Below are 57,348 nucleotides of genomic sequence, written 5' to 3'. Positions count from 1 at the left end.
CGCGGTGCCGTCGTGCAGCGCACCGACCAGCGCCGAGGCGCCGGCCGCTACGGTGAACTGCAGGCTGCCCATCAGCGCCGAGGCGCTGCCCGCGTGGCGGCCCTGGCTGGCCATCGCGCAGGCCGAGGAGTTGGGCATCAGGAAGCCCAGGCTGGCAATGGCGCCGAAGAGCGGAATCAGCAGCGGCCACAGGTGCTCGGGCCGGAACAGGGTGATGACCAGCAGCGCGGCCCCGCAACCGAAGTACACCCACACCGCCCGGCGCAGCCAGAATCCCGGCCCGCGATAGCGCAGCAGCCGTGCGTTGACCTGTGCCATCAGGATGAAGCCGGCAGCATTGCTGCCGAAGATCCAGCCATAGTGCTCGGCTGGCACGCCATAGAGTTGGATGAAGATGAAGGGCGACCCGGCGATGTAGGAGAACATCCCGGCGATGGCCACCCCGCCGGTGAGTGCGTAGGTAATGAAGGAACGGTCGCGGAACAGCGCCCGGTACTGGCCCAGTGCGCCCCGCAACGGAGCGCGCGGCCCGGCCGGAATCGTCTCCGGCAGCCACAGCGCGATAGCGCCGCCAGCGAGGGCGCTGAACAGCGTGAGCGTCAGGAAGATCGATTGCCAGCCGGACAGGCTGAGCAGCAATCCGCCTCCCAATGGCGCCAGGATCGGCGCCAGCCCCATTACCAGCATCAGTTGCGAGAAGGCCTTGGCGGCGGCGACCGGGTCGCACAGGTCACGCACCACCGCCCGCGAGATCACCATCCCCGCGCAGCCGCCCAGTGCCTGGACGAAGCGCGCGCCGATCAGCCATTCCAGACTCGGCGCGACGGCGCAGGCAACGGACGCCAGGGTAAAGATGCTCACCCCCAGCAACAGCGGGATGCGCCGACCAACACGGTCGGCCAGCGGGCCGTAGAGCAATTGGCCGATGGCGAGGCCGGCGAAGTAGGCGGACAGGCTCAACTGCACATGCTCGACGTCGGTACCGAAAGCCTGCGCCAGCGTGGGGAAACTGGGCAGGTAGAAGTCGATGGCCATGGGCCCGAAGGCGCTCAGGGCGCCGAGGATTAGCAGGATGCGGAGGTTCATGGATCACCTGATCACACCGGGTCGCCGGATGGCGCTGAACAGCGCGGGCAGTTCGGTGTGGATAACGGGTTGGCGCGCACGGATGGCGCAGCGAAGCCATGCATTGTGGCGAGCGCCGGAAAATTAGCAAGCTCCCTAAGCAACTCCCGGAACAAAGGGAGGGACAGGCCCGGCTGGCGCAGCCGGACCTGTCGGCACCTCAGGCCTCGTGCGCCCCCTCTGCGGCGGGCTTGGCCTTGTTCTTGCGGCCGCTGAGTTTGTCGGCGGCTGACTCCACCAGCATGTAGAACATCGGGATGAGGAAGGTGGCCAGCAGGGTCGCGGCCAGCATTCCGCCGATCACCCCGGTACCGATGGAGTGGCGGCTGGCCGAACCGGCCCCGGTGCTGATGGCCAGCGGCACGCAACCGAGGATGAACGCCAGCGAGGTCATGACGATCGGGCGGAAGCGCAGCTTGGCCGCCTCCAGTGCCGCTTCCATCGGGCCCATGCCCTGCTCTTCGCGGCACAGCACGGCGAACTCGATGATCAGGATGGCGTTCTTCGCCGCCAGGCCGATCAGAGTTACCAGGCCGACCTGGAAGTACACGTCGTTGTCCAGACCACGGATCCAGATCGCCAGGATCGCCCCGAATACCGCGAAGGGCACCGCGGTGACCACTGCCAGCGGCAGGGTCCAGCGCTCGTACTGCGCAGCCAGGATGAGGAACACCAGGATCAGGCCGAAGATGAACGCGGTACTGCCCGAGCCCTGGGTCGCCAGTTCCTGGTAGGCCGAGCCGATCCACGCCAGCGAGTAGTCCTCGCCCAGCACCTGGTCCGCCACCTCCTGCATCGCCGCCAGTGCCTGGCCCGAGCTGTAGCCCGGCGCCGGGCCGCCAAGCAGCTTGGCCGCCGGGAACACGTTGAAGCGCGCATAGGAGTCGGGGCCCAGGATGCGCTGCACGTTGACCAGGGTGGAGAGCGGAATCAGGTCTCCGGTGTTGGAACGCACAAAGACCTGGCTGAGATCGTCCGGCTTGCGGCGGAACTCCGGCTCCGATTCCAGCGTGACCTGCCAGGTGCGGCCGTACAGGCTGAAGTCGTTGACGTAGTAGCTGCCGAAGGTGGACTGCATGGCGGTGAACACGTCGTTGATCGCCACGCCCAGAGAGCGTGCCTTGGTGCGGTCCAGGTCGATGTAGTACTGCGGCACGTTGGCGTTGAAGGTCGTGTTGACCCCCGCCAGTTCCGGCCGCTTGGCCGCCGCGGCGAGGAACTTCATGGTGACCGCCTCCAACTGCTCGGAGGTGCCACCGCTGCGGTCCTGGATATAGGCCTCGAAACCGCCGGTGGTACTCATGCCGGTGATCGGCGGCGGATTGAAGGACATCACTACGCCGTCTTCCTGGCTGGCACCCATCTTCATGAATTCGCGGGTCAGGTTACGCGCATCCAGTTCCGGCGTGGTCCGCTCCTTCCAGTCCTTGAGCGGGACGAAGGACACCCCGGCGTTGCTGCGGGTGCCGAACGTGAGGATGTCGAAGCCGGCGAAGGTCACCACGTCCTGTACCGCCGGGTGCTTCATCAACTGATGGGTCACATCGCTGGTGAGTTTCTCGGTCCGCGTCAGCGAGGCCGCCGGTGGCAGGAAGTAGGCATTAAGCACATAGCCCTGATCTTCGTCGGGTACCAGCGAGCCGGGTACGCGGCCGAACAGGATGATCAGCAGGCCGATCATGCCGGCGAACAGCACCAGCCCCAGAATGGCTCGTTTGAGGAAGAACTGCACCCCGGCACCATAGCCGTTGGTAGCGTTCTCGAACATGCGGTTGAACCAGCGGAACGGCGCAGCCGGCTCTTTGTGTTCGGGCTTGAGGATCAGTGCGCAAAGTGCGGGCGAGAGGGTCAGTGCGACAATGCCGGAGATCACCACCGACACGGCGATGGTGATGGCGAACTGTTTGTACATCTGGCCGGCCAGCCCGCCGAGGAAGCCGACGGGAATGAAGACCGCGCAGAGCACCAGTACGATGGCGACGATCGGTCCCGTCACCTCTTCCATGGCCTTGATCGCCGCTTCCTTTGGGCCGAGCTTTTCGGTGCGCATCACCCGCTCGACGTTCTCCAGTACCACGATGGCATCGTCCACCACGATGCCGATTGCCAGCACCATGCCGAACAACGACAGCAGGTTGATCGAGAAGCCCATCAGGTACATGCCGGCGAAGGTGCCCACCAGCGACACCGGGATCGCCAGAACCGGGATCAGGGTTGCGCGGATGCTCTGCAGGAACACGAAGACCACGATCATCACCAGGATCAGCGCCTCGATGAAGGTGTGGATCACCTCCTCGATGGAGACCTGCACGAAAATGGTAGTGTCATAGGGGATCTTGTAGGTAATGCCCTGGGGGAAACGCTTGGCCATAGCGTCCATGTGGTCACGCACGGCCTGGGCGGTGTCCAGCGCGTTGGCGCCTGGCTGCAGGTAGATGCCGAAAGCGGCGTTCTGCTGGCCGTTGAGCGAGGTCACCAGGGAGTAGTCCTGCGCCCCCAACTCAACCCGCGCCACATCCTTGAGCAGCAGGCTGGCGCCGGTGGAGTCGCTGCGCAGGATGATGCTCTCGAACTCCTTGGGATCGGTGAACCGCCCCTGGGCGGTCGCCATGTAGGTGAAGTCCTGCGGTTCCTTCATCGGCTGCTGACCGAAGCTGCCGGCAGCGAACTGCGAGTTCTGCTCGCGAATCGCACTGGCGACGTCCGAAGGCGTCATGTTGTATTGCGCCAGCTTGTCCGGCCGCAGCCAGATGCGCATGGAATAGTCCTTGGAGCCGAACTGGCTGACGTCACCCACCCCGGGAATCCGCTTGAGGTCGTCGATGACGTTGATCAGCGCATAGTTGCTGATGAAGATCGGATCACGGGAGTTGTCCGGCGAGAACAGGGTGACCACCTGCAGGATGTCAGAGGACTTCTTCTCCACCTGCACGCCCTGCCGGCGCACTTCCTCGGGCAGCTTGGCCAGCGCGGCCTGGACCTTGTTGTTGACGTCGATGGTGGCCTGGTCCGGATCGGTGCCGACCTCGAAGTACACGGTCAGGCTCATGGCGCCGCTGCTGTCGGAGTTCGACAGCTGGTAGATCATGCCTTCGACGCCGTTGATTTCCTGTTCCAGCGGCGCGGCCACGGTTTCCGCGATCACCTGGGAGCTGGCGCCGGGATAGGCCGCGGTCACCGAGACCTGCGGTGGCACGATTTCCGGGTACTGGGCGATGGGCAATGCGCGCATGGCGACAAGGCCGGCGAGCAGGATCACGATGGAAATCACCATCGCGAACACGGGGCGTTCGATGAAGAAGCGCGAGATCACAATGAGCGCTCCTTAAGACTGGGTCTGGGCGGGTTGCGCCGCAGGCTGCTGCGGCGGCGCTTCGCTGGCCTTGACCGGCTGGTCCGGGCGCACCTTCGGAATGCCCTCGACGATCACATGGTCGCCGTCATCCACGCCGGCATCGATGATCCAGCGACCGTTCACGGTCTTGCTGGTGGTCACCTGGCGCACACGGGCGAAGCCATCCTTGTCCACCACATAGACGAAGGTGCCGCGTGGTCCCTGGGCGAGGGCACGCTCCGGCAAAGTGACGGCGTTGCTCTGGGTAATGCCGGTAATACTGATCCGCACGAACTGCCCCGGAATGAGCTGGTTCTGCGGATTGGGGACGACGGCCCGGGCGTTTACCGTACCGGTGCCGGTATTGACGAAGCTGTCCGTGAAATCGACGACCCCGTCCAACGGATACTTCGTGCCATCGCCGAATTGCAGCTCGGCGGTGAGCTTTCCGCCCTTGGGCAGGATGTACTTCCCGCTCTTGACCCCATCCTTCATGAGCGTCGCCTGGGTATCGGGGTAGGCGAAATTGACGTAGACCGGGTCGAGTTGCGTGAGCTTGGTCAGCAGGCTGGAGTTCGGATCGTTGGCCGCCACCAGGCTGCCCTCGGAACGCACCTCCTTGCTCGCCATACCGGAGATCGGCGCGGTCACGGTGGTGTAGTTGAGGTCGATCTGCTTGGCCTGGACGTTGGCCCGGGCGGCCTCCACGTCGGCCTTGGCCTGTTCGAAATCGGAGGTGTAGCGATCCAGTTCACTTTCGCTGGCGAAGCCTTTGGCCTGGAGTTCACGAATCCGCTTGAGGTCACGCTCGGTCTGGCGATAGCGCGCCTGGGTCTGCGCCAGCGAACCCTTGGCCTGGCCAAGCGCGGCCTGGTAGGGGCGCGGGTCGATGCGGAACAGCACCTGGCCCTGCTTCACCGGACGGCCCTCCTCATAGGTGCGCTGCTGGAGGATGCCGCTCACCTGGGCACGGACTTCCACTTCACGGAAGCCGGCAGTTCGCGCCGCATACTCGAACGTCAGCGGTACCGGCGCGCTCTTCGCCACTTCGATGGTCACTGCGGGAGGGGGTGGTGCCGCTGCTGCGGGCTTGTCGTCCGCCCGTACTCCGCTGGCGAACAGGACTGACAACCCAACGACAACAAGCGCGACGGGCAAACGGCGGGCAAACGGCATGTAACCTCTCCATGGAATTGACTGACGGCGGAACTCAGAAGATCGACGATTGCACGACGTTTACCTACGCCAGTGTCTGTAAAGCACTGTTCGCGCTATAAAATCAGTAAACTGCCCGTCACTCAGTGATCCTAGCCTGTATACCAACAAGCGCCATGAGAAGAACTAAAGAAGATTCGGAACGTACACGCCAGACGATTCTTGACTCGGCTGAGGGCCTTTTTTTCGAGAAAGGCGTCTCCAATACCAGCCTGGAAGAGATCGCTCGCGCCGCCGGAGTTACCCGCGGGGCGGTGTACTGGCATTTCCAGAACAAGGCGCACCTGTTCAACGACATGCTCAACCAGGTTCGCCTGCCACCGGAGCAACTCGCCCAGCGGTTGTCCGGTTGCGATGGCCACGATCCGATCGAGTCGTTGTTCCAGCTCAGCGTGGAGGTCGTCGAGAACCTCGCCCGCGACGAGCAGCGTCGGCGTATCCTCACCATCCTCCTGCAACGCTGCGAGTTCACCGACGAGCTGCGCGACGCGGAAGAGCGCCACAATCATTTCGTTCGCCAGTTCATCGAACTCTGCGAGCAACTGTTCAGCCGCGAGGATTGCCGCACGCGGCTGATGTCCGGCGTGACGCCCAAGATAGCCTCGCGCGCGGTGCACGCCATGATCTTCGGCCTGCTCAGCGATTGGCTGCGCGACCCAGCCCTGTTCGACCCACTGCAGGAAACCCGCGAACTGTTCGACGCCGTGTTCCGTGGCCTGGTGCGCGACTGGCACCCGGCGCTGGCATAAGGGCCGGCAGGACGCCGGCCCGGAAAGGATAAAGACTCAGGCCGCCTCGGCCTCGTAGCCCTCCTCGCGGATCGCCGCGAGGATCGCGCTATCGTCCAGCCGGCTGGCCACCCGAACCTCGCCGGCGCCCAGGTCGACCTGCACGTCCGCCGCAGCGTCCAGCGCCTGTACCGCCTGGGTGATAGCCCTGACGCAGTGACCGCAGCTCATGCCTTTGACAGTGAAGGTATGCATGGAATGTCTCCTCTGATGGGTTGAAGCACTGGATGCAGTCTCGACCTTGCCACGGTGGCAAGGTCAAGCCTCTCTCGTCGACGCCGTCTTGTACTTGTCCTACGTCAGGCTCTAAGCCAAGCTGCGGAAAAAGCTGACACATCGGAGAACGCCCATGCGCCGTTCCCTTCTGCTCGCAACCGCTTTCGTCGCCACCCTGCCCTGGTTCGCCTGCGCCGATGGCATGCCCGACGAACCCGCCGCGCCCGCAACACCCTCGGCTCCGCCAGCGAGCACGCCCGGCTCCTGGCCGGTACCCGACACCCAGCCAGTGGCCTACGCCGTGCTGATCGTCAGCCGTGAACGGCTGGATACCGGTACCGCCTGCGACATCGACCTCTACGTGCAGGACGAAAAGGTCTCGCGCCTGCAGCCTGAAGGCGAAGTCGCCCTCAACCTGCCACCGGGCGAAGTCTCCCTGCGCCTGCAGACAGCCAACTCCGGCCTCTGCCGCAGCGGCATCCAGCCGCTGCGCGCACAATCCGTCCAACTGCATGCCGGCGAAGTGCGCAAGTTCCGCATCGCCAACAGCGAAAGTGGCCTTTACCTGATGCCGGTCTCCAGCGGCAGTTGATAAAGGGGCAGCTGAAATGCGGCCGCGGATTTGACCTGCGGCAAGATGACAGCGAACGAGGGTTGACCTTACCCTCGTGTCAAGGTTGATGCTATCGGGGAACTTCAGGGAGAAAGCCCCATGAGCAGCGCCACCCCCATCGAACTCGACCTGCCCGTCTCCGGGATGACCTGCGCCAGCTGCGCCGGTCGGGTCGAGCGCGCCCTGCGCAAAGTACCCGGCGTGCAGGAAGCCAGCGTCAATCTCGCCAGCGAACAGGCCCGCGTCCAACTGGCCTCGCCGTCCAGCGATGCAACACTGCCGGCGCTGGTCGCCGCGGTCGAGCAGGCCGGTTATCAGGTGCCGTCCCACGGCCTGGAGTTGGCTATCGAGGGCATGACCTGCGCCAGTTGCGTCGGTCGTGTCGAACGTGCGTTGAACAAGGTTCCTGGCGTGCGCTCGGCCAGCGTCAACCTGGCCAGCGAACGCGCCCACGTCGAGTTGCTCGGCGCCGTGGATACCGCCACCCTGATCAGCGCCGTCGACAAGGCCGGCTACAAGGCCCGTCCGATCGAACCCGACCAGCCTGCTGTGGACCCCGCCGTGGCCCGCCTGGCGCGCGAGCGCTGGTGGCTGGCCGCGGCCATCCTGCTGTCGCTGCCGCTGGTGCTGCCGATGGTGGGCGACTGGTTCGGCCAGCACTGGATGCTCCCCGCCTGGGCGCAATTCCTCCTCGCCACACCCGTGCAGTTCCTCATCGGCGCGCGCTTTTATGTCTCGGCCTACAAGGCCGTGCGCGCCCGCAGCGGCAACATGGACCTGCTGGTCGCCCTCGGCACCAGCGCCGGCTACGGCCTGAGCCTGTACCTCTGGTACGCCGCCGCTCCCGGGCAGATGCCGCACCTGTACTTCGAAGCCAGCGCCGTGGTGATCACCCTGATCCTGCTCGGCAAGTACCTGGAAAGCCGCGCCAAGCGCCAGACCGCCGCCGCTATCCGAGCACTGGAAGCCCTGCGCCCCGAGCGTGCGACCCGTGTGCGAGACGGCATGGAAGAAGACGTCGCCATCGCCGAGCTGCGCCTGGGCGACGAAGTGCTGGTACGCCCCGGTGAGCGCTTCCCGGTGGACGGCGAAGTCCTCGCCGGCCAGAGCCATGCGGATGAAGCCTTGATCACCGGCGAGAGCCTGCCGGTGCCCAAGGACATCGGCGACCCGGTCACCGGCGGCGCCATCAACGGCGAAGGCGTGCTGCGCGTGAAGACCACCGCACTGGGCGGCGAAACCGTGCTCGCGCGGATCATCCGCCTGGTGGAGGACGCCCAGGCCGCCAAGGCGCCGATCCAGAAGCTGGTGGACAAGGTCAGCAACGTGTTCGTCCCGGTGGTGATCGGCATTGCGCTGGTCACCCTGGTCGGCTGGCTGATCGCCGGCGCCGGCTGGGAACACGCACTGATCAACGCCGTGGCCGTGCTGGTCATCGCCTGCCCCTGCGCCCTCGGCCTTGCCACACCGACCGCGATCATGGCCGGCACCGGCGTGGCGGCCAAGCACGGCATCCTGATCAAGGATGCCGAGGCCCTGGAGGTCGCCCACGCGGTGACTGCCGTGGCCTTCGACAAGACCGGCACTCTCACCTCCGGTCAGCCGCGCATCACCAATCTCGCGGCGCCAGGCGACGAAGCCGAAGCCCTGGCCCTCGCGGGCGCCCTGCAACGCGGCAGCGAGCATCCGCTGGCCAGGGCCGTGCTGGATGAGTGTGCCGAGCGCGGGCTCAACCCCGCTGCTGCCGAGGCTACCCAGGCGCTCACCGGGCGCGGCATCCAGGGACGAGTGGGAGACCGCCTGCTCGCCCTGGGCAACCGGCGGATGCTCGACGAAGCGCAGTTGCCACCCGGCGCGCAGGCCGACTCCGCCGCGCAATGGGAAGCAGAGGGCCGCACCTTGTCCTGGCTGATCGAGCGCGAGCCGAAGGCCCGCGTGCTTGCCCTGTTCGCCTTCGGCGACAGCCTCAAGGAAGGCGACAAAACCGCCATCGACGCCCTGCGTGAACGCGGTATCGACAGCCACCTGATCACCGGCGACAACCGTGGCAGCGCCAAGGTCGTGGCCGATGCCCTGGGCCTGGACGATGTGCACGCCGAAGTACTGCCCGGCGACAAGGCTGCCGTGGTCGGCGCGCTGCGCAAGGAAGGGAAAGTCGTGGCGATGGTCGGCGACGGCATCAACGACGCCCCGGCACTGGCCGCGGCGGACGTCGGCATCGCCATGGGCGGCGGCACCGACGTGGCCATGCATGCCGCCGGCATCACCCTGATGCGCGGCGACCCGCGCCTGGTCCCGGCGGCGCTGGACATCTCCCGGCGTACCTACGCGAAGATCCGCCAGAACCTGTTCTGGGCCTTCATCTACAACCTGGTGGGCATCCCGCTGGCCGCCTTCGGCCTGCTCAACCCCATGGTCGCCGGCGCGGCGATGGCCGCCTCCAGCGTCAGCGTGGTGAGCAACGCCCTGCTGCTCAAGCGCTGGAAACCACAGGATCAGAAATGACCTTGCCGCCCCCGAACCATCGGGGGCGGCCGTTCAAGAGGAATCGGCATGAACATCGGCGAAGCGGCGAAGAAGAGCGGCCTGACCGCGAAGATGATCCGCTACTACGAATCCACCGGCCTGCTCGCCCCCGCCGGCCGCAGCGCCAGCGGCTACCGGCACTATAGCGAGCAGGACCTGCACACCCTGGCCTTCATCCGCCGCTCGCGGGACTTTGGCTTCTCCCTGGAGGAGGTCGGCCAACTGCTCGCCCTCTGGCAGGACCGCCAGCGCGCCAGCGCTGACGTCAAGGCCCTGGCCGCCCGGCACATCGATGAGCTGAACCGCAAGATCGCCGAGCTGAGCAGCCTGCGCGATACGTTGCAGGAGCTGAGCGACCACTGCCAGGGCGACCATCGCCCGGACTGCCCGATCCTCAAGGACCTGGAGTCGGGAGCGTGCTGTCACTGACTATGATTTCAAACGAGCCTCGAGTGCCGCAACGGCACTTTTTGCACCTTCGCAATCTCGCTCCATAGCCAATCGCAGGTAACGCAACCGCTCCTCCTGCCCTCTGCGACTTACGGCCTTTGTGCGACGCGCTAGCTCAAAGTAGGCCTCCGCTTCGAATTCCGCTTGGGTCAGTTCGGGGAGTGGGAAGGCAGCACGCTGATTGTGCACACAAAGGCGGTAGGCAGGAGATTGCATCGGATAATACGCAGCGTGGCGCGGTGCCTGCTCAATGGCTTGCTTCAGGCCCCCCTGCATATCCTGCGGCGCCATCTGTTCCTGGCAGATACTCGGGCCAACCAAGGCCGCTGGCAGGAAATTCTGCTTCGCGCTGCGCATCAGTAGATCGCAGACAGCTTCCTGCTTCTCCGACGGCCCCACCGAGGGAATCCTGAGCGTCATCGCCAGCAAGTACTGGCCAGCGGCATTTCCCTCCTCAGCGGAGCGTCGCAACGCAGGCAACGCCTCCCTGGCGAAGGTCACATAGTTGACGAACTGGGTCTGCAAGGCCGGATCCGTCCCCCCCTGCGTCGTCAGGAGGTCGTAATCCTTGATCGAGCTTTGCGAAAGGGACAGCAACTCGCGCGCCTGCGCCAGGTCGCTGTCACCTGGTGCGGCATGCGCGGCCAACGGTAGCAATGAGAGGAGCCAAGCCGCCGCGGCGAATTTCGAACGCATATCCAGATATCCCTTCCAGAAGATCAAGTCGCGAGTGTGTACCAGGCGCTCGCCCCCGGCAATTCAACCGCTCCGCTTACGCGCTGGCCACTGCCCGGCGACGCCAGATCGATGCCGGCAGCACCGTCACGGCGAGGCCGATGAAGACCAGCACGCAGGCCATCCAGTCCTGGGCGGTGAGGTCTTCACCCAGGAACAGCCAGCCCGACAACAGCCCGGACACCGGCACGGCCAGCGCAAAGGGCGTGACCTGGCTGGCCGGGTAGCGGCGCAGCAGGAAGCTCCACAGGCCGAAGCCGACGGTAGTGGCGAGAAAGGCGATGTAGAGCAGCGCACCTACCCCGTTCAAGCTGATGTTCACGACGGCGTGCTCGATGGCCTCGGGGCCTTCGAAGATCCACGACAGCACCAGCAGTGGCAGCGGCGGGATCAGGCTCACCCAACTGATCAGGCGCAGCATGTCGCTGGCGCCGGAGCGCTTGGTGGCGATGTTGGAGAAGGCCCAGGCAAGTGCGGCGGCGATCACCAGCAGGAAGGCCACCAGGCTGTCGCCCATGGGACGCTCCAGGCCAATCAGCAGCAGGCCGCCGGCGGCCAGCGCCAGGCCGATCAGAGCGCGCGCGCTGGGACGCTCGCCGAGGAAGGCGGCGGCGATCAGCACGGTGAAGAACACCTGGCTCTGCAGCACCAGCGACGACAGGCCCGCCGGCATACCGATATGCATGCCGACGAACAGCAGGCCGAACTTGACCACGCCCAGCAGCATACCGATCTGCACGATGCGCCAGAACGGTGCCGGCAGCGGGCCGCGCAGGAAGATCAGTGGCAACGCCGCCAGGGCGAAGCGCAGGGCGCAGAACAGCAGAGGCGGGAAGTCATGCAGGCCGACCTTGATCACGACGAAGTTGACGCCCCAGATCAAGGTGACCAGCAAGGCGAGGAGAACGTGGCGAAGGGGCATGGCAGAGCGCTCGGGGTGGGATAAAGGAAAACTACCAGCCCACGCCTGAAATGTATGGATACAGTTGCGGCCTTACAGTTTTCCGAGATGATCTTCGTGGGATCTTTCATCCCGCCACGTGCACCGGAACGCCAGAGCTCGCGAGCAAGCCCGCTCCTACAAGGGCTCGATACGTAGTTTCGGCCAGCGCGCCGGCCAGTTCTTGGCGGCGAGGCGTGCGCGGTAGATGTCCGGCTTGCCGCGGAAGTGCTCGGTGGGCCTGACGCGCAGTTCCCAGATGTCATCGATGCCCAGCGGCGCCAGTAGTTGCAGGGACTCGTCGCTCAGCCGAACGGCCACAACGGTGCAGACTTCCGGCCAATGGATCATGGCGTCGGCGCAATCTCGGTAGGGCGAGTCGCCGTTGCGCAGATGCATCCGCGCCTGGTTACGCACGGACCAGGGTACATCCGTGCAGACGCCCAGCAGCCGACGCTCCCAGGCGTAATCCGCTTCGGGCTCCAGGCAGTCGGCAGAGAAATACAGCACATCGATATCGCTCAACGGCGTGGGTTCGCCATAGCCATGCAAGGCGTCCCACACCGCGTTGCGCACGAAGCCCGCCGCAATCCAGGCGCCCGCGGGGCCGTGATCCCGCACGACGCGCAGCAGGTGCATGCGTTCAGGTTGCCCGGCGATCAGCGCGAGAAGCTTCCTCTCGCCGGGCGGTGGCATCAGGCCTGCTCCCAAGGCGGAGGCGGTGGCTCGTCGCTCTTCTGCGGGGAATCCTGGGCAGCGCGGCCAGCTTCGCGACGTTCCTGCTCGCGCATGGCGTCGGCGATCTCCCGCAGCACGGAGTCCACATCCGCCTCGTCTTCCGGGTCGTCGAAATGCCCGGTCAACTCGGTATCCGGCAGCAACTTGCCGTCCTCGTAGAGCGCCCACATTTCCTTGGCGTAGTGCGTGTACCTGAGCTCCGGGGCGAAGCGGCCGAAGTAGGCAGCCATGTTGCCCACGTCGCGCTCCAGCATACGGAAGGCGTGGTTGTTGCCGGCGGCATCGACGGCCTGCGGCAGGTCGATGATCACCGGGCCATCCGGGCCGACCAGTACGTTGAACTCCGACAGGTCGCCGTGCACCAGGCCCGCGCAGAGCATCATGACGATCTGGCGGATGAGGAATTCGTGGAAGTCGCGGGCCAGCTCCGGCTCCATCACCACGTCGTTCAGACGCGGCGCGGCGTCACCGTCTTCGTCGGCAACCATCTCCATCAGCAGTACGCCGTCAAGGAAGTCGTAGGGCTTGGGCACCCGCACTCCGGCGTTGGCCAGGCGGAACAGCGCAGCCACCTCGGCGTTCTGCCAGGCGTCTTCCTGCTCCTTGCGACCATACTTGGTGCCCTTGGCCATGGCGCGCGCCTGGCGACTGTTGCGCACCTTGCGGCCTTCCTGGTACTCGGCGGCCTGGCGGAAGCTGCGCTTGTTCGCTTCCTTGTAGACCTTGGCGCAGCGCAGCTCTTCACCGCAGCGCACTACATAGACCGCTGCTTCCTTGCCGCTCATCAGCGGCCGCAATACTTCGTCGATCAGGCCGTCTTCGATCAACGGCTCTAGGCGTTTCGGGGTCTTCATCGGGCTTCCTGGCGTACCTCTCTGGGGCGCTGCGCTCCTTATACGGCAATCATCGACAACCGCCCAGTACGATCAGGGCTCAGGCGGCGTCAACTCGATACTTTCGGTCACGGCATCTTCCAGGCGCTGCAGTTCCAGCCCCAGCGCTTCATCACTGTCGGCGTAACGCTGGGCAATGTTGGCAAAGCCTTCGGCGACTTCCCCGAAAGCCTCCACCACGCGCGGGTCGAACTGGCTGCCGGCGCCGGCCTTGATGCGCTCGGCGGCTTCGTCCGGGGTCAGCGAGGTGCGATAGGCATGGCGGCAAGTGAATTCGTCATAGCAATCGATCAGCGAGAGCATCCGCGCGCCCAGGGGAATCTGCTCGCCAGCCAGGCCCGCCGGGAAGCCGCTGCCATCCCAGTGCTCGTGGTGGCTGTAGGCGATTTCCTTGGCGAAACGCAGGAAATCCGCCGGGGAGCCCAGCTTGCGCTCGGCCGCCGCCAGGGCATCTCGACCAACGGTGGTGTGGCTTTCGAGAATCAACCGGTCGGCCTCTTCCAACTGGCCGGGGCTGTGCAGAATACGATCAGGCACGGCGACCTTGCCGATGTCGTGCAGCTGCGCCGAGCGCACCAGCAACTCGATGTTCTCCACTGACAGCTCGGCGGCGAACTCGCTGTGCAGCGACAGCGCGCTGCCCAGCAGGCGCATGTAGTGCTCGATGCGCACCAGGTGGTTGCTGTGGGGGTTGTCGCGCAGGTCGCAGAGGGTCGCCATGGCTTCCAGGGTGGCGTCCTGGATGGCCTGCAGTTCGCGGGCGCGGCGACGCACCTCGAGTTCCAGGTACTCGCTCTTGTCGCGCAGGAAATCGGAATTGGCTTTCAGATTCAGGTGCGCGCGGATGCGCGCCAGGGTCACCGGCGGGCTGATCGGCTTGGTCAGGTAGTCCACCGCCCCCAGGTCCAGGCCCTTCTGCTCGTCGGCGGGGCTGACCATGCCGGTAAGGAAGATCACCGGGATGTCGCGGGTCAGCGGGTCGGCCTTGAGCTGGCGGCAGACTTCGTAGCCGTCCATCTCCGGCATCATGATGTCGAGCAACACCAGGTCCGGGCGCGGATCGCTCTGCATCAGGCGCAGCGCCTTCGGCCCGCTGGCGGCGACGCGCACCTGGTAGCGGTCCATCAGCAGTTCGCTCATGAGCATCAGATTGTCCGGCTGATCATCCACCACCAGGATCATCTCCTGCTCCGGCCGGTCCAGCATGCTATCCATCGCAACTCCTCGCATCGGTCAGATTCGTGACATGCCATGGGGGATCGGACCACCGCCCTGTCCGCGTGTTCCTGTCCCGCATTTCTCTATCTGCCACTTCATATACGGATATCGCGCTCCCTCGCGAGATTCACCAGACTCTCCAGGGCCCGCTCGAACTCGAAGCGCCGCACGCTCGTGGCGATGCCCTCATAGCCCTCATTGAAGACGCTGCGCAGCAGGCTTGCACGTTCGCCGAGCAACCTCCCTGCGCGCGGGTCGTCGGCGGCCAGCAGGTGCGCCAGGCGCCGGCAGACCTGTTCGACCTCGGCGTCGTTGCCGCTCTCCAGCAGCGCAGGCGCCGCCGCCGCGGCCGGCAGCATGGGCACCGGCAGCGGTTCGTGGCTGATGTTCTGCAGACTCAGGCTGGCCGAGTCGTCGACCCGCCCCATGGGCAGCCGGCACCAGAACAGGCTGCCACGGTTCGGCTCGCTCTCCACGCCGACGCTGCCGCCCATCGCCTCTGCCAGTTTCCTGCAGATCGCCAGGCCCAGGCCGGAGCCGCCGTAACGGCGGGTGATCGAGCTGTCCGCCTGCTGGAAGGATTCGAACAGGCGCTCCTGCTGCGGCTCGGAGATGCCGATGCCGGTATCGCGGAAGGCGAAGTAGAGCTGCAGGCTGTCTTCGTCCTCGTCCTCCAGGCGGACGATCAGCACCACCTCGCCCTGCTCGGTGAATTTCAGTGCGTTGTTGCCGTAGTTCATCAGGATCTGCCGCAGGCGCAGCGAATCCCCCACCACCTGGGCGGGCACCCGCGGGTCGATCTCGCAGCGCACCGCCAGGCCCTTGCTCGCGGCACGGATGTTGAACAGGTCGAACAGCTCGCCGAGCAGACGCTCCAGGTCGAAGGGGATGTGCTCGAACTCCAGCTTGCCCGCTTCCACGCGCGACAGGTCGAGGATGTCGCTGATCAGCTCCAGCAGGTACTGGCCCGAGCCCTGGATCTTGCCCAGGTAGTCCACCTGTTGCGGGTCCAGGGTGGTCTCCTGGAGCAGGTGCGCCAGGCCGATGATGATGTTCAGCGGCGTGCGGATCTCATGGCTCATGTTGGCCAGGAAGTCGCTCTTGAGCTGCGCCGCCTCTTCCGCCAGGTCGCGGGCCTCGGCCAGCGCCAGTTCGGTGGCCTTGCGCGCGGTGACGTCGCGGCTGACGCCGACCAGGCCGAGCAGCCGCCCGTGGTCGTCGTGGAAGGCACTGCGCAGGGTATCGAAGAGCACCCGCCGGCCATCCGGATAGACCACCCAGCCTTCGCTGGCATAGGGCTCGCTCTCGTTGAGCGCCTGGCGGTCGCGCTCCTGCCGGCCGGCGCCGGCCGCGCGGCTGAACATCTGCTGGTCGCTGCGCCCGACGATGTCCTCCGGCGCGCGCCCCAGGCAGTCGGCGAAGGCCTGGTTGACCCCCAGGTAGCGGCCCTGGGTGTCCTTGAACCAGATCGGGTCGGGGATCGAGTTGATCAACGCCAGCAGAGTGCTGCGCTGGCGCCGCTCCTCTGCTTCGGCGCGCGCGCGCTCGGCCACCTGGATCGACAGCCGGCGGTTCCACACCAGCACGAAGGTCAGCAGGGCCAGCACGCCCACAACCCAGGGCCAGGCGATCTGCAGCAGGTGCATCCAGTCGAAGACGTCCAGCGACGGCAACCAGCGCGCCTGGATCGCCTCCTGCTCATTGCGGGTGATGTTGTTCAGTGCGCGGTCCAGCAGCGCCACCAGCGGCTCCAGCTCCTTGCGCGTGGCGAAGCGCACCTGGCTATTGCCCAGCCCGCTATCGCCGCGCACTTCCATGTTGGACAGGCCGAGCTGCTCGATCAGGAAGGTCGAGGTGATGAGGTTGCCCACATAGGCATCGGCACGCCCGATGGAGACGGCCTTGAGCGCGCTGGGGGAATCCTCCGCCAGCACGAAGTCGATCCCCGGCACCGCCTTGGCCAGCAGCTCATGGACGGCATAGCCCTGCTCCACCGCGACCCGGCGGCCGGACAGGTCGTCCAGCGTGCGGATGGTGCTGTCGCGCCGGGCGAAGATCAGGCTGCTGGTGGTGACGTAGGGCTGGGTAAAGCTCAGGAAGCGCTGGCGCTCGTCGGTGGCCGCCATGGACGGCAGCAGGTCCACCTCGCCTGCCTTCACCGCGGCCAGCACCTCTTCCCAGGTGTTGTAGAGCACCGGCTGGACCTTCATGCCCAGGCGCTCGGAGATCAGTTGCAGGTAGTCGGCGCTGATGCCATGGAACTGGTCGAACTCGTCGATCACCTCGAACGGCGGCCAGCCGGCGCGGAACAGGCCGACACGGATCGGCTCCTGGGCCGTGACGAAGGCACGCTCCTCATCGGACAGCGCCAGGCTTGCTGCTCGGGCCTGGGCGCACAGCGCAACGAGCAGCAGAAGGCAGCACAGGCAGAATCGGCGCAAGGGCATGGAGGTCTCTCTGGGAATACCCTGCAAGCGTAGCCCGGCCGGCGACAACGAGTTTGAAAACGCGATGCGGATTGCTGCTCCGCCAGGCCCGACGGAGAATCGCCCCAACGGCCATTGCCCCGGAGACAGCCATGACGACCCCCCGACTTGACCCCGAGCGCTGCTGGCAGGCGGTCTGCGAGCGCGATGCGCGTTACGAGGGACGTTTCGTCTTCAGCGTGCGCTCCACCGGCGTCTACTGCCGGCCGAACTGCCCGGCACGCCGGCCATCACGGGAGAACGTGGCCTTCTATAGCGCCGCCGAGGCGGCCGAAGCTGCCGGTTTCCGCCCCTGCAAGCGCTGCTCGCCGCGCGGCCCGAGCCCGCGCGAGCAACTCGATGCGCTGGTTGCTGCAGCCTGCGAGCTGCTCGACAAGGCCGAGAAGCCCCCGACCCTGGACGAACTGGCCAGCCGTATCGGTCTCTCCGCCTCGCACCTGGCCCGCGCCTTCAAGGCCCGCACCGGCCTCACGCCCCGAGCCTGGGCGGAATCCCGCCGCGAGCAGCGCCTGGCTGCCGCCCTGCCGCAATCGCGCTCGGTGCTCGACGCCGCGCTGGAGGCCGGCTACTCCGGCACCCGTGCCCTGTACGAAAGCGCCACGCCACTGAGCCCGGCACAACGCCGGCAGAAAGGCGCGGGTGAACGACTGCGCTATGCCATCGCGCCCTGCCCGCTCGGGCTGGTGCTGCTGGCGGCCACCGACAAGGGCGTCTGCGCCCTGCTCTTCGCCGACAACGCCAGCGAGCTGGAACGCCAGTTGGCCGAACGCTTCGCCGCCGCCGAGCGAACCCGCGACGACACGGGGCTGGGCGACTGGCTGCGCGAGGTGATCATCCAGCTGGAAGAGCCCGAACAGGCCGCCCACCTGCCGCTGGACCTGCACGGCAGCGCCTTCCAGCTGCGCGTCTGGCGCGCCCTCACGCGCATTCCCAGCGGCGAGACGCGGCGTTACGGCGAGCTGGCCGAGGAGCTGGGCACGCATCCGCGCGCCATCGCCCGCGCCTGCGCCAGCAACAACGTCGGCCTGCTGGTGCCGTGTCATCGCGTGGTCGGCGGCACCAGCGAAGGCGGCTATCGCTGGGGCCTGCCGCGCAAGCGCGAACTGCTGCGACGCGAGGGCGGCTCAGGCGACGCCGGCGAACTCCGCCACCGAGCCGATCAGGATCAGCACCCAGAGTAGGCCGCCGAGGATCAGGAAGGGCACGTTGTAGCGGGTCAGCGAGGCGTTGCCCTGGCCCAGCGGATCGCCGCTGGCCTCGTTGGCGCGGCGCTGGATGTTCGTCAGCGGAATGAGTGGCACCAGACCGAGGATGAGGAACGGCAGGCTGTAGTGGCTGAGTTCGGGAATCCGGCTGGTGAGCTTGTCGGCGACATTGGAGAGGATCAGCAGCACCACCGCCCAGGTGGCGTCGCTGCCATAACGCCAGGCCCTGCGCTGTTCCTCCGGCAGCGCTTCGTGCACGCGTCGGGCGAGGGAATGGATATAGAAGATCATGAACAGGCTGCGCAGCGGCGGGTTGATCTTGCGCGGCATGTGCGGCTTCTGGATCGACCAGTGCTTGTACATCCAGTAGAGGTTGAACAGTCCCAGCGTCGCCACATACAGCACGACCATCTTGGTAATGGAGATGACGAAGAACCGGCTGGCCTGTTCGGCGCCAGCATGCGTCTCGACCAATGGGGCTTCGGGGGCGCGGTAGGGATTTTCCATTTCCATGGCGAACATTCCTTTGAACTGAAGGCGCCATTGTGGGCCAGGGCTGGCGCCGGGGCCAAGCTGGCGCATGCGCACAGGCTCGCATCCCGTCGCACGGCTCTCGGGGACGGCACCGGGCTGTGCTAACGTTGCCCGCCTCAGCCCCGCCTTCCCATGCCCATGTCCTTCTGGCCAATGATTACCCGCCTCGGCGACAGCTCCCTGCTGGCGCCGGCCGCCGTGCTCGTCTTCTGCTGGCTGCTGTATCGCCGCCAGACCGCAAAGGCCGGGCTTTGGCTGCTGCTGTTCGGATTCTCGACCACGCTGGTGGTGGGTTCGAAGCTGGCGTTCATGGGCTGGGGAATCGGAATTCCGAACCTGAACTTCACCGGCTTCTCCGGGCACAGCATGCTGGCTGGTGCCGTGCTGCCGACGCTGGCCGCACAGCTCTTCACCACGCGCCGCGCCGGCCTGGCCGCCGCCGCGCTGGCGGCAGTGATCGCCGTGCTGGTCGGTCTCTCGCGGCTGGCGATCAACGTTCACTCGCCCTCCGAGGTCTACGCCGGGCTGGCGTTGGGCCTGGGCACCAGCGCGGCCTTCCTCGCCGCCACCCGTGCTCAGTTGCCGGCCTTCCATCCGGCCGCCCTGCTGCTGATCCTCGCGCTGGCTCTCGGGCAGACCGTCACTGGCGTGCGCGCTCCGACGCACCAATTGCTCGAGCGCATCGCCGCGCACCTGGCCGATCGCGATCAGCCGTTCCAGCGCGGCCAATGGGGCGGTCAGCCGGACGTCTGACCCTGTTTGTCGTTCGGTTTTCCGAACGAGGAATCCGGAAAAATCCGGATATCCGAATGACGGGGGACTTTTCGATCACCGTCACTCTAAAAATAACTGTTTAAATTCAAATAGTTAAATAAAAAAGGCAGCCTTGGCACGGAGCCTGCTCTGATCCTCCTCGAACATGTGACCGGCCTGGAGTGAGCCTCGCCGGCGCAGGACTGAATAACAAACACAACCAGTCGAGGTAGTCTCCATGCGTTTCGCACCCCGTGCGTTGGGCGTCGCCATTGTCGCGGCCCTGCTCGCCACTCCCGTCGTCGCCGAAGAACTGACCGGTACCCTGAAGAAGATCAAGGACTCCGGCACCATCGTCCTCGGCCACCGTGACGCCTCCATCCCCTTCTCCTACCTCGGCAGCGATCCGCGTCAGCCGGAAGGTTATTCCCACGACCTGCAGATCAAGGTCGTCGAGGCCCTGAAGAAAGAGCTGAATGCTCCCGACCTGAAGGTTCGCTACAACCTGGTGACCTCCCAGACCCGTATCCCGCTGGTGCAGAACGGCACCGTGGACATCGAGTGCGGCTCCACCACCAACAACCTCGAGCGCCAGAAGCAGGTCGACTTCTCCGTCGGCATCTTCGAGGTCGGCACCCGCCTGCTGACCAAGACCAGCTCGGGCATCAACGACTTCCCGGATCTGAAGGGCAAGAACGTGGTGACCACCGCCGGCACCACTTCGGAGCGCCTGCTCAAGCAGATGAACGCCGATCAGAAGATGGGCATGAACATCATCTCGGCCAAGGACCACGGCGAGTCCTTCCTGATGCTCGAATCCGGCCGTGCCGTGGCCTTCATGATGGACGACGCGCTGCTCTATGGTGAAATGGCCAAGGCCAAGAAGCCGGACGACTGGCACGTGGTCGGCAAGCCGCAGTCCTACGAGATCTACGCGTGCATGGTGCGCAAGGGCGACGCGCCGTTCAAGAAGGTCGTCGACAAGGCCATCTCCGACACCTTCGCCTCGGGTGAGGTCAACAAGATCTACGACAAGTGGTTCATGCAGCCCATTCCGCCGAAGAACCTGAACCTCAACTTCCCGATGAGTGATGAGCTCAAGAAGCTGATCGCCAATCCGACCGACAAGTCTGCCGAGCAGATGTAACGGTCGCGCCGGGTGCCGCCCACAAGGCGGCACCCGGCGGGGGATCGGGAGCGCACGCCATGCGCTCCCGGCCCACCTTTCCTGATGACGATGCCGGAACACCCGCTACCCGCGGGTGGCGGGCGGCCTTGCGCCCGCGTCCGGCCCCGTGCCGTACAAAGCCACCGTGAAACGCAATCGAGGGGAAACCCGTCATGGATTACAACTGGGACTGGGGCGTGTTCTTCAAGTCCACCGGGATTGGCGACGAGCGCTACCTGGACTGGTACATCACCGGCCTGGGCTGGACCATCGCCGTCTCGCTCGCGGCCTGGGTCATCGCCCTGGCGCTCGGCTCGCTGCTGGGCGTGATGCGCACCCTGCCCAACCGCTGGTTGTCGGGCATCGCCACCGCCTACGTGGAGCTGTTCCGCAACGTGCCGCTGCTGGTGCAGTTGTTCATCTGGTACTTCCTGGTGCCGGACTACCTGCCGCAGCCGATCCAGGACTGGTTCAAGCTGGGCATCGCCCCGGAAACCTCGGCCTTCATCAGCGTCGTCGTGTGCCTGGGCCTGTTCACCGCCGCGCGGGTCTGCGAGCAGGTGCGCACCGGCATCCAGGCGCTGCCCAAGGGCCAGCTCGCCGCCGCCAGTGCCGTGGGCTTCCGCCTGCCGGCGATCTACCGCCACGTGCTGCTGCCGCAGGCCTTCCGGATCATCATTCCGCCGCTGACCTCGGAATTCCTCAACGTCTTCAAGAACTCCTCGGTGGCCTCGCTGATCGGCCTGATGGAGCTGCTGGCGCAGACCAAGCAGACCGCCGAATTCAGCGCCAACCTGTTCGAGGCCTTCACCCTCGCCACCGCGATCTACTTCACCCTGAACATGAGCCTGATGCTGATCATGCGCATGGTCGAGAAGAAGGTCGCCGTGCCGGGCCTGATCTCCGTGGGAGGTAAATGATGGACTTCAGCCAGATCGTCCCCGCCCTCCCCGGCCTCTGGGAAGGCATGCTCACCACCCTGCAGCTGATGGTGCTGGGTGTGCTGGGCGGCGTGGTGCTGGGCACCATTCTCGCGCTGATGCGGCTGTCCAACAGCAAGCTGCTGTCGAACATCGCCGGCTTCTACGTGAACTACTTCCGCTCGATCCCGCTGCTGCTGGTGATCACCTGGTTCTACTTCGCGGTTCCGTTCATCCTGCGCTGGATCACCGGCCAGGACACCCCCGTGGGCGCGTTCACCTCGTGCCTGGTGGCCTTCATGATGTTCGAGGCGGCGTACTACTGCGAGATCGTCCGCGCCGGCATCCAGGCCATTCCGAAGGGCCAGATTGGCGCGTCCTACGCACTGGGCATGACCTACGGCCAGTCCATGCGCCTGATCATCCTCCCGCAGGCGTTCCGCAAGATGACCCCGCTGCTGCTGCAGCAGAGCATCATCCTGTTCCAGGACACCTCGCTGGTGTACTCGGTGGGCCTGATGGACTTCCTCAACGCCGCCCGCTCGCGTGGCGACATCATCGGCCAGCCCCATGAGTTCCTGATCTTCGCCGGTCTCGTCTACTTCGTCATCAGCTTCGCCGCGTCCCTCTGCGTGAAGCGCCTGCAGAAAAGGTTAACCGTATGATCTCCATCGATAACGTCAGCAAGTGGTACGGCGACTTCCAGGTTCTCACCGACTGCAACACCAAGGTCGCCAAGGGTGAAGTGGTGGTGGTCTGCGGGCCGTCCGGCTCGGGCAAGTCGACCCTGATCAAGTGCGTCAATGCGCTGGAACCCTTCCAGAAGGGCGACATCACCGTCGACGGCACCTCCATCGCAAACCCCAAGACCGACCTGCCGAAACTGCGCTCCCGGGTCGGCATGGTGTTCCAGCACTTCGAGCTGTTCCCGCACCTGACCATCACCGAAAACCTCACCATCGCCCAGCGCAAGGTGCTGGGACGGAGCAAGGAAGAGGCGATGGACAAGGGCCTGGCGCTGCTCGACCGCGTCGGCCTCAAGGCCCATGCGCACAAGCACCCCGGCCAGCTCTCCGGCGGCCAGCAGCAGCGCGTGGCGATCGCCCGCGCACTGGCCATGGACCCGATCGTCATGCTGTTCGACGAACCGACCTCGGCGCTCGACCCGGAGATGGTCAACGAGGTGCTCGACGTGATGGTCCAGCTCGCCCACGAAGGCATGACCATGATGTGCGTGACCCACGAAATGGGCTTCGCCCGCAAGGTCGCCGACCGAGTGATCTTCATGGACCGCGGGCAGATCGTCGAGGACTGCCCGAAGGAAGAATTCTTCGGCGACCTGCAGAACCGCGCCGAGCGCACCCAGCAGTTCCTCGCCAAGATCCTGCCGCACTGATCCCGCTGTTGTTCTACCCGAGTGCCCTGGCTCGCCGGGGCACTCAACCTCACCGCAAGCACAAGAATAAATAAGGAAGTCCCATGCGCGTGTTCCACTTCAGCAAGCTGCCCCTGGGCGTCGCGATCCTCGCGGCGAGTTCGTCGGTCTTCGCCGTCACCCTCGACGGCGGCGCGGTTGCCGCGCCCGATCAGTACGGCGCGAAAGTCGCCGCCGAGATCCTCAGGAAGGGCGGCAACGCCGTCGACGCCGCGGTCGCCACCGCCTTCACCCTCGCAGTCACCTACCCCGAAGCCGGCAACATCGGCGGCGGTGGTTTCATGACCCTGTACGTCGACGGCAAGCCGTACTTCCTCGACTACCGCGAGATCGCGCCGAAGGCCGCGACCAAGACCATGTACCTGAACGAGAAAGGCGAGGTGATCGAGAACCTCAGCCTGGTCGGCGCCAAGGCCGCCGGCGTGCCGGGTACCGTGATGGGCCTGTGGGAAGCGCACCAGCGCTTCGGCAAGCTGAAGTGGAGCGAGCTGCTGACCCCGGCCATCGGCTACGCGCAGACCGGCTTCAAGGTCGCCGACCAGCAGTACCAGTATCGCCAGGACGCCATCGCGCTGTTCAACGGCAAGACCAATTTCGGCGACTACTTCGGCACCATGAAACCGGGCGAAGTGTTCAAGCAGCCGGAACTGGCCAAGACCCTGGAGCGCATCGCCGACAAGGGCCCGGACGATTTCTACAAGGGCGAGACAGCCAAGCTGCTCATCGCGCAGATGAAGCAGGATGGCGGCCTGATCACTTCCGACGACCTGGTCGACTACCAGGCCAAGTGGCGCGAGCCGATGCGCATCGACTGGCAGGGCAACACCCTCTACACCGCGCCGCTGCCCAGCTCCGGCGGCATCGCCCTGGCCCAGCTGATCGGCATCAAGGAACAGCGCGCCGCCGACTTCAAGGGCGTGGAGCTGAACTCCGCGAAGTACATCCACCTGCTCTCGGAGATCGAGAAGCGCGTGTTCGCCGACCGCGCCGACTACCTGGGCGACCCGGCGTTCTCCAAGGTCCCGGTGCAGCAACTCACCGATCCCAAGTACATCGCCAAGCGCGCGAAGGAAGTGAACCCGGACGCCATCTCGGCCACCGAGAAAGTCCGCCCCGGCCTCGAACCGCACCAGACCACGCACTTCTCCATCGTCGACAAGGACGGCAATGCCGTCAGCAACACCTACACCCTCAACTGGGACTTCGGCAGCGGCGTGGTGGTCAAGGGCGCCGGCTTCCTGCTCAACGACGAGATGGATGACTTCAGCTCCAAGCCGGGCGTGGCCAACGCCTTCGGCGTGGTGGGCAGCGACGCCAACGCCATCGAGCCGGGCAAGCGCATGCTCTCCTCCATGAGTCCGAGCATCGTTACCCGCGACGGCCATGTCAGCCTGGTGCTGGGCACGCCCGGCGGTTCGCGGATCTTCACCTCGATCTTCCAGGTGCTGAACAACGTCTACGACTTCCACCTGCCCCTGGAGAAGGCCGTGGCCGCGCAGCGTGTGCATCACCAACTGCTGCCGAAAGACACCATCTATTACGACGCGTACGCACCGCTCACCGGCAAGGTCGCCGATGAGCTCAAGGCCATGGGCTACACCCTGGAAGACCAGGGCTGGAACATGGGTGACATCCAGGCCATCCGTGTGAACGGCAAGGCCCTGGAAACCGCCTCCGATCCGCGCGGCCGCGGCGTCGGGATGGTGGTCAAACCCTAAGCCCCGGCAGGCGCACCGTGTGGTACCCGAGCCAGTCCATCGCCGCCCCCCGGCGTTGGGCTGGCTCGGCCCCGGCGACTGTGCTGCAATGCGCTTCCAGCCCATTGCCGCCGCCGCTCACCGTGAAGCCACGCCTCGTGCGCAACTACCTGCTGCCCTTCCTGCTGCTCCTGCTCACCCTGGGCTTCGGCTACGGCGGCTACCTGATCAGCGAAGGCGCCGGCACCCGCAGCCTGATCGAGTCCGGCGAGCGCCAGCTGGAACTGCACGCCCGTGGCGTGGAGAGCGAGATCAGCCGCTACACCTACCTGCCCAGCCTGCTGGAACTCGAAGGCAGCGTCAGCCGCCTGCTGGTGGACCCGACACCGCTGCACCGCGACCGCGTCAACCATTACCTGGAAGGCCTCAACCGCCGCGCCGGCAGCCGAGCCGTGTACCTGCTGGACACCTCCGGCCGCGTGCTGGCCACCAGCAACTGGCAGGACGCCGACAGCTACCTGGGGGAGGACCTGTCCTTCCGCGCCTATTTCCAGGAAGCCGTACAGGGCCGCCCCGGTCGTTTCTACGGCATTGGCAGCACCACCGGCGAGCCCGGCTACTACCTCGCCCACGGCCTGGTACATGGCGGCAGGATCGTCGGCGTGGCGGTGGTCAAGGTGAAGATGGAATCCCTGGAAGAGCGCTGGGAGAAGGCTCGACTGCAGGCCTTCGTCAGCGACGAGAACGGCATCATCATCCTTTCCAGCGACCCGGCCCTGCGCCTGAAGGCCGTGCGCCCGCTCAGCGATGCGGACAAGGAACGCCTGGCCCGCAGCCTGCAGTACTACTGGTGGGCGCTCAATGAATGGCAGCCGCTGGCGCGCCGACCGCTGGGCGAAGGCGTCGAGGAAATCAGCTTCGCGCCGGGCGAGCACGCCGACAGCCACAAGCCGCTCAGCTACCTGATGCAGACGCGCCAGCTCAGCGACACGCCGTGGAACTTCACCCTGCTCACCCCGCTGGCCGACCTGCGCCGCGAGGCGATGATCCACGGCATGCTCGCCGCCGCCGGCTTCGCCCTGTTCGCCTTCCTGCTGATTGCCTGGAACGAGCGGCGCAAGGTCATCGCCACCCGCCTCGCCGCCCGCGAAGCGCTGGAGCAGGCCAACAATGCGCTGGAGCGCCGCATCGCCGAGCGTACCGCCGACCTGCGCGCCAGCAACCAGCACCTGCGCGAACAGATCCGCGAGCGCCGCCAGGCCGAGGACACCTTGCGCAAGGCCCAGGACCGCCTCGTACAGGCCGGCAAGCTGGCGGTGATCGGGCAGATGTCCACCAGCATCGCCCATGAACTCAACCAGCCGCTGGCAGCACTGCGCACCCTGTCGAGCAACAGCGTGCGCTTCCTCGAACGCGGCAAGCTGGACGTCGCCAGCAGCAACCTCGAAGCCATCGCCGAGATGGTCGACCGCATGGGCCGCATCACCGCCAGCCTGCGCGCCTTCGCCCGGCGCGCCGACGACCACGGCCAGGCGACCTTGAGCAAGGCGGTGGACGCCGCCGTGATGGTGCTGCAGGGGCGGCTTTCCGAAGTGCCGGTAACCCTGCACCGCGATTACCCCGATGCGCACCTGGCCATCGACCAGACGCGCCTGGAACAGATACTGGTCAACCTGATCGCCAACGCCCTCGACGCCATGAGCGGCCAGAGCGACCGCCAGCTCTGGCTGGAAGGGCGTATCGAAGGTGACAACCACTACCGCCTCGTGGTGCGCGACAACGGTCCCGGCATTCCGCCGGACGCCCGCGTGCACCTGTTCGAGCCCTTCTTCACCACCAAGCCCGGCGAACTCGGCCTGGGCCTGGGCCTGACCCTTTCCGCCAGCCTCGCCACCGCCGCAGGCGGTTCCCTGGGCGTGGCCTACCCGGAAACCGGCGGCACCGCGTTCGAGCTGCACCTGCCGCTGCTGCCCGCCCTGGAGACACCCGCATGAGCGATCCATCCCTGCGCGTCCTGATCGTCGAGGACGACCCGCACGTACGGCTCGGCTGCCAGCAGGCGCTGGCCCTGGAAGACATCGAGACCGACAGCGTGGGCAGCGCCGAGGAAGCGCTGAAGAAAGTCGGCACCGACTTCCCCGGCATCGTCGTCAGCGACATTCGTATGCCCGGCATGGATGGTCTGCAGCTGCTGGAGAAGCTCAAGGAGCGCGACCCCAGCCTGCCGGTGGTGCTGATCACCGGCCACGGCGACATCGCCATGGCGGTCAAGGCCATGCGCGACGGCGCCTACGACTTCATGGAAAAGCCCTTCTCCCCCGAGAAGCTGGTGGACACCGCGCGCCGCGCGCTGGCCCAGCGCGCCCTGACCCGCGAAGTCAGCCAACTGCGCCGCCAGCTCGCCGGCAAGCAGGCCCTGGAAAGCCGGCTGATCGGCCGCTCGCCGGCCATGCAGGCGCTGCGCGAGCTGATCGCCAACGTCGCCGACACCTCCGCCAACGTGCTCATCGAAGGCGAGACCGGCACCGGCAAGGAACTGGTTGCACGCTGCCTGCACGACTCCAGCCGGCGCCAGCCCAAACCCTTTGTCGCGCTCAACTGCGGCGGCCTGCCGGAAAGCCTGATCGACAGCGAAATCTTCGGCCACGAGGCCCACGCCTTCACCGGCGCCGGCAAGCGGCGGATCGGCAAGATCGAGCACGCCGACGGCGGCAGCCTGTTCCTCGACGAGATCGAGAGCATGCCGCTGAACCTGCAGATCAAGCTGCTGCGCGTGCTGCAGGAACAGCAGCTGGAACGCCTGGGCTCCAACGAACTGATCCGCGTGGATTGCCGGGTGATCGCCGCGACCAAGTCCGACCTCGCCGCCATGGGCCGTGAAGGCACTTTCCGCAGCGACCTCTACTACCGCCTCAACGTCATCACCCTGAACCTGCCGCCGTTGCGCGAACGCCGCGAAGACATCCTGATGCTCTTCGAGCACTTCCTGCAGCAGTCCTCGCTGCGCTTCGACCGCCCCGCGCCGGCCATCGACAACGCAACCGCCGCCACCCTGATGGCCCACGACTGGCCGGGCAACGTGCGCGAACTGCGCAACGTCGCCGAACGCTTCGCCCTTGGCCTGCCGGTGCTGGCCGGAGGCAACCTCGGCCCGGACGCCAGCGAGCCGCGCTTCGCCGAAGCCGTGGAAGCCTTCGAGAAGAGCCTGCTGTCCACCGCCCTGGAACGCCACGCCGGCAACCTCAGCCAGGCGGCGCATGCATTGGGGATGGCCAAGACCACGCTGTTCGACAAGGTGAAGAAGTACGGCCTCAAGGGCGAGTGATACGGCGCGCGCACCACAATCCCACACCGGTTCCCGTTGTGCTTCATCGCACACGCGAGCCGGTACCCAAGCGACGCGCAGGCCACTAGTATTGTGGCCTCGCAGCAGTCCATCGGTCGCTTGCAGTCCGCCATGAAAATTCAGCCGCTTCCTCCGCTCAATAGCCTGCTCGCCTTCGAGGCGGCCGCGCGCCATCTGAGCTTCACCCTTGCCGCCAAGGAGCTGAACGTCACCCAGGGAGCGATCAGCCGGCAGGTGCGTTTGCTGGAGGACTACCTGGGCAAGACGCTGTTCCAGCGGACCACCCGCACCATCAACCTGACCCCGGCCGGCGTCCAATATTACGAGACGGTTCGCGACTGCCTGCAGCATCTGGCCCGCGCCACCGGCGAGGTTCGCCAATGGCGCGGCGACCAGCAGGTGACGGTGGCCACCAGCACCGCGATGGCGTCGCTCTGGTTGCTGCCACGGGTGGCGGAGTTCCAGAGCCTGCACGAGGACATCGACCTGCGCATCATCGCCCATGACCACGTGAAGGACTTTTCGCGGCTGGAGAGCGACCTGGCGTTGTACTACTGCAGCACGCCGCCCAAGGGCATGGACGTGACGCCGTTGTTCTCCGAGGAAATCTTCCTGGTCTGCAGCCCGGCCTACCTGGCGAAGCATCCGCAGCTGGCCTCGCTCGACGGACTTTCTTCCTGCACCTGGCTGTGGCTGGAGGACTCGCAACGCGACTGGATCGGCTGGCCCGAATGGTTCGCTCGGGTGGGCCACCCGCCCTTGATCCCGAAGCATCGGATCAACATCAACAGCTACAGCATGCTGATTCAGTCGGCCGTCGCCGGGCAGGGCGTGGCGCTGGCCTGGAACAATCTGGTCGATGCCCCGCTGGCCAGTGGCGCGCTGGTCAGACCTAACGACACGATGTTGCAGACCGACGCGAAGTTCTGCCTGCTCGAAGCCGTGGATGGACGCGGACCACGGCACAGTGTGCGGCTGTTCCGCGACTGGTTGATGACCCAGTTGTCCGTGGCGGATTAAACCCTGAAACGACCGAAGCCGACCGCTTGTGACGGTCGGCTTCGGTGCTGTCAGGTGGCGCGATGGCCAATGCCAGCGGACGTCACACGGCGGGCACCAGCCCCCTGGCCATCCCGCCCAGTACCGGCTCGCGACTCGGCGAGGCACCCTGCTGGGAATACTCCTGGGCGGGCGCACGGTCGTCCCGGGGTGACCGGGGCGCACCGTCGAGCGACTCCTGGCGCAGGCTGCGGATCAGGGTGTAGCTCATCGCGGTCATCAGGAGTGCGATCGGCAGGCCGACGACGATGCTCGCCATCTGGATCGCCTTGAGTCCGCCCGCCAGCAGCAGCCCCGCGGCCACCGCCCCTTCCAGGATGCACCAGAGCAGCCTGATCCAGTTGGGCGGGGTGATGCTGCCCATGGCGTTCAAGGTGCACAGCACCTGGGTGCCGGCATCCGCCGTGGTGACGAAGTGCACCGCCAGCAGCAGGCAGACCAGCACGCAAAGCAGGGCGCCGACGGTCGGCCCCTTCAGCGAACCGAGCAGGGTGAAGGTGGCCGCCGTGGTTTCCTTCTGGGTCGCTTGCAGCACGCTGCCGCCTTCGAATTTCACCGGCTCGCGGACTTGCTCGGCACTGGCGACCGGCGGCTGGAACTGCTGGCGCGCGGTCAGTTCGCTCTTCAACGCCGCGCCGCCGAACACCGACATCCACAGGATGGTCACCATGGTAGGCACCACCAACGCACCGATCACCAGCTCACGAATGGTGCGGCCCTTGGAAATGCGCGCGATGAACAGGCCCACGAACGGTCCCCAGGTCATCCACCAGGGCCAGTAGAACGCCGTCCACCAGTTCTGCCAGCCGCTGTCCTTCTGGGTATCCATCCACAGGCTCAGGCCGACCAGGTTCTGCAGGTAGTCCCCGGTGGACTCGAACATCAGGTTGAGGATGTAGCGGGTCGGCCCGATGGCCAGCACGATCAGCATCAGCGCGAACGACAGGTACATGTTGAGGGTCGAGAGTCGCTTCATGCCCCTGGAGAGGCCGGCGAGCAGCGACACGCAGGCGATGATGGTCACCGCCAGGATGATGGCGAGCTGGAAGCCGACACTGATGGGCAGCCCGAAGACCTGATGCAGCCCGGTATTGATCTGTGCGACACCCAGGCCCAGGGATTGCGAGACACCAAAGGCGGTGATGGCCACGCCGAGGATGTCCACCACATGGCCGATCCAGCCGTAGATGCGTTCGCCGATCAACGGGTAGAGCAGCGAGCGTAGCGCCAGCGGCAAGCCTTTGCGGTAGGCGAAATAGGCCAGGCACAGGCCGATCAGGCTGAAGATCGCCCAGGGATGCAGACCCCAGTGATAGAGGGTGATCCGCATGGCCACGGTCGCCGCCTCGTCGCTCAGGCCCGCCGAGAAGGGATTGCCGGCGTAATGCAGCATCGGCTCGGCCACCGACCAGAAGATCAGGCCGATGCCCATGCCGGCGCTGAACAGCATGGCGATCCAGGCGGCGAAGCTGAATTCGGGCTGATCGTGCTCCGCCCCCAGTTTCAGCGCGCCGAAGCGGCTGATGCTGACGTAGAGCAGCAGGCACAACGCACCGCTCACCAGCGCCAGGTAGTACCACTTGAAGTTGTCGAGGATGAAGGTAGAGGCTGATTCGAACGTCTTCGCCGCCTGTTCGTTCTGGATCGCGCAGAACAGCACGAACAGGATCACGGTGGCTATCGACGTCAGGGTGACACTCGGATTGAGGCCTTTGAGCAGGCCCGACTCTGCACGCATGGTTATCCCCTATTATTTTTGTTCAAGGGTTGAGGATCTTGCGGCGGGTTCGCGGCTCAGGTATCCGCTCCTGGCAGCCATTACGGCACGCCTGCCACAAGATGATCGCCAGCCTGTCGCGGCCGGAGAACGTGGCCACACCATGGTGGAGGCAGGTCGTTCAGACAACTCATTTATCCTCATCGACTCATTACCTGAACGCATCAATCAATAACACCGGAGCCTTTCCCTGGTCCCTATTTTCCGGAGCCTATTCCTTCGCCATTCAGCGAAACATTAATGATAAAAACTAATAAATAGAGGCGAAAAAATCGTTTGTCCGCCGCGTCATCTCTTGCCGACACTCGCCGCCAGGCCGTGGGAACACCCACCGAGCCCTTCCTTTCCGTGCCAGCAAGAGAAAACAACAATGACGACGACAACCGCCCCTTGCCTGATTGCCACCCATAACCTGGAAACCGTACTGGCGCCCATTCATCAAGCCCACGGCCTGACCAACGAGTACTACACCGAGCAACGCCACTTCGAACTGGAGCGCGATCAACTGCTCGGCCGCAACTGGGCCTGCGTGGGTTTTGCCAGCGACCTGCCGAACAACAGCTACGTGAAACCGGTGGACTTCATGGGCCTGCCGTTGCTGCTGATGCGCAACCGCGAAGGCCTGGTGCAGGTGTTCCACAACGTCTGCAGCCACCGCGGCGTGAAGCTGGTGCAAGAGGCTGGCGACGTGCAGGGGGTGATCCGCTGCCCCTACCACTCCTGGACTTACGACCTGAACGGCGGCCTGAAAGGCACGCCGCACATTGGCGGCATCAACCAGCACAAGGACGAGCGCTTCGCCTGCGAGAAGCACGGCCTGAAGGCGCTGCGCAGCGCGATCTGGATGGACATGGTGTTCGTCAACCTGTCCGGCGATGCCCCGGCATTGGAAGAACAGCTCGCGCCGCTGACCGAGCGCTGGGCGCAATTCCTTGGCACTGACGGCCTGTCGCTGCTGCGTCGTGAGGCCAACAGTGGCGCCTTGAACATCAAGGTCGAGTGCAACTGGAAGCTGGCGGTGGAGAACTACTGCGAGGCCTATCACCTGCCCTGGGTGCATCCGAGCCTGAACAGCTACTCGCGCCTGGAAGACCACTACAACATCCTGTTCGACCAGTTCGCCGGCCAGGGCAGCCATGCCTACAACCTGTCCGACGTCGCCGGCACCCACCTGCCGATGTTCCCGTCCTGGCCGAAGGACCGCCTGCGCACCGCCGAATACGTGGCGTTCTTCCCCAACGTGCTGCTGGGCATCCAGGCCGACCACGCCTTCGCCATGATGCTGGAGCCGGTCGCACCCGGTAAGACCGTCGAGCACCTGCGGGTGTTCTATGTCGGCGACGAGGCGCTCGACGACAGCTACGAAACCGCGCGCAACGCGGTCCTGGAATCCTGGCGCGTGGTGTTCGCCGAGGACATCGCCTCGGTCGAAGGCATGCAGCAGGGTCGCCATTCCCCTGGCTACAGCGGCGGCGCCTTCTCCCCGGAGATGGACCTGCCCACGCACTACTTCCACCAGTGGGCCGCGCGCCAGTTGCTCGATTACGCCCAGAACGCCTGAGGGGATCGCCATGCAGAAGATCCCCCCGCACTGGCTGAACTTCATCGACGGCCAGTGGTGCGACAGTGAGCAGCGCCTGGTCGTCAACAACCCCGGCACCGGCGAGCCGGTGGCCAGCATCGCCCAGGCCGGCGTGGCCGATGCCCAGCGCGCGCTGCAATCGGCGCGGCGCTGCGTCGACAGCGGCGAGTTGACCCGCCCGCGTCCGGCGCAACGGGTCGCCTGGCTGCTGGCAATCGCCGCGCAGATTCGCGCGGTGATCGACGACGGCGCCTGGGTGCTGTGCCAGGAGAACGGCAAAGCCCTGCGCGATGCGCGCGACGAGTTCATCGAGGCGGCGCGCTACTTCGAGTACTACGCCGGCATGGCCGACAAGATCGAGGGCACCTCGATTCCGCTGGGCAACGGCTACATGGACTTCACCGTCTACGAACCGATGGGCGTGTCGTTGCAGATCGTGCCGTGGAACTTCCCGGTGTCGATCTGCGCCCGCTCGCTGGCGCCGGCCCTGGCGGCCGGCAACGCGGTGCTGATCAAGTCGCCGGAGTTGTCGCCGCTGGGCCTCTGCGTGCTGCTGCAAGCCATCGAACGCGCCGGCCTGCCGCGCGGCGCGGTCAACCTGCTGTGCGGTCGCGGCCGGGAAATCGGTGCGTACCTGGCGGGGCATCGCGACGTCGACCAGATCGTCTTCACCGGCTCGGTCCCCACGGGCCAGAGCATCCTCCGTAGCGCCGCCGAGCGGGCCATTCCCAGTGTCATGGAACTGGGCGGCAAATCGGCCGCGCTGGTGTTCGCCGATGCCGACCGCGCGCAACTGCTGAGCAGCGTGCGCAACGGCATCTTCTTCAATGCCGGCCAGGTGTGCTCGGCCATGTCGCGCTTGCTGGTGCAGCGCTCGGTGTACGAGGAGGTCATCGCGGACGTGCTGGCCATGGCCGAAGGCCTGAGCGTCGGCCTGGGCCAGGACGATCCCGACCACACGCCGGTGATCTCCGCAGGCCAGTTGCAGGGCATCCAGGCCCTGTGCCGACGCGCCCAGGAACAAGGTGCGGTGGTCGCCACCGGCGGCGAGGCGATCAGTGGCCGGCGCGGGCACTACATGGCACCGACGGTGTTGCGCGATGTGCGCCCGGAGATGGAAATCGCCCAGACCGAGGTGTTCGGCCCGGTGCTCGCGGTCATGCCGTTCGACACCGAGGAAGAAGCCATCGCCATCGCCAACGGCACCGACTTCGGCCTGGTCGCCGGGGTCTTCACCCAGGACCTGAACCGGGCGTTGCGCTGCGCGCGGCGCCTGCGCGCCGGCCAGGTGTTCGTCAACGAATGGTACGCCGGCGGCATCGAAACACCTTTCGGCGGTGTCGGGCTCTCCGGTTTCGGCCGGGAGAAGGGCCAGGAAGCGCTCTACAGCTACGTGCGGACCAAGAACCTGGCCGTGCGCATCCAGGGCGAGTGAGGAGATGCCGCGATGAAGAAATGGCTCTGTGTTATCTGTGGCCTGATCTACGACGAGGCCCTGGGCTGGCCGGACGACGGCATCGTCGCCGGCACCCGCTGGGAGGACGTGCCCGAAGACTGGCTGTGCCCCGAGTGCAAGGTCGGCAAGGCCGATTTCGAGATGATCGAGATCAGTGAGCCGGTGAAGGCCGTGGCTGCTTCAGCGGTCATTAGCACGCAGCCGTCGAAGGCCACACCGACCACGCAACCGACCGCTCAGCCCATCGTCATCATCGGCAGCGGGCATGCCGGTTACGGTCTGGCTCAGGCGCTGCGCAAGGCTGATCCACAGTTGGATATCCGCGTGCTGACCGAGGAATCCGGGCACCTGTACGCCAAGCCGGCGCTGTCCATCGCGCTGGCGCAACAACGCGACGCGGCCGCCCTGGCGACGGAAAGCCCGCTGGCGCTGGAGCGCCGCCTGGGCATCCGCATCTACCCGCACTGCCGGGTCGAGCGCATCGACGCCCAGGCCCGTCGCCTGCACACCAGCCTCGGTGACATCGACTACGGCCAATTGGTGCTGGCCACCGGCGCCTCGCCGCTGCGCCTGCCCATCGAGGGCTGTGCCGAGGCACTGCTGAGCGTCAACAGCCTGCGCGACTACCAGACCTTCCGCGCACGCCTGGACCGCGGCGCGCAGCGCATCGCGATCCTCGGCGACGGATTGATCGGCTGCGAGTTCGCCAATGACCTGGCGAGCAGCGGGTATGCCGTGCGGGTGATCGGCCTCGGCGCCTGGCCGATGGAACGCCTGCTGCCCGAAACGGCGGGTCGGCACCTCCAGCAGGCACTCGCCGAACTGGGCGTGCAGTGGCACTTGCGCACGACCTTGCAGCGCATCGAGACCACCGCCAACGGCTATCGATTGAACCTGGCCGATGGCCAGAGCGTCGAGGCCGACCTGGTGCTGTCGGCGGTGGGCCTGCGCCCCAACCTGGAGTTGGCACAAACCGCCGGCCTCGACTGCGGCCGCGGGATCAAGGTCGACGCCCATCTGCGCAGCTCGCAGCCGGGCATCTTCGCCCTGGGCGACTGCATCGAAATCGACGGTCAACTGCTGCCTTACCTTGCGCCGATCAACGAGGGCATCCGCGCCCTGGCCAGGACCCTGCTGGGCCAGCCCACACCGGTCAGCTACCCGCTGATGCCGGTGACGGTGAAGACCCCGGCGGCGCCGCTGTGCCTGTTGCCGCCCGCACCGGATTGCCCCGGCGACTGGCACTGCGAGAGCACCGGCGATGGCCTGAGCGCGGCCTTCCATGACAACGCCGGCGCGCTGCGCGGCTTCGTCCTCCTCGGGCGCCAGGCGCAATTGAACCGAAATGCCTGGCTGCAGAACTGCCAGGCCACCCAACAGCACGTGGCGTGAGAGCCGACCCATGAACAGTTTCGTCAACCTGCCCCACGATGATCAGACTTGCGGCTGGTACGCCGCCTTGCCCGCTCCCCTGCCCTGCCAGCGCCTGAGCGGCGAGCAGAACGCCGACGCCGTGGTGATCGGCGCCGGCTTCGCCGGGCTGGCCGCCGCGCGGCGCCTGGCCGAGCTCCAGCCGCAGTCGCGCATCCTGCTGGTGGACGCCCAGCGTGTCGGCTACGGCGCCTCCGGGCGCAACTCCGGCTTCGTCATCGACCTGCCGCACAAGTTCGCCCTGGAACATCCCGACCCGCAGCACAAGCAACGCCTGCTCGGCCTCAACCGCGCCGCCATCGCGCAACTGCAAACCCTGATTGGCCGCCACGCCATCGACTGCCAGTGGTCCCACGCGGGCAAGTACCAGGGCGCGGTGGGCGCGCGCGGGCTTGCCTACCTCGAACACTTCCAGAAGCTGATGAGCGAGCTGGGCGAACCCTATCGCCTGGTGGAGCGCGACGAACTGGCCGGCGTGCTGGGCAGCCCCTACTACAGCCGCGCCATCTTCACCCCCGGTTGCTACCTGATGCAGCCGGCGGCCCTGGTGCGCGGCCTGGGCAGCTCGCTGCCGGGCAACGTCGAGTTGCTGGAAGAGTCACCCATCCGCCGCCTGGAGCGCGACGCCAGCGGGCGCTGGCTGCTGCATGGCGATGCCGGGCTGATCCGCACGCCACGGGTGTTACTGGGCACCAGCATCTTCACCCAGGAGTTCGGCTTCCTGCGCAACCGCCTGCTGCCGGTGATGACCTTCGCCAGCTGGACACGCCCGCTGAGCGACGCCGAAATGGCCAGCAGCGGCCTCCAGGCCGACTGGGGCCTGACCCCCGCCGACCACGCCGGCACCACGGTACGGATGACCCAGGACCGCCGGCTGATCATCCGCAACACCTACAAACACGTGCCGCGCTACGGCCGCAGCATTGGCGACGGCACCCGCGAAAAAATCCGCGCGGACCACCGCAAGGCCTTCCTGGCGCGTTACCCGCAACTCGCCCAGGTACCGTTCACCCACACCTGGGGCGGGGTCTATGCCATCTCGCGCAACTTCACCAACTTCTTCGGCCAACTGGACGACGGGCTCTTCGCCACCGCCTGCGACAACGGCGTCGGCGCCGCCTGGGGCACCATCTCCGGCACGCTGCTGGCCGACCTGGCGGCGGGCGCGCAGTCCACTCAGCTCGACGACATTCGCGCGGTCACCGGCATGCCCTCGCTGAACCCGCCGGAGCCGTTCCTCGGCCTGGGCGTGCGCACGCGCATCCGCTGGGCGGCGTGGAACAGCCGGAGCGAACTATGAGCCAGACAACCAGTGGGCGCGGACCGGTGCTCTTGGTCGATCACCGCGACCTGGCATTCACCCCGCGCGGCGGCCCTCCCGGTGCCGCCAGCGTGGCCCGCGCCATCAGCAACGAGGTGTCGCCGAACCTGGGCATCGGCTTCGCCCGCTGGGAAGGCGCGGAGGTCGCCTGGAGCCTGCTCTACGACGAAGTGATCTTCGTCATCGAAGGCTGCTTCGAGCTGCGCGCGAACGGCGAGTTGTACCGGGTGCAGCCCGGGCAACTGCTGTGGATTCCCGAGGGCACCGAGCTGGTCTACGGCGGCCATGCGCTGTTCGGCTACGTCGTCCACCCCGGCGACTGGAAGCAGCGCCACGGTCTCGACTGAAGAACGCGCGCGTCGATCAACCTGGAGCCCTCCCTTGCTCACACTCACCCGAACCTTCGGTACGCTCTACCTGGCGACCTTGCTGATGCAACTGGGCTCCAGCCTGCTGATGACCTACCTGGCCCTGCACCTGGATGCCGGCGGTGTCGCCGCGCGCTGGGGTGGCGCGCTGATGGCCGCCAATGCGCTGGGAATGGTCCTGGGTGGTCGTGCCGGTTACTGGCTGATTGGCCGCGTCGCCCATGTCCGGGCATTCGTGGCCGGCGCCGGGGTGATCGTCAGCGCCGCGCTCTGCCACCAGCTCAGCGACTGGCTGCCGCTCTGGCTGCTGCTGCGCTTCATCGTCGGCGCGGCGATGATGTGCCAATTGATGGTCATCGAAAGCTGGCTCAATGGCTGCGCCCCCGGCGAGCGCCGGGGCGGCGCCCTCTCGCTGTACATGGTGGCCAGCTATGTCGGGATGATGCTGGGGCAATTGCTGCTCAGCCTCGGCGACGGGCTCGATGCACGCACGTTGAGCGGCGTGGCCATCGCCTTCGCCATCGGGCTGCTGCCGATGGCCCTGCATCGCGGCGCGCAGCCCAGCGCCCTGCAACAGGCCAGAGTCTCGCCGCTGCTCTACCTGCGGCGCCTGCCGCAGGCGCTCGGCACGGTATTCGCCTCGGGCCTGCTCAATGGCTGCTTCTACGGCCTGACGCCGATCTTCGCCGCGCACCTGGGCTTCACGCCCGCCCAGGTCGGCCAGTTCATGGCGCTGACCATCGCCGCCGGGCTGCTCGCCCAACTGCCGCTGGGCAAACTGTCGGACCGGGTTTCCCGCGTCACCCTGGTACGCCTGATCGCCCTCTTGCTGGTGGTGGTCTTCCTGCCGCTGGCCTTGCTGAAGACGCCCGCGCACAGCGTCGTGCTGCTCGCCGGAGCGCTCATCGGCTTCCTGCAGTTCTGCCTCTACCCGCTGGGCATTGCCCATGCCAACCACAGCCTGGAGCCGCAACTGCGCGTCTCGGTCTCGGGCGTGCTGCTGGCCACCTTCGGCATCGGCGCCACGCTCGGCCCGCTGCTCGCCGGGCTGCTGATGGAGCATGCCGGCCCGCAGGCGCTCTATCTGTTCGGCATCGCCGTGGCCGCGAGCGTCGCCTGCCTGGTCAGGCAGCGGCGCAGCGGCAGCGACTCGGAGATCACCTACAGCCAGTGCGGTGAAAAACGATGGTGGTCCGGGACGCCCGTCGACTTATCTGCTGGCTCGCCCCAAGTCCTTGAGTCAACCTCCCGATTAATGCCCCCTGCCACTCCGGTCGTTAGCATCGGCAGCCACGGTCAATGAAGACCTGTCCCATTGATCTCCCTCGCCGGCTCCCCGAAACTATCACCCTTTGAACCGGCCGCACGAGCGGGAGCCACCATGTCCACCCAAGCCGAAACCCTCTGGAACCAGCTCTGCGCCGACGCCGGCGTCGACCCGCAGCAGCGCATGGCCGCGCGTCGCGCCATCCTCGCCGACAGCAACGCGCTGGACGCCACCGTCTACCGTCCTGACGACAACGACCCTGACGCCGAAGAACTGGACATGGGCGACGCCAAGGTGCTGTTCATCGGCCCCTTCGAGGCGCCCACCGAGTGGGACGCCGCCGAGCGCGAGGACTTCTTCGACGACGCCGACCCGGCGCTGTTCTTCAGCGTCCGCATCGAGTGCGAAGCCGAGCCGGGCACCTCGGGATTCTTCGTTCCAGAAGTGGGCGACTACCTGGCGGTGATGGACGCCGGCAAGATCCAGATGTACTTCCTCCACGACTGGCGCGAAGACGAGGACGGCTGCACCTGCGTGCTGATCCGCGACGATATCCAGCTCTGACGCGCACCCCCTTCGCGCCCGGAAATGAAAAAGCCCGTTCAATCGAACGGGCTTTTTATTGGCGCGCGGAACGCTATCAATTAACCGACAGCTGGTCCTGCTTCATCTTGCTGGTGTCCAGGTGCAGCAGGCCGAACGCGGTGCCGTAGAAGATGTTGCCCTTGGTATCGACCTTGATCGGTGCGTACATGCCGTTGTAGATCGGATCGCTACCCTCGCGGATGGTCAGCACGGTCTTGCCGGTGTCCAGGTCCATGCCGATGTGATGGCGATCGTTCCAGGCGTTGTTGAAGTACCCATCGACAAGGGCCATGTGGCCTTCGCCGGAAATCATCGGCACCACGGAAATCGACGATACGTCGTTGCGTCCCCACAGTTGCTTCCACTCATGGGTCTGGCTGTTCCAGCGGAAGCTCGCTGCACCCAACGGTCCCGGGCGCGTCGCGCCGAGCAGGGTGCTGACGTAGTAGGGGCTCGGATCGAGGGTCTTCTCGTCGGCGCTGCGGATGTTGTTCACCACGAAGGCGTAGTCGCCGTAGACCGCCACCGACTGCTCTGACTGCACCGTGTCGGTACCGGGGATTTCCACCTTGCGCTGGTCGGCGATACGCGGGCTGGCGGTGCCCGGCTTCTGCTTCCAGCCGGCGGGAATCTGGTCGCGCCAGAAGGCGACCATGCTCATGTTCTTCGCGCCGTCGGTGATCACCACCAGCTTGTCTTCATCGGGCCCGAAGCCCATCAGCGTCGGCGTGGCGCCGGTGCCATCGGCCAGCTTGGGCGCCGGCATGCGGATGCCGCGCTCGTACCCGGCCTTCCAGGCGCCGCTGGCTTCGTCGTCGTGGATCTTGCCATCCTTGTCCACCACCAGTCGGTACATGGTGGTGTTCGAGGCGACATAGATGGCGCCTCCGTTCGCTTCCGGGCCAGTGGCGAAACTGTTGAGGAAGAGTTCGTCATCGCCGGCGACGGTGTAGCTGTCGATCACCTCCAGCGTGTCGCGGTTGAGCGTGATGATCTTGCCGCCCAGGGTGTTGACCACGACGAAGCCGTTGTAGCTCATGCTCATGCCGAACAGCATGTCGCCGGGGAAGCGGGTACCGCGCTTGACCTTCTCGTTGTCGAACAGGCCTACCGGAATCGCGCTGACCTTGCCTAGCTTCATCACCGAATCGGCCCGCTTGGGGTCGGCCTGGTCGATGCGGAATATCTGCCGGCCGTTGCAGCCGACGAAGGCATCTTCCCGGGTCAGCAGCGCATAAACAGAGCCGTTGAGCGCCTGGTCCGAGGCAGCGGTGAGCATGCGGTTCGGCTGCGCCTTCATGTAGTCGAGCAGGCCCTTCTCGTCCTTCGCATCGAGGAACTTCTGCACCGCCCTGGACTGCTCGACGCGCTGCTGGGCAGTAACGGGCGTGTAGTTGGGCAGCTTGACCGGAATATCGGCACGCGCCAGCTCGGTGAGCTTGCCGCCCTCCAGGCTGACCTTGCGCAACGCAAAGCCCGACCACCAGAAATACACCGGCTTGCCGTCCACGGTGTCGGAGAAGATCGGCAGGCCCACGCCTTCGCCGGGCAGGAACTGCACCGACTCAGGGGTAACGTCGTACGCACCGCGGGCCACCGGGAAGCCGACGCTGTCGGTGGCGCCATCGTTCCAGTGCGTCTGGTTGTTGTAGGACTGGGCGAGGTACGGATTCTGCGCGGGCCACGCCGGCTCGGCGGCGTGGGCCAGCCCGCCGCACAGGGCGAGCGCAACGGAAAACGGAAGCAGACGAAGGGAAGGCATGCAACGACGGGACATCGACGGACTCCTGCGAATGAGCGGCGCCATGGATCACTTCGGGAGAGCGAGCGCCGACGGACCGAATCACCGTACGGGTGCCGCAAACGGGTAGTGACCACCCGAATCAGGGAGCAGAACGGAAAACGACGCGTCCGGTCGCGCGGAGACATTCGTCCGTCAGACGGCTGCCTTCATAAGGCTCGCGAAGCAGCACGCCTCACACTGCCGGGAGCAATCCCGATGCAGCGCTTGAACGCCCGGCTGAACGCCGCTTCGGACTGGTAACCCAGGCGCTCGGCCAATTCCGCCACCGCGATCTCGCGCTCCTGCAGCCAGCTCAGCGCCACATGCATGCGCCAGCGGGTGACGTACTGCATGGGCGGCATGCCGACCCGCTCGGCAAAGCGTGCGGCAAAGGCGGAGCGCGACATGGCCGCCGCATCCGCCAGCGCCGGCAGGTTCCAGTCCCGCGCCGGCTCGCGGTGGATCAGGCTCAGTGCGCGGCCTAATTGGCGATCCTGCAGGGCGCCGAGCCAGCCGGACTGGGCGGCGGGGTCCTGCTCGATCCAGGCGCGAATGGCCTGGATCACCAGGATGTCAGCCAGGCGGGTGATCACCGTCTCGCCGCCGGGGCGCATGGCCCGAGCCTCGTTCTCCATCAACTGCAGGGTGCTCATCAGCCAGTCGCGCTGGCCGGGGTCACGCACCTGCGCTTCCAGCACGCGCGGCAGCAGGCGCACCAGCTGCAACGCAGCGGGGTGGTCGAAGCGCACCGCGCCACAGATCATCGCGGTCGGCTCGCCACCGCCGCCCTGGCGCAGCACTTCGTAACGGTCACTGGCGTAGGCGCGTGTCAGGTCGAACAACCCCGCCGCAGGCTCACCCGGCGCGCTCACCAACCGGTGGCCCTCACCGTGGGGCACCAGCACCAGGTCGCCCGGCGCCAGACAACGTGGCTCATCTCCCTCGGCTTCCAGCCAGCATTCGCCGACGGTCAGCACATGGAACATCAGGCACTGCGGCATCGCCGGCAGATCCAGCCCCCAGGGCGCAGTGAACTCCGAGCGGCAATAGAAGGTGCCGCTCATGCGCAGGAAATGCAGAGCCTCGCCCAGGGGATCGGTGGAGGCCCAGGCGTCGGTGAGGTCCGGTATGGCGGTAGGAGCGTTCATGGCCGTGAGACTGCTACGGCAGTTGGGCGGCGTCCAGCAGGTCTGGACGAATGAGCATGAAGCGTCGATTTTCAGGCATTAACCGTCCAGCAATTCAGCGAGAGACTGAACCCAGGCCAACGATCCCACGGCGGGCGCCGCGGGACGGCCAAAGCGAGGACACTGCCATGATCAACGTAATGGGAGCCACCGGCCGCACCGGTTCGAGAATCTGCCAGAACCTGCTGGATGCCGGCGTGCCGGTTCTTGCCCTCGGCCGCAACGCCGAACGCCTGGAGGCAATGGCCGCCGCCGGGGCCCGGATTGCCGTGGGCGAGCCGCATGACGCCGCCTTTCTCACCAAGGCCTTCCACGGCGCCGACGCGGTCTACACCCTGCTCGCCTACGGGCCCGACACCGAGGACTACCGCCACCAGCAGGCTGCCCAGGGGGAAGCGATACTCCAGGCCATTCGCTCCAGCGCTGTGCGCCGGGTGGTCTTCCTCAGCAGCGTGGGTGCCGAGGTGGCTTCCGGTACCGGGCCGATCATCAGCATGCACGACCAGGAGCAGCGCCTGCGCCAGTTGCCCCGGCAAGTGAATGTACTGATGCTGCGCTCCGGCGCGCTGTTCGAGAACCTGTACGGCGCGCTGGAAATCGTCCGCGCCTACGACTGCTACAGCGACGCGGTGGCAGCGGATGTGCCAGTCCCGATGGTCGCCACGCAGGATGTCGCCGATGCCGCCAGCCATGCCCTGCTGGACCGCAGTTGGCAGGGGGTGCTGACCCGCGAAGTACTCGGCCAGCGCGATATCAGCTACGCCGAGGCGACCCGCCTGCTGGGGGCAGCCATCGGCCGTCCGGAGCTGCCCTACGTAGCGGTGTCGCCGCAGGAACTGAGCGGCGCCCTGCAGGAGGCCGGCTATTCCCCCAGCGTCGCCGCGTGCTACGCCGAACTGGGCGAGGCGATCAGCAGCGGACGGGTACGGGCGCAGGAAGCACGCTCGCCGGCCAATACGACGGCGACCCGCTTCGAGGACTTCGCCCAGGCCTGGGCCAAAGCTTACCGGGCCTTGCCCTGAGGCGATGCCTTCGGTCAGAGCAACATAATTTCCTACAAATATCTCGGAAGACCCTGATGAATTTGGCGCTGGTCCGCTGTCTAGAGTACTCGCCCATTTGCAAACGGCCGGACCACCGCCATGAACCACGCTCCCGACAGTCTCTGGGTCGATGTGCAGACCTGGTCTCCCTACCACCCGCAACGCATCCTTCACGGCCGCATCAGCCGCGAGGATTACCTGGCCCTGCGCAACGGTCGCGCGCCCTTGGAGGTACGCCTGGGCGACTGCCAGAGCCGTCACTGCCCGACCGGCCCGGTGCAGGACCTGTTCCTCAGCGGCTCGCACATCCTCAATGTCACCCCGGCCGAACGGGTGGCCTGAACGACGAGGGACAGTCGCACCGCTCAATCAGAAGAACCTGACAGAGGCAGCGCGGAGCGAACGCTATGGTTCGCCACCTCTTTTCACCTTCCTTCGAGCGCCGTGGCAATGAACGAACATCTCAAGGTCGAAGTCGTGGTTCGCGCGCACAACCGCGAATCCTCAGTGCTCCAGGGCTGGATCAGCCAAGGCGACTATATCGCCCTGTGTGATGGCCACGCCCCCACCGTGGTGCGGCTGAACGACTGCCAGTCCGACTCGGGGCTGGTGCAGCATACGGAAGACCTGTTCCTGCGCAGCGCCTACATCCTGAGCATCGAGCTGCTCGAGCGTCTGCCGCGCTATCAGTCGGCCATGCCTCGATAGACGTAGGTCATCGGCCGCGGCCCCGGAAGGTAATCCTGGCTCAGTTCGCGTAGCTGGAAGCCGCCGGACTCGATCAGCGCCGGCATGTCGCGATCCAGGTGACAGCCTCCGGCCAGCGGCCTCCAGACCGGCGTCAACCGGTGCTGCCAGGCGCGGACACCGGCATCCGGCGCCAGGCCATGTTCGCAGAAGAGGAACTCGCCGCCGGGCTTGAGAACCCGGCGCATCTCCCGCAGTGCGGCCAGCGCATCGGGGATGCTGCACAGGGTGAACGTGCAGACGATGCTGTCGAAGCTGCCTGCGTCGGCGCGGATCTGCCCGAGTTCCAGCGCCACCATTTCCACCGGAATTTGAATCGCTTCGGCACGGCTGCCGGCGAGCTTCTGCATTTGCGCCGCGGGGTCGACGCCGACGATTGTCGACACTTTCGCCGGATCGTAGAACGACAGGTTCAGCCCGGTGCCCATGCCGATCTCCAGCACGCGGCCGCGGGCGCGGGGCACCAGCAGCGAGCGCTGCTTCATCACATCGCCCATGCCGCAGGCGAAATCGATCAAGCGGGGCAGAGCATGGCGGTCATACAAGGTTCGGATCATGTCGCGTCCTCAGGCTTGGCAGGCTCCAGGCCAGCAGGTTCAGCAAGGTCGCCAGCGACAGAGGCCAGGCACATACCACCGCCACTTCCATCACCAGCTCCGCCAGAGTGTAGGTACTCCAGCCGGCCACGCGGCTTTCATAAAGGCACAGGTCTACCCAGAACCAGCCCGCCAGGGACGCAAGGGATGCAAGGGACGACAATGACGCACGCCAGGTAGGGGCAATCCAGCGGGCCCTGGCCAGCACCGCGATGAGCGGCACCCAGACCAGCAGCAGCGGCAACATCTCGCCCGTCAGGCCGACATCGCGCATATCGGCCGGCAGGGTGTCCCGGTAGGAATTCAGCCCCCATGACGCCTGGCCCCAGCCCAGCAGCAGAAACCCAGTCATGCTGGCCGCTGCCGGGCCTGTTCGTCCTTTCAATATCACGTCCTTCTCCCTGATGCGCCAGGCGACATCCTCTCACGTCCGGCTGGGTTCGCGGCAGAGACAACCGCACGGCAAATATCAGCCTCCCACTAGACGATTGTCGACAATTCATCAGATCTCGATTGACCCATAGGGTTTACAGGGGTAGCTTTCGCCGCACACCCAGAAGATTGTCGACACCATGAGCGATAGCCTGATTCTGCCCACTCCCGCCAGCGACGACAGCGAGACCCTGTCGGAACACGTGTTCCGCAAGATCCAGTCGGCCATCGTCAAGGGCGAGATCGCCCCCGGCAGCAAGATTTCCGAGCCGGAACTGGCGCGTACCTATGGCATCAGCCGTGGGCCGCTGCGGGAGGCGATCCACCGCCTGGAAGGTCAGAAGCTGCTGGTACGCGTACCGCACGTCGGCGCGCGCGTGGTCTCGCTCAGCCATGAGGAGTTGCTGGAGCTCTACGAGATCCGCGAATCCCTCGAAGGCATGGCCTGCCGCCTGGCCGCCGAGCGCATGACGCCGGCCGAGATCGACGAACTGCGCCGGGTGCTCGACACCCACGAGCGCGACGAAGCCTTCCAGGCCGGCCGTGGCTACTACCAGCAGGAAGGCGACTACGACTTCCACTACCGGATCATTCAGGGCAGCGGCAACCGCACCCTCACCCGCATGCTCTGCGGCGAGCTGTACCAACTGGTGCGCATGTACCGCCTGCAGTTCTCGGCGACGCCTAACCGGCCGCGCCAGGCCTTCGCCGAGCACCACCGGATTCTCGATGCCATCGCCGACCGTGACGGCGAACTGGCCGAGTTGCTGATGCGCCGTCACATCGGCGCGTCGAAACGCAATATGGAGCGCCATTACCTGGACGCCCACGCCAAGACAGCCAACGAACGAGGTGAACAATGAGCGACAAGACCGCCGGCCAACGTTTCCGCGAAGCCCTTGCCGAAGAAAAGCCGCTGCAGGTGATCGGCGCGATCAACGCCAACCACGCGCTGCTGGCCAAGCGCGCCGGCTTCAAGGCCATCTACCTCTCCGGTGGCGGCGTGGCGGCGGGTTCCCTCGGCCTGCCGGACCTGGGCATCAACACCCTGGATGACGTACTCACCGACGTGCGCCGTATCACCGACGTCTGCGACCTGCCACTGCTGGTGGACATCGACACCGGCTTCGGCCCCAGCGCCTTCAACATCGAGCGCACCGTGAAGAGCCTGATCAAGGCCGGCGCCGCCGCCGCCCACATCGAGGACCAGGTCGGCGCCAAACGCTGCGGTCACCGTCCAGGCAAGGAAATCGTCTCCACCCAGGAGATGGTCGACCGCGTGAAGTCGGCCGCCAATGCCAAGACCGACCCGAACTTCTTCCTGATCGCCCGCACCGACGCCATCCAGGCCGAAGGCGTGGACGCCGCCATCGAGCGCTGCCAGCGCTACGTCGAGGCCGGCGCCGATGCGATCTTCGCCGAAGCCGCCTACGACCTGCCGACCTACAAGCGCTTCGTCGATGCGCTGAACGTGCCGATCCTGGCCAACATCACCGAGTTCGGCGCCACCCCGCTGTTCACCCGCGACGAGCTGGCCTCGGTCGGCGTGGCCATCCAGCTGTATCCGCTGTCCGCCTTCCGCGCCGCCAACAAGGCCGCTGAAGCCGTGTACACCGCGATCCGCCAGGAAGGCCACCAGCAGAACGTGATCGAGCTGATGCAGACCCGCGCCGAGCTGTACGACCGCATCGGCTACCACGCCTTCGAGCAGAAGCTCGACGCGCTGTTCGCTGCCGGCAAGAAGTGACCTGAGGCGAAAGCGGCGGATAACGCTTCGCGTTATTCGCTCTACGCCAGACCTGATACACCGTAGGGCGCATAACGCCACAGGCGTTATCCGCCGACCAGATTCGAACCGAAATCCCGGCCCGCGCCGGGGGACAAGAACAAGCAACCGGATTTGATGAGGAGACACGCGATGAGCGCTACCGCAGAAACCACCACCGGCTTCAAGCCGAAGAAGTCCGTGGCCCTGAGTGGCACCGCCGCTGGCAACACCGCCCTGTGCACCGTCGGCCGTACCGGCAACGACCTGCACTACCGTGGCTATGACGTACTGGATTTCGCCAACCGCTGCGACTTCGAGGAAATCGCCCACCTGCTGGTCCACGGCAAGCTGCCCAACGTCGCCGAACTGGCCGGCTACAAGGCCAAGCTCAAAGCCCTGCGCGGCTTGCCGGCCGGCGTGAAAGCCGCCCTGGAAACCCTGCCGCCGTCGGCCCACCCGATGGACGTGATGCGCACCGCCGTGTCCGTGCTCGGCTGCCTGTCGCCGGAGAAGGACGACCACAACCACCCCGGCGCCCGCGACATCGCCGACAAGCTGATGGCTTCGCTCGGTTCCGCCCTGCTCTACTGGTACCACTTCAGCCATAACGGCAAGCGTATCGAGGTCGAGACCGATGACGACTCCATCGGCGGCCACTTCCTGCACCTGCTGCACGGGCAGAAACCACGCGAGTCCTGGGTGCGCGCCATGCACACCTCGCTGAACCTGTACGCCGAGCACGAGTTCAACGCCTCCACCTTCACCTCCCGGGTGATCGCCGGCACCGGCTCGGACATCTACTCCTGCATCGCCGGCGCCATCGGCGCGCTGCGCGGTCCGAAACACGGCGGCGCCAACGAGGTGGCCTTCGAGATCCAGAAGCGCTACGACAACCCGGACGAAGCCGAGGCGGACATCCGTGCCCGCGTCGAGCGCAAGGAAGTGGTGATCGGCTTCGGCCACCCGGTCTATACCGTGTCCGACCCGCGCAACAAGGTGATCAAGGAAGTCGCCCACCAGCTGTCGAACGAGCAGTCCAACACCAAGATGTACGACATCGCCGAGCGCCTGGAAACCATCATGTGGGACATCAAGAAGATGTTCCCCAACCTCGATTGGTTCAGCGCCGTGAGCTACCACATGATGGGCGTGCCCACCGCGATGTTCACCCCGCTGTTCGTCATCGCCCGCACCGCCGGCTGGTCCGCCCACGTCATCGAGCAACGCATCGACGGCAAGATCATCCGCCCGAGCGCCAACTACACAGGCCCTGAAGACCTGAAGTTCGTGCCGCTCAAGGACCGCAAATAACCATGACTACTACCGTGAACAGCCAATACCGCAAGCGCCTACCCGGCACCGCGCTGGATTACTTCGACGCCCGCGAGGCAGTCGAGGCGATCCAGGCCGGCGCCTGGGACAAACTCCCCTACACCTCCCGCGTACTGGCCGAACAACTGGTGCGCCGCTGCGACCCACAGGACCTGACGGCTTCGCTGGAGCAGCTGGTCTACCGCAAGCGCGACCTCGACTTCCCCTGGTACCCGGCGCGCGTGGTCTGCCACGACATCCTCGGCCAGACCGCGCTGGTCGACCTCGCCGGCCTGCGTGACGCCATCGCCGAGAAAGGCGGCGACCCGTCCAAGGTCAACCCGGTGGTGCCGACCCAACTGATCGTCGACCACTCGCTGGCCGTGGAAGCCGCCGGCTTCGACCCGGACGCGTTCGAGAAGAACCGCGCCATCGAGGACCGCCGCAACGAGGATCGCTTCCACTTCATCGACTGGACCAAGACCGCGTTCAAGAACGTCGATGTGATCCCGGCCGGCAACGGCATCATGCACCAGATCAACCTGGAGAAAATGAGCCCGGTGATCCAGGCACGCGGCGGCATCGCGTTCCCCGACACCTGCGTCGGCACCGACTCGCACACCCCGCACGTGGATGCCCTGGGCGTGATCGCCATCGGCGTCGGCGGCCTCGAAGCCGAGACCGTGATGCTCGGCCACCCGTCGATGATGCGCCTGCCCGACATCGTCGGCGTGAAGCTGACCGGCAAGCGCAAGCCGGGTATCACCGCCACCGACATCGTGCTGGCGATTACCGAGTTCCTGCGCAAGGAGCGCGTGGTCGGCGCCTACGTCGAGTTCTTCGGCGAGGGGGCGGACAGCCTGTCCATCGGCGACCGCGCGACCATCTCCAACATGTGCCCGGAATACGGCGCCACCGCCTCGATGTTCTACATCGACGGCCAGACCATCGACTACCTCAAGCTCACCGGCCGCGAGCCCGAGCAGGTGGAATTGGTGGAAAACTACGCGAAGACCCTCGGCCTGTGGAGCACCGCGCTGGAAACCGCCGAGTACGAGCGCGTGCTGGAGTTCGACCTGGGCAGCGTGGTACGCAACATGGCCGGCCCGTCCAACCCGCACCGCCGCCTGCCGACCTCGGCACTGGCCGAGCGCGGCATCGCCGACGAAGCCAAGCTTGCGTCCGGCCGCGTCGAGGAAGCCGAAGGTCTGATGCCCGATGGCGCGGTGATCATCGCCGCCATCACCAGTTGCACCAACACCTCCAACCCGCGCAACGTCATCGCCGCCGGCCTGGTGGCGAAGAAGGCCAACGCGCTGGGCATGGTCCGCAAGCCGTGGGTGAAGACGTCGTTCGCGCCCGGCTCGAAAGTCGCCAAGCTGTACCTGGAAGAAGCCGGCCTGCTGCCGGAATTGGAGAAGCTCGGCTTCGGCATCGTCGCCTATGCCTGCACCACCTGCAACGGCATGTCCGGCGCGCTGGACCCGGCGATCCAGAAAGAGATCATCGACCGCGACCTGTACGCCACCGCCGTGCTCTCGGGCAACCGCAACTTCGACGGTCGTATCCACCCCTACGCCAAACAGGCCTTCCTCGCCTCGCCGCCGCTGGTGGTCGCCTACGCCATCGCCGGCACCGTGCGCTTCGACATCGAGCAGGACCCGCTGGGCACCGACAGTCAAGGCAACCCGGTCACCCTGAAGGACCTCTGGCCGTCCGATGAAGAGATCGACGCCATCGTCGCCGCCAGCGTCAAGCCCGAGCAGTTCAAGCAGGTCTACATCCCGATGTTCGACCTGGGCAGTGTGCAGGAAGCCGAGAGCCCGCTGTACGACTGGCGCCCGATGTCCACCTACATCCGCCGCCCGCCGTACTGGGAAGGCGCACTGGCCGGCGAGCGCACGCTCAAGGGCATGCTGCCGCTGGCGATCCTGCCGGACAACATCACCACCGATCACCTGTCGCCATCCAACGCCATCCTGCTGGACAGCGCGGCCGGCGAATACCTGGCAAAAATGGGCCTGCCGGAGGAGGACTTCAACTCCTACGCCACCCACCGCGGCGACCACCTGACCGCCCAGCGCGCCACCTTCGCCAACCCGCAACTGATCAACGAAATGGCCGTGGTCAACGGTGAAGTGAAGAAAGGTTCGCTGGCCCGCGTAGAGCCCGAAGGCAAGGTGATGCGCATGTGGGAAGCCATCGAAACCTACATGAACCGCAAGCAGAACCTGATCATCGTCGCCGGCGCCGACTACGGCCAGGGCTCATCCCGTGACTGGGCGGCCAAAGGCGTTCGCCTGGCGGGCGTGGAAGTGATAGTCGCCGAAGGCTTCGAGCGCATCCACCGCACCAACCTGGTGGGCATGGGCGTGCTGCCGGTGGAGTTCAAGACAGGCACCACGCGGCTGACCCTGGGACTGGACGGCACCGAGACCTACGACATCAGGGGCGACGTCTCGCCGCGCTGCGACCTGACCCTGGTGGTCAATCGCCGCAACGGCGAAGTCGTCGAAGTCCCGGTCACCTGCCGCCTGGACACCGCCGCCGAAGTGAAGGTGTACAACGCCGGCGGCGTGCTACAGCGCTTCGCCAAGGACTTCCTGGAAGGCGCGGTAGCGTGATGTAACAGCCGACCCGCCTGCACGGCGGGTCGGCACTAATCCTGTAGGAGCGAGCTTGCTCGCGAACCAAAGCCCGCAGCGAGGCCGTTCGCGAGCAAGCTCGCTCCTACGAAAAGCAAACAGGATCGAGTCCCATGCCCCACGTACCCCAAGTGAAGATCCCCGCCACCTACATCCGCGGCGGCACCAGCAAGGGCGTGTTCTTCCGCCTGCAGGACCTGCCCGAGCGTTGCCAGGTGCCCGGCGCGGCCCGCGACCAGCTGTTCATGCGCGTGATCGGCAGCCCCGATCCCTACAGCGCACACATCGACGGCATGGGCGGCGCGACCTCCAGCACCAGCAAGTGCGTGATCCTGTCGAAAAGCACCCAGCCCGACCACGACGTCGACTACCTCTACGGGCAAATCTCCATCGACAAGGCCTTCGTCGACTGGAGCGGCAACTGCGGCAACCTCTCCACCGCCGCCGGATCCTTCGCCATCCACGCCGGCCTGGTCGATCCGACGCGCATCCCGGACAACGGCACCTGCGTGGTGCGCATCTGGCAGGCGAACATCCAGAAGACCATCATCGCCCACGTGCCGATCACCAACGGCCAGGTCCAGGAAACCGGTGACTTCGAACTGGACGGCGTGACCTTCCCCGCCGCCGAGATCATGCTGGAGTTCCTCGACCCGTCCGATGATGGCGACGAAGGCGGCTCAATGTTCCCCACCGGCAACCTGGTGGACGACCTGGAGGTCCCCGGCATCGGCACCTTCAAGGCGACCATGATCACCGCCGGCATCCCGACCATCTTCGTCAACGCCCAGGACATCGGCTACACCGGCGCCGAGCTGCGCGAAGCGATCAATGGCGACCCCGAGCAACTGGCGCGCTTCGAGAAATTCCGCATCGCCGGCGCCCTGCGCATGGGCCTGATCAAGACCGCCGAAGAAGCCGCCACCCGCCAGCACACACCGAAGATCGCCTTCGTCGCGCCAGCCAAGGACTACGTCACCTCCAGCGGCAAGCAAGTGCAGGCCGGCGACATCGACCTGCTGGTGCGCGCGCTGTCCATGGGCAAGCTGCACCACGCCATGATGGGCACCGCCGCCGTGGCCATCGGCACTGCCGCCGCCATCCCCGGCACCCTGGTGAACCTCGCCGCCGGCGGTGGCGAACGCAGCGCCGTGCGCTTCGGCCACCCCTCCGGCACCCTGCGCGTGGGCGCCGAGGCGAAGCAGGTGAACGGCGAGTGGACCGTGACCAAGGCCATCATGAGCCGCAGCTCGCGCATCCTCATGGAAGGCTGGGTGCGGGTGCCGGGGGATTCGTTCTGATATCCGCTCTTAGCAACAGAAAAGGGCCTCTTCCGAGGCCCTTTTCTGTTGTGTCTTCGAAGCACCATACAGCTATGACGAGAACAGCCAGCTAAGCAGCAGGAGCTAGTCTTGCTGCTTGGATTGCTTTTAGGGAAGCCGGGGTTCCCCGATGTGGTCTTCTTTGACAATTCCGATCAGTGAACGTGCCCCGGCTCACCGGCATCATTGATAACCGGGACGTCATCACAAGGCGGCAAGCTGGCAGCGCGCAGACTGGGATCACCGCGCACCTTTTCCACCAGATAGTCGACCACCGCCCTGACCTTCAACGGCAGATAATGCGTGGGCTGGTAGAGCAGCCACGCGCTGCCGTGGCTATGAGTACCGATGAACTCCCAGTCCGGCAGTAAATGCGCAATGCGCTTACGCTCGAGTTCAGCCTGCGCAATGAATAAAGGCAGGTAGGTGATGCAGGCATTCTGCATCACTGCATCCAGTCGTCCTTCCGAGAGATTGATGGAGTACCGGCTAGGCACCTGAACCTTGAGCAACTCCGCGCCCCGCTTGAGTTGCCATCGACTGCCCTGAGACAGATCGCCCTCACTGATGCAAAAGTGCCGCTCCAGCTCCAATGGATGCATGGGTACACCGTGCTCGGCCAGGTAGTCAGGCGACGCACAGAGAATCTGCTTGATTGGAAACAAGCAACGCCCCACCAGGCCAGGTGCCGGATGGTCGGTAACCTGCACCGCCAGATCCAGATTGCTGTCGATCAGGTCGCCATGGTGATCGCCCAACAGCAATTGCACATCGACCTTAGGGTAAAGCCGGAGAAATTCGGGGATCAGTGGGTGGATGACGAAGCGGCCCAACGCCTTCGGCGCACTGATGCGCACCAGCCCTTCAGGCTCGTGGGAGTACTTCGCGCTCATGCCCAACACGGTTTTCGCCGAGCTCACCATGCTGCGGCAGCACTTGTAGATTTCCTCACCACTCTCACTTAGTCGCAGCTTGCGTGTGGTGCGTTGCAACAGCTGCACCGACAGCCCCTTCTCCAGCCGTGACACACCACGGCTCGCCGCAGAGGGCGATATTCCCAAGCGTCTAGCGGCTTCAGAAAAGCTCCCACTCTCCACCACCCTGACAAATATCACCATTTCTTCCAGCAACATCATCGTCGGATTCATGCTCACAGCGAAAATCTCCTTTGAACCTCGACCGGCTTATCATTGCCATTTCGGGGGAATAAACTCACCACAACTCAGAACCCCTACTCTTTATTAACAAGCCTTGTACTGGAAACCTACTCCGAGCCCTCCATAGGCAAGAAAAAAATCGAATCAAACAGGCATCTCAGAACAACACGTAGCGTTAAAAATTAAAGCGAACAGCAAATGACCATGCAAGACAAGAAACAACTCAAAAATACATAAGAAAATTCATATAAACTCGCAATCCCGATCAGCACTTACTAAATACAAGGAGAAATTTTCCGCAAACCAAAACCAACCCCTGCCGATCTTCCTATACCATTCATACAGGGCGGAATAGCCAGAACCAAACGAAATCCAGGAAATCTGACAGAGACACTAAAAACTTTGGAAAAATCCACCGTAGACTTGCACGCACACGGCGCGCCATCAGGAGTATAGCCGCCTGAAGCCCCTCTTTATTTAGAGGAAATAGTTTCAAAGCCGCCCAATAGAGTTCCACAAGGAAAGACCCACTCTTAAAAGAAACACCCCCAACGCAAGATAAAGCATTCCAAACCGAGAAAATAAATTGAATTCCGAACCCTCCTTCAACCATCAGAACAATCTTCATCCTGCCTTGGAGAACAGCTTAATTCTGGCGGATGAACTCAATTATTGGTTGTCGGGACAAAAAATCGGAACACAACTGGATAGCAACATCCACATGGGGAACTCTCATGTTGGCTGAACAGGTTCAGGCGCTACTGTCCCCCCTCGAGTACACCTCGGCTTGCGGTGCAGAAATCGAATACGACCCCGAATATATCGAACTCCAGGTGGCCGCTGCGGAAAAAGTTGAGCAACAGTTCGGCACCACTATCATCCCGGCACAACAGCCAAACTGGAGTGACGTCGCCCAACGCGCTGGCGACCTACTGCGCAGAACCAAGGATCTGCGCGTACTGGCTTATGTCGCGCGCGCGAGTGCAGAAATCGACGGGCTGCCGGGCTATGCCAATGTGCTGGAGTTGGCGCTGCGCTGGCTCGAGCTCTATTGGAAAGAGCTTTATCCGCGCATTCAGATCGATGGTGAGGAAGATCCTCTTCCACGCATCAACGCGATCTCCTCCTTGATGGAAATAGAAGGTGTTGGCCGTGCCTTGCGCCGCGCACCTCTGGCCCAAGGCGACTTCGGGCGCATCAGCTTGCGCGAAGTCGAGCTCTACCTCGACAAAAACTCATACCTATCAGGAATTCCTGGCGATGCCCAGCTACGCCAGAAACTCATCAGCGGCGACACCCCTGAAATAAACGCGGTCCGACGTATCAATACAACCGCACTCGCATTGACACATCTGATCGAAAGTCATCTTGGCACCTCTTGGACGCCGGATTTCTCAGGGATGACCAAACCATTCGAGCAGATAGTCCGCGCACTGGATGAGTTGAGTGGGACTCATGCTATTTCAGAGTCCCCAGCAACAGCCTCCGAGTATCCCACCGAGCAATCGGCTCCAGCTCCGCAGGCCTCCGGCACGACTCTGGAGCGACGGGAGCAGGCGATGCAACAAATGGAAAGCATATGCCGCTACTTCGAACGCTACGAACCCGGGCATCCAGCCGCGCTGCTCATACGCCGAGCGCAACGGCTGATGCCGCTGAATTTCATGGAGATCATTCAGGATCTGGCTCCAGAGAGCGGCCAGACATTCGAACACATCGTCGGCTGCAATGCGGCCTCGAACAGCGAGTAAAGAATCAAAGGCAAAGGGTGATCGCCGACGGCGAGCACAAAAGACTATCGAATCGGCAGAGGTAGTTATGGCTAGACCAGCTCAACAAAGCGGCCAGAAGTTCGTGGCACGCAACAGGGCTCCGCGAGTGCAGATCGAGTACGACGTCGAAATCTACGGTTCGGAGAAGAAAATCCAGCTGCCTTTCGTTATGGGGGTCATGGCGGATCTGCTGGGCAAGCCCCTGGAAGCGCCCACGGCGCTGGCTGATCGGCGTTTCCTCGAGATCGATATCGACAATTTCGACGAACGAATGAAGTCGCTCAAGCCGCGCGCAGCCTTTCAGGTAGAGAACACCCTGAATGCCGACGGCAGTCGGCTCAGTGTCGACCTCACGTTCCAGAGCATCGACGACTTCGAGCCTGGCGCGCTAGCTCGCAAAGTCGAACCACTCAACCAATTGCTGCAGGCACGCACCGAGCTCTCCAACCTGCTCTCCTACATGGACGGCAAGAGCGGGGTAGAGGAACTACTGGCTAAAGCGCTGGAGAATCCCGCCCTACTCAAGTCCCTCGTGGCGTCGAGCAAACCCGCCGCGGACGCGGACTGATCCCATTGCCTAGCGGAGAACAATGATGAGCGCGGCCAATCAAGTTCAGACAGCCAGTACCGAGCAACAGGTCCTCGACCGGGACATGTTCGCCTCGCTGTTGACCAAGGAGTTCAAACCCAAGACCGACCAAGCGCGCGAGGCAGTCGAACATGCGGTGAAAACTCTGGCAGAGCAGGCACTGGAAAATGCCGTAGTCGTCTCCGGCGACTCCTATCGCTCGATCCAGGCCATCATTGCCGAGATCGACCGCAAGTTGTCCGAGCAAATAAATCAGATCATCCATCACGCCGACTTTCAGGAGCTGGAAAGCGCTTGGCGCGGCCTCCACTATCTGGTGAACAATACCGAAACCGACGAGATGCTGAAGATCCGTTTCATGCCCTTGTCGAAGAAAGAACTCAATCGCGAGCTGAAGCGCCACAAAGGCGCCGGCTTCGATCAGAGCGCGATTTTCAAGAAAATCTACGAAGAAGAGTACGGTCAGTTCGGCGGTGAGCCGCTAGGCTGCCTGGTCGGCGACTACTACTTCGACCACAGCCCACAGGATGTGGAAACACTGCGTGAAATGGCCAAGATTGCCGCAGCCGCGCACTCGCCCTTTATTGCGGCCGTGGCTCCGTCAGTAATGCAGATGGAGTCCTGGCAGGAGCTGGCCAATCCACGCGACCTCACCAAGATATTCCAGAACACCGAATATGCCGCCTGGCGCAGCCTGAGGGAGTCGGAGGATGCACGCTATCTCGGTCTGGCCATGCCGCGCTTCCTGGCCAGGCTTCCCTATGGCGCCGCCACCAGCCCCGTGGATGATTTCGCCTTTGAGGAAGATACCGCCGGTAGTGCCCACGAACGCTACACTTGGTGTAACTCCGCGTATGCAATGGCAGTGAACATCAACCGTTCGTTCAAGCAGTTCGGCTGGTGTACCTCGATTCGCGGCGTGGAGTCCGGTGGCGCGGTGGAAAACCTGTTCTGCCACACCTTCCCCACCGATGATGGTGGCGTCGATTTGAAGTGCCCAACGGAAATCGCCATCAGTGATCGTCGTGAGGCAGAACTCGCCAAGAACGGCCTGATGCCTTTGGTGCATCGCAAGAATTCTGACTTCGCGGCGTTCATTGGTGCTCAATCCCTGCAACAACCGGCGGCTTACTACAACGCCGATGCCACGGCCAATGCCAACCTTGCTGCACGTTTGCCATACATGTTTGCGTGCTGCCGCTTTGCGCATTACCTCAAGTGCATTGTTCGAGACAAGATCGGCTCATTCCGCGAGCGCGATGAAATGGAGAGATGGCTCAACAGCTGGATCCTGAGCTACGTCGATGGTGACCCACTCAATTCTTCCCAGGAAACTAAGGCGAAGAAACCTCTGGCAGCTGCCGAAGTGCAAGTCGAAGAAATTGAGGACAACCCAGGTTATTACACTGCCAAGTTCTTCCTACGCCCGCACTATCAACTGGAAGGATTGACCGTATCCTTGCGCTTGGTCTCGAAGCTTCCGTCGTTGAAGCAAGATGAAGGCTAACCGAAAAAACTGAAAAAACGCAAAAATAGAAAACTCAAAAAAGACTAACAGGGACTTTCAACAAGTCTCCATGGATGGCTTTACTCTTACGATATTAAAAATCAATTTCGCCCCGCACCAGGAGTGTGTCGAGCGAAATCAAGAAGACGGTTATCCACGCCCAACTAATGGAGTTCGTGGGATGTTGACCGCAGCGTAGAAGCAGCACATTTAAAGGGCGGCCGCAAAAACTGAGTGCAACACCCGACCATTTCGGTAAGGTGTTGCCCCATGTCCTATCACGAACTCAGCGCCACAGAGCGCGTCAC

48 protein-coding genes and 2 pseudogenes (1 of these 50 only partly in view) are annotated in these 57,348 nt (G+C 64.9%); 33 read left to right on the top strand and 17 right to left on the bottom strand.

All coding sequences use genetic code 11. From position 1 onward, the window contains the following. The 3 genes from A9513_RS08710 to A9513_RS08700 form a co-directional block, all read right to left on the bottom strand. On the bottom strand, positions 1–1,086 hold the 5' portion of the coding sequence (locus A9513_RS08710) for a multidrug effflux MFS transporter (RefSeq protein WP_054908391.1). 90 nt of this gene lie to the left of the window's left edge; only the first 1,086 of its 1,176 coding nucleotides appear in the window; it begins with the start codon at positions 1,084–1,086; its stop codon lies beyond the left edge, outside the window. Between the two features lie 199 nt (positions 1,087–1,285). Further along, a complete protein-coding gene (locus tag A9513_RS08705) occupies positions 1,286–4,438 on the bottom strand; it encodes an efflux RND transporter permease subunit (protein ID WP_065084491.1) in 3,153 nt (1,050 codons plus the stop codon). 12 nt (positions 4,439–4,450) lie between these two features. Continuing rightward, positions 4,451–5,635 (bottom strand): efflux RND transporter periplasmic adaptor subunit, encoded by a 1,185-nt coding sequence (locus A9513_RS08700; protein ID WP_065084490.1) that lies wholly within the window; start codon positions 5,633–5,635, stop codon positions 4,451–4,453. A gap of 155 nt (positions 5,636–5,790) precedes the next feature. Between A9513_RS08700 and A9513_RS08695 the strand changes: the two genes are divergently transcribed. Then, a complete protein-coding gene (locus tag A9513_RS08695) occupies positions 5,791–6,423 on the top strand; it encodes a TetR family transcriptional regulator (protein ID WP_037013785.1) in 633 nt (210 codons plus the stop codon). A 36-nt stretch (positions 6,424–6,459) separates the two neighbouring features. Here A9513_RS08695 and A9513_RS08690 read toward each other — a convergent pair whose 3' ends face one another. After that, a complete protein-coding gene (locus A9513_RS08690; RefSeq protein WP_024763044.1) occupies positions 6,460–6,657 on the bottom strand; it encodes a heavy-metal-associated domain-containing protein in 198 nt (65 codons plus the stop codon). A gap of 154 nt (positions 6,658–6,811) precedes the next feature. Between A9513_RS08690 and A9513_RS08685 the strand changes: the two genes are divergently transcribed. The 3 genes from A9513_RS08685 (at position 6,812) to cueR (ending at position 10,246) form a co-directional block, all read left to right on the top strand. Further along, positions 6,812–7,270 (top strand): hypothetical protein, encoded by a 459-nt coding sequence (locus A9513_RS08685; protein WP_065084489.1) that lies wholly within the window; start codon positions 6,812–6,814, stop codon positions 7,268–7,270. Positions 7,271–7,390: 120 nt separating this feature from the next. After that, entirely contained in the window at positions 7,391–9,796 is a 2,406-nt protein-coding gene (locus A9513_RS08680; protein WP_065084488.1) for a heavy metal translocating P-type ATPase, read from the top strand. A 48-nt stretch (positions 9,797–9,844) separates the two neighbouring features. Then, a complete protein-coding gene (cueR, locus tag A9513_RS08675; protein ID WP_024763041.1) occupies positions 9,845–10,246 on the top strand; it encodes a Cu(I)-responsive transcriptional regulator in 402 nt (133 codons plus the stop codon). Here cueR and A9513_RS08670 read toward each other — a convergent pair whose 3' ends face one another. From A9513_RS08670 to A9513_RS08645, 6 genes and pseudogenes are all read right to left on the bottom strand, one after another. Continuing rightward, positions 10,247–10,963, bottom strand: a complete 717-nt coding sequence (locus A9513_RS08670) for a hypothetical protein (protein ID WP_024763040.1) — start codon at positions 10,961–10,963, stop codon at positions 10,247–10,249. It abuts the gene before it with no gap. Positions 10,964–11,026: 63 nt separating this feature from the next. Continuing rightward, a pseudogene (locus A9513_RS08665) lies at positions 11,027–11,924 on the bottom strand (EamA family transporter). A gap of 156 nt (positions 11,925–12,080) precedes the next feature. Next, a complete protein-coding gene (locus A9513_RS08660) occupies positions 12,081–12,638 on the bottom strand; it encodes a nucleotidyltransferase family protein (protein ID WP_024763038.1) in 558 nt (185 codons plus the stop codon). Then, positions 12,638–13,534, bottom strand: coding sequence for a PA4780 family RIO1-like protein kinase (locus A9513_RS08655; RefSeq protein WP_024763037.1), 897 nt, complete (start codon positions 13,532–13,534; stop codon positions 12,638–12,640). The genes A9513_RS08660 and A9513_RS08655 overlap by 1 nt, the downstream gene beginning before the upstream one ends. A 72-nt stretch (positions 13,535–13,606) precedes the next feature. Then, the gene (locus A9513_RS08650) at positions 13,607–14,788 is read right to left on the bottom strand and encodes a two-component system response regulator (protein ID WP_024763036.1); all 1,182 of its coding nucleotides are present in this window, start codon (positions 14,786–14,788) and stop codon (positions 13,607–13,609) included. A gap of 98 nt (positions 14,789–14,886) precedes the next feature. Then, positions 14,887–17,238 (bottom strand): transporter substrate-binding domain-containing protein, encoded by a 2,352-nt coding sequence (locus A9513_RS08645; RefSeq protein WP_065084487.1) that lies wholly within the window; start codon positions 17,236–17,238, stop codon positions 14,887–14,889. 131 nt (positions 17,239–17,369) lie between these two features. Between A9513_RS08645 and ada the strand changes: the two genes are divergently transcribed. After that, positions 17,370–18,458, top strand: coding sequence for a bifunctional DNA-binding transcriptional regulator/O6-methylguanine-DNA methyltransferase Ada (ada, locus tag A9513_RS08640; protein ID WP_065084486.1), 1,089 nt, complete (start codon positions 17,370–17,372; stop codon positions 18,456–18,458). On the opposite strand, the gene A9513_RS08635 is transcribed toward ada, so the two are convergent. Next, on the bottom strand, positions 18,402–18,995 hold the full coding sequence (locus A9513_RS08635; protein ID WP_169888649.1) for a hypothetical protein: 594 nt from the start codon (positions 18,993–18,995) through the stop codon (positions 18,402–18,404). The genes ada and A9513_RS08635 overlap by 57 nt on opposite strands. 174 nt (positions 18,996–19,169) lie before the next feature. Here A9513_RS08635 and A9513_RS08630 point away from each other — a divergent pair, with 174 nt between their 5' ends. The 9 genes from A9513_RS08630 (at position 19,170) to A9513_RS08590 (ending at position 29,355) form a co-directional block, all read left to right on the top strand. Beyond that, the gene (locus A9513_RS08630; RefSeq protein WP_243779560.1) at positions 19,170–19,769 is read left to right on the top strand and encodes a phosphatase PAP2 family protein; all 600 of its coding nucleotides are present in this window, start codon (positions 19,170–19,172) and stop codon (positions 19,767–19,769) included. Positions 19,770–20,007: 238 nt separating this feature from the next. Then, positions 20,008–20,916 (top strand): glutamate/aspartate ABC transporter substrate-binding protein, encoded by a 909-nt coding sequence (locus tag A9513_RS08625; RefSeq protein ID WP_065084484.1) that lies wholly within the window; start codon positions 20,008–20,010, stop codon positions 20,914–20,916. 194 nt (positions 20,917–21,110) lie between these two features. Continuing rightward, on the top strand, positions 21,111–21,857 hold the full coding sequence (locus tag A9513_RS08620) for an amino acid ABC transporter permease (protein WP_017521678.1): 747 nt from the start codon (positions 21,111–21,113) through the stop codon (positions 21,855–21,857). Then, positions 21,854–22,522: an amino acid ABC transporter permease gene (locus A9513_RS08615; protein ID WP_024763030.1), complete on the top strand. Its 669-nt coding sequence runs from the start codon at positions 21,854–21,856 to the stop codon at positions 22,520–22,522. Before A9513_RS08620 ends, A9513_RS08615 begins: the two co-directional genes overlap by 4 nt. Continuing rightward, positions 22,519–23,253: an amino acid ABC transporter ATP-binding protein gene (locus tag A9513_RS08610; protein ID WP_037013779.1), complete on the top strand. Its 735-nt coding sequence runs from the start codon at positions 22,519–22,521 to the stop codon at positions 23,251–23,253. The genes A9513_RS08615 and A9513_RS08610 overlap by 4 nt, the downstream gene beginning before the upstream one ends. A gap of 83 nt (positions 23,254–23,336) precedes the next feature. Then, entirely contained in the window at positions 23,337–25,010 is a 1,674-nt protein-coding gene (ggt, locus tag A9513_RS08605) for a gamma-glutamyltransferase (RefSeq protein WP_065084483.1), read from the top strand. A gap of 80 nt (positions 25,011–25,090) precedes the next feature. Then, entirely contained in the window at positions 25,091–26,983 is a 1,893-nt protein-coding gene (locus A9513_RS08600; protein WP_141678356.1) for an ATP-binding protein, read from the top strand. Beyond that, positions 26,980–28,314, top strand: coding sequence for a sigma-54 dependent transcriptional regulator (locus A9513_RS08595; protein WP_065084482.1), 1,335 nt, complete (start codon positions 26,980–26,982; stop codon positions 28,312–28,314). Before A9513_RS08600 ends, A9513_RS08595 begins: the two co-directional genes overlap by 4 nt. Positions 28,315–28,446: 132 nt before the next feature. After that, a complete protein-coding gene (locus A9513_RS08590; RefSeq protein ID WP_065084493.1) occupies positions 28,447–29,355 on the top strand; it encodes a LysR substrate-binding domain-containing protein in 909 nt (302 codons plus the stop codon). An 82-nt stretch (positions 29,356–29,437) separates the two neighbouring features. Here the strand turns inward: A9513_RS08590 and A9513_RS08585 are convergent, their stop codons facing one another. Further along, positions 29,438–31,132, bottom strand: coding sequence for a BCCT family transporter (locus A9513_RS08585; protein ID WP_024763024.1), 1,695 nt, complete (start codon positions 31,130–31,132; stop codon positions 29,438–29,440). Between the two features lie 409 nt (positions 31,133–31,541). Between A9513_RS08585 and A9513_RS08580 the strand changes: the two genes are divergently transcribed. From A9513_RS08580 to A9513_RS08550, 8 genes and pseudogenes are all read left to right on the top strand, one after another. After that, on the top strand, positions 31,542–32,732 hold the full coding sequence (locus tag A9513_RS08580; protein WP_065084481.1) for an aromatic ring-hydroxylating dioxygenase subunit alpha: 1,191 nt from the start codon (positions 31,542–31,544) through the stop codon (positions 32,730–32,732). Positions 32,733–32,742: 10 nt separating this feature from the next. Further along, a complete protein-coding gene (locus A9513_RS08575; protein ID WP_065084480.1) occupies positions 32,743–34,188 on the top strand; it encodes an aldehyde dehydrogenase family protein in 1,446 nt (481 codons plus the stop codon). Between the two features lie 12 nt (positions 34,189–34,200). After that, positions 34,201–34,362 (top strand): annotated as a pseudogene (locus tag A9513_RS36445) (rubredoxin); the annotation flags it as partial. Further along, entirely contained in the window at positions 34,351–35,601 is a 1,251-nt protein-coding gene (locus A9513_RS08570) for an FAD-dependent oxidoreductase (RefSeq protein WP_255302831.1), read from the top strand. The pseudogene A9513_RS36445 and the gene A9513_RS08570, both read left to right, overlap by 12 nt. A 10-nt stretch (positions 35,602–35,611) precedes the next feature. Beyond that, positions 35,612–36,940, top strand: a complete 1,329-nt coding sequence (locus A9513_RS08565; protein ID WP_065084478.1) for an FAD-binding oxidoreductase — start codon at positions 35,612–35,614, stop codon at positions 36,938–36,940. After that, positions 36,937–37,308 carry an ethanolamine utilization protein EutQ gene (locus tag A9513_RS08560; RefSeq protein WP_037012352.1) on the top strand — a complete coding sequence of 124 codons (372 nt, stop codon included), beginning with the start codon at positions 36,937–36,939 and terminating at the stop codon, positions 37,306–37,308. The genes A9513_RS08565 and A9513_RS08560 overlap by 4 nt, the downstream gene beginning before the upstream one ends. Positions 37,309–37,342: 34 nt before the next feature. Next, a complete protein-coding gene (locus tag A9513_RS08555) occupies positions 37,343–38,632 on the top strand; it encodes an MFS transporter (RefSeq protein ID WP_141678355.1) in 1,290 nt (429 codons plus the stop codon). A gap of 78 nt (positions 38,633–38,710) precedes the next feature. Further along, the gene (locus A9513_RS08550; protein ID WP_024763020.1) at positions 38,711–39,160 is read left to right on the top strand and encodes a hypothetical protein; all 450 of its coding nucleotides are present in this window, start codon (positions 38,711–38,713) and stop codon (positions 39,158–39,160) included. A 76-nt stretch (positions 39,161–39,236) separates the two neighbouring features. Here A9513_RS08550 and A9513_RS08545 read toward each other — a convergent pair whose 3' ends face one another. Both A9513_RS08545 and A9513_RS08540 read right to left on the bottom strand, forming a co-directional pair. Further along, positions 39,237–40,958 (bottom strand): hypothetical protein, encoded by a 1,722-nt coding sequence (locus A9513_RS08545; RefSeq protein WP_200890646.1) that lies wholly within the window; start codon positions 40,956–40,958, stop codon positions 39,237–39,239. 173 nt (positions 40,959–41,131) lie between these two features. After that, positions 41,132–42,112 (bottom strand): AraC family transcriptional regulator, encoded by a 981-nt coding sequence (locus tag A9513_RS08540; protein ID WP_024763018.1) that lies wholly within the window; start codon positions 42,110–42,112, stop codon positions 41,132–41,134. Between the two features lie 167 nt (positions 42,113–42,279). On the opposite strand from A9513_RS08540, the gene A9513_RS08535 reads away from it, so the two are divergent. The 3 genes from A9513_RS08535 (at position 42,280) to A9513_RS08525 (ending at position 43,902) form a co-directional block, all read left to right on the top strand. After that, complete coding sequence (locus A9513_RS08535) at positions 42,280–43,173, top strand: NAD(P)H-binding protein (RefSeq protein ID WP_065084477.1); 894 nt, start codon at positions 42,280–42,282, stop codon at positions 43,171–43,173. A 120-nt stretch (positions 43,174–43,293) separates the two neighbouring features. Then, entirely contained in the window at positions 43,294–43,536 is a 243-nt protein-coding gene (locus A9513_RS08530; RefSeq protein ID WP_024763016.1) for a hypothetical protein, read from the top strand. A 108-nt stretch (positions 43,537–43,644) separates the two neighbouring features. After that, positions 43,645–43,902 carry a hypothetical protein gene (locus tag A9513_RS08525; protein ID WP_024763015.1) on the top strand — a complete coding sequence of 86 codons (258 nt, stop codon included), beginning with the start codon at positions 43,645–43,647 and terminating at the stop codon, positions 43,900–43,902. Here A9513_RS08525 and A9513_RS08520 read toward each other — a convergent pair. Both A9513_RS08520 and A9513_RS08515 read right to left on the bottom strand, forming a co-directional pair. Beyond that, positions 43,881–44,498: a class I SAM-dependent methyltransferase gene (locus tag A9513_RS08520; protein ID WP_065084476.1), complete on the bottom strand. Its 618-nt coding sequence runs from the start codon at positions 44,496–44,498 to the stop codon at positions 43,881–43,883. The genes A9513_RS08525 and A9513_RS08520 overlap by 22 nt on opposite strands. Next, positions 44,479–44,889, bottom strand: a complete 411-nt coding sequence (locus tag A9513_RS08515; RefSeq protein WP_024763013.1) for a hypothetical protein — start codon at positions 44,887–44,889, stop codon at positions 44,479–44,481. Before A9513_RS08515 ends, A9513_RS08520 begins: the two co-directional genes overlap by 20 nt. 220 nt (positions 44,890–45,109) lie before the next feature. Between A9513_RS08515 and A9513_RS08510 the strand changes: the two genes are divergently transcribed. From A9513_RS08510 to prpF, 5 genes are all read left to right on the top strand, one after another. Further along, on the top strand, positions 45,110–45,832 hold the full coding sequence (locus A9513_RS08510) for a GntR family transcriptional regulator (RefSeq protein ID WP_024763012.1): 723 nt from the start codon (positions 45,110–45,112) through the stop codon (positions 45,830–45,832). Further along, complete coding sequence (gene prpB, locus A9513_RS08505) at positions 45,829–46,716, top strand: methylisocitrate lyase (RefSeq protein ID WP_065084475.1); 888 nt, start codon at positions 45,829–45,831, stop codon at positions 46,714–46,716. Before A9513_RS08510 ends, prpB begins: the two co-directional genes overlap by 4 nt. 171 nt (positions 46,717–46,887) lie before the next feature. Then, entirely contained in the window at positions 46,888–48,048 is a 1,161-nt protein-coding gene (prpC, locus tag A9513_RS08500) for a 2-methylcitrate synthase (RefSeq protein WP_024763010.1), read from the top strand. Between the two features lie 14 nt (positions 48,049–48,062). Beyond that, positions 48,063–50,672, top strand: a complete 2,610-nt coding sequence (gene acnD / locus A9513_RS08495; RefSeq protein ID WP_176707226.1) for a Fe/S-dependent 2-methylisocitrate dehydratase AcnD — start codon at positions 48,063–48,065, stop codon at positions 50,670–50,672. A gap of 134 nt (positions 50,673–50,806) precedes the next feature. Then, positions 50,807–51,994: a 2-methylaconitate cis-trans isomerase PrpF gene (gene prpF / locus A9513_RS08490; RefSeq protein WP_065084473.1), complete on the top strand. Its 1,188-nt coding sequence runs from the start codon at positions 50,807–50,809 to the stop codon at positions 51,992–51,994. A 176-nt stretch (positions 51,995–52,170) separates the two neighbouring features. On the opposite strand, the gene A9513_RS08485 is transcribed toward prpF, so the two are convergent. Beyond that, positions 52,171–53,163, bottom strand: a complete 993-nt coding sequence (locus A9513_RS08485) for a LysR family transcriptional regulator (protein WP_231387620.1) — start codon at positions 53,161–53,163, stop codon at positions 52,171–52,173. 743 nt (positions 53,164–53,906) lie between these two features. Here A9513_RS08485 and tssA point away from each other — a divergent pair. The 3 genes from tssA (at position 53,907) to tssC (ending at position 57,040) form a co-directional block, all read left to right on the top strand. After that, positions 53,907–54,923 (top strand): type VI secretion system protein TssA, encoded by a 1,017-nt coding sequence (tssA, locus tag A9513_RS08480; RefSeq protein WP_024763006.1) that lies wholly within the window; start codon positions 53,907–53,909, stop codon positions 54,921–54,923. Between the two features lie 67 nt (positions 54,924–54,990). Continuing rightward, positions 54,991–55,512, top strand: a complete 522-nt coding sequence (gene tssB, locus A9513_RS08475) for a type VI secretion system contractile sheath small subunit (protein WP_037006684.1) — start codon at positions 54,991–54,993, stop codon at positions 55,510–55,512. An 85-nt stretch (positions 55,513–55,597) separates the two neighbouring features. Further along, positions 55,598–57,040, top strand: coding sequence for a type VI secretion system contractile sheath large subunit (tssC, locus tag A9513_RS08470; protein ID WP_226046551.1), 1,443 nt, complete (start codon positions 55,598–55,600; stop codon positions 57,038–57,040). Positions 57,041–57,348: the final 308 nt, after the last annotated feature.

This window comes from Pseudomonas sp. AU12215 (assembly GCF_001675465.2).
In the GTDB taxonomy this organism is placed as follows: domain Bacteria; phylum Pseudomonadota; class Gammaproteobacteria; order Pseudomonadales; family Pseudomonadaceae; genus Pseudomonas; species Pseudomonas nitroreducens.
Note: the sequence above shows the minus strand (reverse complement) of the source record. Positions and strands in the feature narration are given on the sequence as shown.

Excerpts from the sequence above, each read along its gene's own strand:
- A9513_RS08700 (WP_065084490.1), bottom strand. The coding sequence starts at position 5,635 with ATGCCGTTTGCCCGCCGTTTGCCCGTCGCGCTTGTTGTCGTTGGGTTG.
- A9513_RS08695 (WP_037013785.1), top strand. The coding sequence starts at position 5,791 with ATGAGAAGAACTAAAGAAGATTCGGAACGTACACGCCAGACGATTCTT.
- A9513_RS08690 (WP_024763044.1), bottom strand. The coding sequence starts at position 6,657 with ATGCATACCTTCACTGTCAAAGGCATGAGCTGCGGTCACTGCGTCAGG.
- A9513_RS08685 (WP_065084489.1), top strand. The coding sequence starts at position 6,812 with ATGCGCCGTTCCCTTCTGCTCGCAACCGCTTTCGTCGCCACCCTGCCC.
- A9513_RS08680 (WP_065084488.1), top strand. The coding sequence starts at position 7,391 with ATGAGCAGCGCCACCCCCATCGAACTCGACCTGCCCGTCTCCGGGATG.
- cueR (WP_024763041.1), top strand. The coding sequence starts at position 9,845 with ATGAACATCGGCGAAGCGGCGAAGAAGAGCGGCCTGACCGCGAAGATG.
- A9513_RS08670 (WP_024763040.1), bottom strand. The coding sequence starts at position 10,963 with ATGCGTTCGAAATTCGCCGCGGCGGCTTGGCTCCTCTCATTGCTACCG.
- A9513_RS08660 (WP_024763038.1), bottom strand. The coding sequence starts at position 12,638 with ATGCCACCGCCCGGCGAGAGGAAGCTTCTCGCGCTGATCGCCGGGCAA.
- A9513_RS08655 (WP_024763037.1), bottom strand. The coding sequence starts at position 13,534 with ATGAAGACCCCGAAACGCCTAGAGCCGTTGATCGAAGACGGCCTGATC.
- A9513_RS08650 (WP_024763036.1), bottom strand. The coding sequence starts at position 14,788 with ATGGATAGCATGCTGGACCGGCCGGAGCAGGAGATGATCCTGGTGGTG.
- A9513_RS08645 (WP_065084487.1), bottom strand. The coding sequence starts at position 17,238 with ATGCCCTTGCGCCGATTCTGCCTGTGCTGCCTTCTGCTGCTCGTTGCG.
- ada (WP_065084486.1), top strand. The coding sequence starts at position 17,370 with ATGACGACCCCCCGACTTGACCCCGAGCGCTGCTGGCAGGCGGTCTGC.
- A9513_RS08635 (WP_169888649.1), bottom strand. The coding sequence starts at position 18,995 with ATGGAAATGGAAAATCCCTACCGCGCCCCCGAAGCCCCATTGGTCGAG.
- A9513_RS08630 (WP_243779560.1), top strand. The coding sequence starts at position 19,170 with ATGATTACCCGCCTCGGCGACAGCTCCCTGCTGGCGCCGGCCGCCGTG.
- A9513_RS08625 (WP_065084484.1), top strand. The coding sequence starts at position 20,008 with ATGCGTTTCGCACCCCGTGCGTTGGGCGTCGCCATTGTCGCGGCCCTG.
- A9513_RS08620 (WP_017521678.1), top strand. The coding sequence starts at position 21,111 with ATGGATTACAACTGGGACTGGGGCGTGTTCTTCAAGTCCACCGGGATT.
- A9513_RS08615 (WP_024763030.1), top strand. The coding sequence starts at position 21,854 with ATGATGGACTTCAGCCAGATCGTCCCCGCCCTCCCCGGCCTCTGGGAA.
- A9513_RS08610 (WP_037013779.1), top strand. The coding sequence starts at position 22,519 with ATGATCTCCATCGATAACGTCAGCAAGTGGTACGGCGACTTCCAGGTT.
- ggt (WP_065084483.1), top strand. The coding sequence starts at position 23,337 with ATGCGCGTGTTCCACTTCAGCAAGCTGCCCCTGGGCGTCGCGATCCTC.
- A9513_RS08595 (WP_065084482.1), top strand. The coding sequence starts at position 26,980 with ATGAGCGATCCATCCCTGCGCGTCCTGATCGTCGAGGACGACCCGCAC.
- A9513_RS08590 (WP_065084493.1), top strand. The coding sequence starts at position 28,447 with ATGAAAATTCAGCCGCTTCCTCCGCTCAATAGCCTGCTCGCCTTCGAG.
- A9513_RS08585 (WP_024763024.1), bottom strand. The coding sequence starts at position 31,132 with ATGCGTGCAGAGTCGGGCCTGCTCAAAGGCCTCAATCCGAGTGTCACC.
- A9513_RS08580 (WP_065084481.1), top strand. The coding sequence starts at position 31,542 with ATGACGACGACAACCGCCCCTTGCCTGATTGCCACCCATAACCTGGAA.
- A9513_RS08575 (WP_065084480.1), top strand. The coding sequence starts at position 32,743 with ATGCAGAAGATCCCCCCGCACTGGCTGAACTTCATCGACGGCCAGTGG.
- A9513_RS08570 (WP_255302831.1), top strand. The coding sequence starts at position 34,351 with ATGATCGAGATCAGTGAGCCGGTGAAGGCCGTGGCTGCTTCAGCGGTC.
- A9513_RS08565 (WP_065084478.1), top strand. The coding sequence starts at position 35,612 with ATGAACAGTTTCGTCAACCTGCCCCACGATGATCAGACTTGCGGCTGG.
- A9513_RS08560 (WP_037012352.1), top strand. The coding sequence starts at position 36,937 with ATGAGCCAGACAACCAGTGGGCGCGGACCGGTGCTCTTGGTCGATCAC.
- A9513_RS08550 (WP_024763020.1), top strand. The coding sequence starts at position 38,711 with ATGTCCACCCAAGCCGAAACCCTCTGGAACCAGCTCTGCGCCGACGCC.
- A9513_RS08545 (WP_200890646.1), bottom strand. The coding sequence starts at position 40,958 with ATGTCCCGTCGTTGCATGCCTTCCCTTCGTCTGCTTCCGTTTTCCGTT.
- A9513_RS08540 (WP_024763018.1), bottom strand. The coding sequence starts at position 42,112 with ATGAACGCTCCTACCGCCATACCGGACCTCACCGACGCCTGGGCCTCC.
- A9513_RS08535 (WP_065084477.1), top strand. The coding sequence starts at position 42,280 with ATGATCAACGTAATGGGAGCCACCGGCCGCACCGGTTCGAGAATCTGC.
- A9513_RS08530 (WP_024763016.1), top strand. The coding sequence starts at position 43,294 with ATGAACCACGCTCCCGACAGTCTCTGGGTCGATGTGCAGACCTGGTCT.
- A9513_RS08525 (WP_024763015.1), top strand. The coding sequence starts at position 43,645 with ATGAACGAACATCTCAAGGTCGAAGTCGTGGTTCGCGCGCACAACCGC.
- A9513_RS08520 (WP_065084476.1), bottom strand. The coding sequence starts at position 44,498 with ATGATCCGAACCTTGTATGACCGCCATGCTCTGCCCCGCTTGATCGAT.
- A9513_RS08515 (WP_024763013.1), bottom strand. The coding sequence starts at position 44,889 with ATGACTGGGTTTCTGCTGCTGGGCTGGGGCCAGGCGTCATGGGGGCTG.
- A9513_RS08510 (WP_024763012.1), top strand. The coding sequence starts at position 45,110 with ATGAGCGATAGCCTGATTCTGCCCACTCCCGCCAGCGACGACAGCGAG.
- prpB (WP_065084475.1), top strand. The coding sequence starts at position 45,829 with ATGAGCGACAAGACCGCCGGCCAACGTTTCCGCGAAGCCCTTGCCGAA.
- prpC (WP_024763010.1), top strand. The coding sequence starts at position 46,888 with ATGAGCGCTACCGCAGAAACCACCACCGGCTTCAAGCCGAAGAAGTCC.
- prpF (WP_065084473.1), top strand. The coding sequence starts at position 50,807 with ATGCCCCACGTACCCCAAGTGAAGATCCCCGCCACCTACATCCGCGGC.
- A9513_RS08485 (WP_231387620.1), bottom strand. The coding sequence starts at position 53,163 with ATGAATCCGACGATGATGTTGCTGGAAGAAATGGTGATATTTGTCAGG.
- tssA (WP_024763006.1), top strand. The coding sequence starts at position 53,907 with ATGTTGGCTGAACAGGTTCAGGCGCTACTGTCCCCCCTCGAGTACACC.
- tssB (WP_037006684.1), top strand. The coding sequence starts at position 54,991 with ATGGCTAGACCAGCTCAACAAAGCGGCCAGAAGTTCGTGGCACGCAAC.
- tssC (WP_226046551.1), top strand. The coding sequence starts at position 55,598 with ATGTTCGCCTCGCTGTTGACCAAGGAGTTCAAACCCAAGACCGACCAA.